Here is a 51,326-nt window from a genome sequence, read left to right as displayed (position 1 = left end):
AAATTTGAGATGCCCTTTTTTGTTAAATACTCAGCAATCAGGTCTACCGTATAACCTTGGGCGATGGCGTTGAAGTCCAATTGAATTTCAGGATATTTCTTGGTTATCCCCCCGTCTTTAAGGCTGACATTTTTGTAATTTACAAGCTTTCTGAGGCTATCTATTTGTAAATCAGTAGGGCTTGCAAAACCTTTGGTTTTAGAGAATCCCCAAGCCTTTACCAACGGACCAACGGTTATGTCAAAATAGCCTTTTGTATTTTTAGAGATCTGTTGGGATTTAATGAAAACCTCTTCGAAATGTGCATCGAAAGGCCCGAGGTTTTTATTGGCATTTATTCTAGATATCAAAGAATTGCTATCCCACAGGGACATACTGGCATCTATTAACTGGAACAAACTATCTATTGATTTTGAAAAATCGGCACTGGTTTTATCCTCATAAATTATTCTGTAGGTACTACCCTGAGCTTGACCTTGAAGTGTCCTGTATGGCGTGGAATCCCAACCAAAACTTGCTGACAAACACAAGAGAAGAAGTATTTTAAAAGGCATTGGGAGGAATTATTCCGTATAATTTATCAAATCATCCCTAGAGCAACTCATCGTCGTCGGCAGGTTTTAAGGCAGGTTGTGTACCTGTTTCACCCTGCGGCACAGGGAAACCTTCATTTGGATTCAGAACACAATCACCTACTATTCTGATTCCTTCAGGAATTACAAACTTCGTCTTCTTAAATTCTATGCCTTTGTCTGCATATACTTTTTGCATAAACATACCCCAAGCCGGCATGGCTACGCGTGCACCTTGGCCTTGCTCAATACTCTGGAAGTGAATGGCACGGTCTTCTCCACCTACCCAAACTCCACCAATAAGGTCTTGGGTCATACCCATAAACCAGCCGTCAGAGAAATTAGAAGTAGTACCTGTTTTGGCGGCCACCTCGTTGCCATCCAAAACCCCAAAACGACCCAAGCCCACTGCAGTACCGCCTGGAGCCGTGGCTCCTCGCATCAGGTGAATCATTTTATAAGCGGTTTCTTTGCTAAGAACCTCCTTTTGATCTGGCAAATATTCTTTTATAACCTCTCCGTTTTTGTCCTCTATTCTGAGCAACACCATGGGTTCGGTGTACTTCCCTTGATTGGCAAAAACGGCATAGCCAGAAAGCAACTCAAATAGTGATACCTCACCAACACCCAAGCATAGCGACGGTGAATTGGGCAATTCGCTCTTAATTCCCAACTGATGAGCATATTCTATGACTTTGGAGGGCTTAAATTCCTTTATTAACCTTGCACTGACCGTATTAATAGACTGTCCCAAAGCTTGTCTTAGCGTCAGTGAAGCATAAGAGTATTTACCGTCTGAATTTCTTGGGGTGTAGGAACCCATAATGCCGTCTTCGGCACCGAAAGTGACAGGTTCGTCAGTAACTCTTTCACAGGTAGAGAAACCATTGTCAATAGCCGTAACGTACACAAAAGGCTTAAATGTAGAGCCTGGCTGCCTACGACTTTGGAACACGTTGTCAAACTTAAAATGCTTGAAGTTAATACCGCCCACCCAAGCTTTTATATTGCCATTGCGAGGATCCATGGCCAACATTCCGATGTTCAAGAACCGCTTGTAGTGCTTTAATGAGTCAATATGCGACATCACAGTGTCACGCTCGCCATTCCATGTAAAAATCCTCATAGGCACTTTCTCACGCATACGAGCCAAAATAGCCTTGTCGTCATTACCGTAGGTTTCCTTCAGAATACGGTACATCTCGGTACGCTTGGCATTATTTTCAATGAAGTTCGGAATTTCGACATATTGACCTGAATTCTCGCTTTTACGCTGAACCCATGGATTTTTGTACTTAAATGCGTTATTGAATTTTGTCTGTTGATCACGCATGTGGGTTTTCATAGCCTCTTCGGCGTAGTTTTGCATGCGTGAGTCTATGGTGGTGTAAATTTTAAAACCTTTGGTATATAAGTCTGACTCCGAGTATCCCAATTTTTTCAAATCACTCTTGACGATATCCTTTAAATATTCTCTAAAATACTGAGCCATGCCATAGTTGTGACTCTCAGGCGAATAATTAAGCACAATAGGCATCTCAGACATCGCCTCGCCTTGCTCAGGGGTTAGTTTATTAAACTTCACCATTTGCGAAATCACGATATTTCTTCTGGCTTTGGAGTTTTTAGGAAAAAACTTTGGATTAAATCTTGAGGGATTTTGGATCATGCCCACCAACAATGCCGATTCCTCAGGTTCCAATTCTTTGGGCAGTTTTTTAAAATAAATTTTTGCGGCCGACTTCAAACCAACTGCCCCACTACTGAACTCTATGGTGTTGAGATACATGGTCATTATCTCGCTTTTGGTGTAGCGTCTCTCGAGTTTAATGGCCGTAACCCATTCTTTGGCTTTAATAGTCAAGGTTCTGAGTACGGGTATTTTGTAAAAAATCCCTTCATAAGATTCGTCCTGACGAAGTTTAAAGAGATTTTTGGCCAATTGTTGAGAAATTGTACTACCACCACCTTTCTTGTTAAGCGTAATCAATCCTCCAAAAACACGCAGCATACTGCGGGCATCTATACCCGAATGTTTGGTAAATCTTACGTCTTCAGTGGCTATCAATGCGTCAATAAAATTCTCAGGAATGTCTGAAAATGTAATAGGGCTACGGTTGCCATTTTCGAAGAAAAACTTGCCGATAACCTTCATATCTGTAGAAATAATCTCGGATGCTATTTCGCTTTTGGGATTGTCTAGATCATCCACTGAAGGCATTTTCCCGAAAAGCCAGAATAGATTGAAGTTGAGGGCGATTATAAAAAACAAGAATCCAGCCAGACCCAAATAGAAAAATCTGTAGAATAATTTTATGAGAAAACTATATTTTCCAGAAGCCAAATTTTTGAGAATTGGAAGATTCATATTTTAAGGGAAAGATTGTATTTAGAACTCAAAATTAATATTTTAAATGATTGAACGCAGCAGTTAACAATTAATTACCAAAAAAATTAAAAAAACAAGCGGTCAAAGTTGGAACCTCGGCATGGGACTTACCAGTTGATCGGTAAATTCACCTGCTAAATATTTAAAATGAGCAGCCATCGCTATCATGCCGGCATTATCAGTACAATACTGAAAATCAGGGATATACAAAGACCATTTTTGCTTTTCCGCTTCAACTGTAAGTGCCTTGCGAAGTCCTTTGTTGGCCGAAACTCCCCCAGCTATTGCAATCTCCTTTATTTTCAGCTCTTTAGCAGCTTTTCTGATTTTTCTAAGCAATGTAGTAATTAGAGTTTTCTGATAAGATGCACATATATCGTTGAGCCTTTCCTCCACGAATTCCGGTCCGTGTTTTTGGATAAAATACAAGAGCGAAGTTTTTACGCCGCTGAAAGAAAAAGTGTAGGAAGGCATCTCTGAAATCGGAAATTCGAAGGCATCTGGATTACCCAAAGCTGCGTGATGATCTATTTTCGGCCCACCTGGATAGCCCAAACCGAGCATTTTGGCTGCCTTATCGAAGGCCTCGCCCACTGCATCATCGGCTGTTTCTCCCAAAACTTCCATATCCAATGGACCCTTAACGAGCACGATTTGAGTATGTCCACCGCTTACGGTTAAACACAAAAAGGGAAACGAAGGCTTGGGTTCGTCAATAAAATGTGCCAAAACATGAGCCTGCATGTGATTCACTTCTATCAACGGAATATCTAAACCTAAAGCAAAGGCCTTGGCAAATGACGTACCTACCAACAGCGAACCTAACAAACCTGGCCCTCGTGTGAAAGCAATAGCTGAAAGTTCATTTTTATTGATTTTTGCCTCCTCTATGGCCGCATTAACTACCCGTACGATGTCCTGCTGATGAGCCCTTGAAGCCAACTCTGGCACTACACCACCGTGTTGCTCGTGGATAATCTGCGATGCCACAATGTTTGACCGCATTTGGCCGTTGTAAATAACCGCCGCCGAGGTTTCGTCGCAAGAAGATTCTATCGCTAAAATGACTATATTTTGAGTATTTAAGGGCATTTAGTTTTTATTATCATTATTTTTAAGAAATTTTGTGGGTTATTTCGGTAGGCAAAGATACGGAGAAGTGAATTAGCAGCCAAGTTAGTGGGTTCTCCTGGGAAAGAGAAATTTCGGACAGACGAAAATTCATCTTCGAATTGTCTAAAATCTCAAAAGTTTGGTTTGAATTTTGAAACAAAAATCGAAACAAATTATAAAAAATAAGGAATTTGAAACGCTTCATAAACATACTGATCAATACCGTAGGAATATTATTCTTACTGATTGTATCGTTGGCTATTTTGGCGTATTACTCCTTACAATTGCCTGAAGTACAGACCAATATCACCCAAAAAGCCACCGAATGGCTAAGTGAAAAAGTGGGTGGCAACGTAACTATTTCGCAAGCTAGAATTTCTTGGTTAGATGAAATAACTTTCGAAGACATCAACATCAAGGATTTGCAGGGCAGAGACATGATTTTTGTGAGAGAACTTTATGTAAACTGCAAGACGAATTTCACCCTTGATTTGGTCAATAATCTGAAGATATCTCTGGACGAAAATTACCTCCCGTCCATTACTTATAATCCCAAAAAAATATTCAAATTTGATAACAACCTCGACTATGTTTTGCTCAAAAACCCAGAGGTAAAACTGGTAAAGGACAATACAGGCAAACTTAATATCGATTATTGGATTGCGGCGATTGAAAAAATCGGTAAAGACTCTACTAAAAAATCTATTCCGAATCAAAATAAGCCCTTTACAATCGACAATGCTTATGTAACGAATGGCAACGTAAGTCTCAGCGACGCAAGAAGAGCACGTTTTCCTGAAAAAACCTTTGATTACTACAACTTTAGATTTGATAAAATAAACGCTAACCTCGAAGATGTACTTATTCTCGGCGATACCGTAGCTTTTAAAACCACTAACCTTTCGGCAGTAGATTTTCGAAGTGATTTGCAGATAAAAGACATCAAGACGGACTTTTTGTATTGCAAAACTGCCATGCTACTTGACAAGCTATCGGCATATATTAACAACTCGTTTGTTGGCGATAAACTTCATTTTTATTACGACAAACCGTCGGCATTCAATAACTTTTTTACGAAAGTAAAAATGAAAGCCAACCTTAAAAATACTATACTTGATGCCCAAGATTTGGGAAGATTTTCTTCGCAAATGTATAATTATAAGGAACGCTACCTACTTACAGCCAAAATGGATGGCTTGTATGTTGACCTGAATTTTAAGGAATTTGACCTGAAATTTGGCACTGGTTCTAGCCTCAAAGGCGACGTAAACTTTAAGGGATTTCCAGATCTTTTAAAAACGAATACCACCTTGTCTTTGAAACCATCCAAATTGCTTGCAAAAGACGTAAGTCAATACAGCAAAAATCCTGATTATCAGAAATATATCACCAAAATTGCTCAACTAGACTTGTCGGGTACTTTTGCTGGATTTTACAATGATTTTAAAACAAAGTCAGATCTGAATGCTACGGGCCTAGGTAAAATAAATGGTGAAATGGATGTGAAAATAGCCAAAGAAGCCACCTACCAAGGAGATTTCAAAATTCAACAATTAGACTTGGGTAAGCTATTTGACGAGCCTTCTTTACAAAAACTTACCTTTGACGGTAAAATAAAGGGTACTGGATTTGAAGTAAAAAGTGCATTGCTTGAACTAGACGGTCACGTCAGCGAAATTGCCTACAATGGTTATAATTATCAAAATATACTGGTAAAAGGGAATCTTGGACAGTCTATATTTGATGGTTACGTAGACATAAAAGACCCCAATATTACCGCCCAAGTAGAAGGAAAAGCCGACCTCAACAAAGAACTCAATACCTTTAAAATTAAGGGTTTACTTGAAAACGCCAATCTAAAACCGCTTGGGATTGCAAAGGAAGATCTGAAGGTAAAGTCTACTATAAATTTTGACTTTATTGGAAACAAACTTGACGATTGGATAGGCCGAGCTCGATTTTCAAATACCGTTTTGGAGAATGAGAATCATATCTTGGCGGTGGATTCATTGTATTTCAACTCTGGCATTTTTGAAAACCAAAGACGATTTTCGTTGGTATCAGAGTTTTTTAATATTCATATCAATGGCGATTTTGTTCCGAGCAAAATTATAGCCGATGCCAGCACACTAGTGAAGGAATACAAATTGTATTTTGATGAAACCGAGGATGAGCGACTAGCTTATTATAAAAACAAAAACTCTCTTAAAAGTCCACCCAGCAAGTTTTATGATGCCAATTATCAACTCTACTTCAAAGATAGCAAACGTTTTTTTGGCTTTTTTGACCCCAATATTTATGTCTCTGCAGGTTCGAAGTTAAGTGGTAAGTTTTCTTCAAGAGCCACTTCGGAGTTTTCCTTAGAGGGTGAACTGGACAGTCTGAGCTACAAGGGTAATCAGTTTAATAATTCAACGATAGACTTCAACACTTCCAAATATGCCCGTTCACCAGAAGTACTGACATCGCTCATACTCACCTCTGCTAACCAGAGAATTAGTAATGGAATTTTGACCGAAAACCTCTACGCCAATGCCTATTGGGGACAAGCTAACACCATAAATTTTGACACTTCCATAGACCAGCAAAACAGTAATAGCAAAATCGGGCTATTTGGCTCGGTGAAATTTACCCCTGAAGGTTTTGACATCCGATTCAACCCCAAAAACAGTGAGGTTTATTTGATAGACAAAAAATGGACTTTTTCTGAGAACAATCTTATCAATGTGTTGGAAAACAAAGTGGTTTTTAATGATTTGAAGCTTTCAAATAATAACCAAATTGTACGGTTCAACGGCGTGGTGTCGAACGATCCGCAACAGGAGTCAGTGTTAAGCGTTCAGGATTTTGATTTGTTAACGCTAAAACCATTTACCAATGTAGAAACCAAGGGTATTGCAAACGGAGAATTGCGTTTGAGGGATTATTACAAGAATCCCTTCTTTACCAGCAACTTACATGTGGAAAATTTAGAATATCGCAATAGTTTGATAGGAACAGTAACCACCGAGGCCAGCTGGGACAACTTGGCCAACAAACTCAAAATAAACGGAAGTGTTTTTAGGCAATTTGAGGAAATATTCAGAATGAGTGGTTATTATGATCCTGCGATTAAGAACAACCCACTAAACCTCAAAGCCAAAGTTAGGAACTTGAACTTGAACATGTTTGAAGGTATGCTAACCAGCGTAATGACCAACATGACGGGTGTTGCAGAGGGCGATGTGGAAATATTCGGCAGTCCCTTAGACCCCATTTTCAAAGGCCAAATAGACATAAGCAAAGGTTCTTTGAAGGTGATTTCATCTGGAACAACACTCTATTTTGACGACAAAATTTTGCTCAACGAAGAAGGCTTTGTGGCTGCACCTGAGGGTGTTACCGTGCGTGACGCTCCAACTGGAGGTAACTCTGCCATTATTCAAGGGGGTATTTTCAATGGCGGGTCAGGTAAATTTATGGTAGGTCTCAATGCCACTATCAAAGGCAAAGATGGCTTTAAAGTATTGAATTTAAAGTCTTTTGAGAGTGATGTATTCTACGGAACAGCCTTTGCTGGTGGAGATTTACAAATGACTGGTGACTTTGAGAACATCGTGGTAACGGGAAATTTGAACAGTAAAAAAGGTACGAAGATTACAATACCAATGGACAGCGGCAAAAAAATTGACTTAAAGCAGGAAGGTATTCCTTTCCTGAAAAAAGTCGAAAAAGTCGATTCCACCTTACTCCTAAAATCAAAGAAGCCAAAAATAAAGACAGGTGGCGTAAAATTAGCATTCAACCTGAGTTTTACACCTGATGCCGAGTGCGAAATCATATTTGACAGAACCAATAACGACGTTCTCAATGTCTTTGGTGAAGGACGTTTGAGTATTTTATACGATACGCGTGGAGACTTTACCATTAATGGCCCATATGTGGTTAGAAACGGAAAATATAACTTTAGTTTCCAGAACCTCGCCTCGCTCCGTAAATTCAACATTGTAGATGGTAGCCGTATTACATGGACAGGTGACCCCTATGAAGCCAGTCTTGACCTGAGAGCAAACTATACGGCCAATATTCCGATTCCGAGTTCTATTTCGCAAGATTTAGCCAATACTTCAACACGTTTTCCAGTGAACGTTTCTGTGCTTCTGTCTGACAGATTACTGACACCAACCATCAAATATGACGTAAATTTTGACTTAAAGCAGATACCTTTAACCGGTCAAACGGACCTCCTAGGATTTGAACAAAGACTTCGAAATGACGAGCAACTTTTAAGTAGAAACGTTTCGAGTATTTTGGTTTTTAATGAGATTTTCCCAGATAATTTATCAGAGGCCATTACACAACAGTTCCTCATAGATAACGTGAGCAATTTGCTATCCAACCAAATCGGTAATCTGGCCAACAAGCTGAATCCTAACCTCGAATTAGGTGTACAGTTTGGTGATTTTAGGGAAAATATACTGAACAATATGCAGCTAAACTTTAGTTACAGGTTTCTGAATAACAGAATAAAACTCAGTGGAAAAAGTTCGTTTATAAATAGTCTTGAAAACAATATAAACGTGGGAACCACCGGCCAATTGTCTGTAGGTGGGGAATTGGAATACAATCTTTCACAAGACGGAGAATATAAATTTAGACTTTATTCGCGTAGTGTTCCTACAAATTTTTACACGTTTTCTTCCACTGGAAATGTAGTAGTGTCTGGTGGAAATTTCATCATTTCGAGAAACTTCAATTCGCTTCTTAACAACAAGAAAACGAAAACAATTCCACTTGGAGTTGGTAAAAAAGAAGAAGTTTCGATGCTAAAATTAGATTCCACAGGCAGTAATTTTGTAAAATAAATGAAGAACTGAAAAGACCACGAAACCTGTTTCAAATAAGAAAATTACAAGCAAGCGGCAAAAATCATAATAATGAAACAACAAAGAAGAAGATCTCCTGAAAAAACCAAACGAAACCCTGAGCAAATCTTTGATTTTCAGCAGTCTTCGCACATCATAGAATTGGAGGCAGCCGTGCTGGGAGGTGTCATAAAAGAAAAAGACGCACTCACCACGGTGATTGATGTACTTAAACCCGAAAGTTTCATTTCTGAAAAACACGAGGCCATTTATCAAGCTATTTTGACACTTTTTGGCAAATCCGAACCCGTAGATTTATTAACCGTTACCAATCAACTCCGACTCAATGGCGAGTTGGAATTCATTGGTGGAGCTGCTTATTTGGCCCGAATTAGTGCCAAATCAATCTCCAGCCACATAGAACAAGATGCTCGTATCATTGTACAATATGCTATTAGGAGGAGTATTGTAAAAATAATGGGCGATGTACAAACAAAAGCCTACGAGGATACCACAGACGTATTTAACCTCCTCGATAGCACCGAGCAACATCTCAGAGAAATACAGGAAGGAAATCTCAATAAGAACATCCCAGACCTTCACTTGGTGGTGCAAAAAACCATTCAAGAAATTAAGAATAAAGCCGAACAAGACGGCGGATCGGCCAGTGTACCGTCTGGTTTTCCATCGCTTGACAGGGTAACGGGCGGATGGCACAACACGGAATTGGTCATCATCGCTGCCAGACCCGCAATGGGTAAAACAGCCTTTGTGGTATCAGCACTTCGAAATGCCGCTATTGACTTCAAAATGCCAGTTGCTTTGTTTTCTTTGGAAATGAGCAGTCAGCAGGTAATGCTTCGTTTGATATCGGCTGAGGCAGAAATAGACTCTAACAAACTCCGAAAAGGTGAACTAGAAACGGAAGATTGGCATGCCCTACATTCCCGACTAAACAACCTTGCCACAGCACCGATATATATTGACGACACCCCGGCACTTTCAGTGCTCGAACTACGCACCAAAGCACGTCGTCTTAAAGCATTTCACAATATTAGACTTCTGATTGTGGATTATTTACAGCTCATGACGGCAGGTAACGGCAAAGGCGGAATGAATCGTGAGCAGGAAATAGCAGCCATTTCGAGGTCACTGAAAACCATCGCAAAAGAACTTAACATACCTGTACTGGCACTTTCGCAGCTGAGTAGATCGGTAGAAACCCGTGCGGGTGATAAGCGTCCGCAACTCTCTGACTTGAGGGAATCGGGCTCCATAGAGCAAGATGCCGACGTGGTGATGTTCTTATACCGACCTGAATATTACCAAATTACTGAAACCGAAACGGGTGAAAGCACCAAAGGTATGGCAGAAGTAATTATTGCAAAAAACCGAAGCGGTTCTGTCGATAACGTAAACTTGAGATTTGTTGGAAAATACACCCGTTTTATGGAATTTGACGGTTTTACGGTGTCACAAGACAAATATGAGGAAATCAGTGGTACCAAAATATTGGGAAGCAAAGCCAATGATTTGTAGAGTTTTAGAAAAACTGATTTTCTACAATTGCGAGAAATTGCGAGATTCTTCGAGAATCTCGCAATTTTTTATCTTGCCATTCTGCGTTCCATTCTCCTAATTCGGGAGTCATTTTTCCCATCCACTCGTGAGGCCACTGCCCAAAGTGCTGCCGGAAGCCACCCAATAATGGTAATCTGAAGCAACAAACACAAGATTCCACTTAGTATTTTCCCTCTTAAGAAAAAAGATAACCAAGGGACTAAAACTGCAATTAATAACATAGCTTTTTCATTTTTGCGTCAAGATATACCGAGCATTATTCTCCTTAAAATACATTTTTACGAGTGGTAAATTCTTTATTTGAGTCCTTGGGAATACTTTATGAGGCAATTGCAAAAAAAAATTTTAAAAAAATAAATAAAACTTTGTGAAACCAAATAGTTGCACATATATTTGCAACCAAATAGTTTCATATAATAATGCGAAGAGATATTTTCCAAGCCATAGCCGACCCTACCAGAAGAGCCATTATAGCCTTAATAGCCCTTCAAGCCATGACACCCAATGCCATTGCAGACCATTTTGAAAGCAGCAGGCAGGCGGTATCCAAACACCTCAAAATACTGACAGAATGCGAGTTAATAAAACAAGAACAAAAAGGGAGAGAGATTTTTTATAAACTTGAAGTAGAAAAAATGAAAGAGATTGATATTTGGCTAGAGCAATTCAGGAAAATTTGGGAAAGCCGTTTTGAGCAATTGGATGCCCTACTACTTACCCTTAAAAATGCTAAAAAATGAAACCCGATATTGTAATTAGTAGAGTATTTGACGCTGACATTAGCTTGGTTTGGAGAGCGATAACAGAGAAAGAACTCATGAAAGAGTGGTATTTTGACCTCGAAAAATTTGAACCGATAGTCGGTTTTAGGTTCGAGTTTAAAGGAGGCCACGAGGACGGCATCCAATACAATCATCTCTGCGAAATAACCGAAGTAGAGTTTGAAAAAAAACTTACCTACAGCTGGAAATATGAAGGTTATGAAGGCTTATCGTTCGTGAGTTTCGAGCTCAGCTCTGAAAACAATAAAACCCAATTAGATTTTACCCACTCTGGTCTTTTGAGCTTTCCAAGTTCTAATCCAGACTTTGCCGTTCACAATTTCGAACAAGGGTGGACACACTTTATTGACCATGCGTTACCTCAGTTTTTAATAAAAAATATATGATATGAAAAAGCACCTATTATTTGATTTCATTGCCGACAAAGCCCAAAACACGCTCACTATCAGAAGGGAGTTTACTGCCAAACGTCAACTCGTTTGGGACTGCTACACCAAGGCCGAATAACTCAGTCAGTGGTTTGCACCTAGTCCACTTACGTCCAAAACTAAGTCGATGGACTTCAGAGATGGTGGCCACTGGCATTACGCCATGGTAGAACCCAACGGTACGAAGCATTGGGGCTGGACAGATTTTATCCATATACAACCCATTGATTTTTATACCTCCACTGATGCCTTTTGTGATGAAAACGGAAAAGCCAACTCTGACCTCCCTTCCGCAGAATGGAAAGTTACTTTTACGGATTTCGGTGAGAGCACCGTTGTAGAGACGGTGGTCAACTACAAAAGCTTGGCGGATTTGGAAACAGTAATTAATATGGGTATGAAAGAGGGAATGGTTTCGACCCTCGAAAGACTTGACGACCTATTAGAAAAATTAGTTTAATATCAACCTTATTTCAGTAAGATACGATGAAAAACGTTTTAACATTCGATTTTGAAGTAGACAAAATCAACAACCAAATACACGTTAAAAGAGAGTTTACAGCTGACGTGCCCTTGGTTTGGCAAGCTTGGACCACCTCCGAAATGCTCGACCAATGGTGGGCCCCACGCCCCTATGAAACCAAAACTATTTCGCTCGATTTTAGAGAAGGTGGAAGGTGGTTCTATGCCATGATAAGCCCAGAGGGCGAAAAACACTATTGCGTAGCCGACTACAGCAGCATAGAAGAACATAAAGTCTTCAAGCATTTAGATGCGTTTTGCGATGAAAATCAAGTTTTGAACACCCAAATGCCTCGTACCCAATGGACAAGCCAATTTGATGCAAATGGAGATAATACTTTGGTAAGCCTAACGATGCAATACCAAAAACTAGAGGACTTGGAAAACATTATTGCCATGGGCTTTAAAGAAGGCTTCACCATGACCATGGATAATCTTGACCAATATATTGCGGCACAGTTTTACCTTAGAAAACAAAATAAAACTGACTATCAAGCCAGAGTTTGTGTTTACCTCAACTTTCCAGGAAATACAGAAGAGGTACTTAATTTTTACAAAAGTGTGTTCCGCACCGAGTTTTCGGGGAAAGGAATTCAGCGTTTTGGTGATTTACCTGCCGACCCAAGCCACCCGCCAATGGCCGAAGCTTTGAAAAACAAAATATTACATATTGAAATGCCACTGATTGGAAATCATGTCTTGATGGCCAGCGATGCACCAAAAGAAATGGGATTCGAAGTGACGATGGGCAATAATATGCACATACAATTAGAACTAGAATCTCGAGAGGAGACCACCAGACTTTTTGAGGGCTTGTCAGAAGGTGGTAATATTACCATGCCGCTACAAGACATGTTTTGGGGAGCCTTTTTCGGAAGCTTAACAGACAAGTTTGGCATAAACTGGATGTTTAGTTACACTGCCAAAGATTGAACTGAATCCTTATTGTGATTCTTACCAGCATTGTCAAAGATTTTTTATCGGAAAACATGAGAAGGTTTCGGAAAACGTAAATTATTCATAAATCACTTTTTAAACCCAAAGATTTCAAATGCAAAAGAAAATTTTAAACGTACTATCCGCTTTATTCGGATTATTACTACTTAACGGTGGCCTCGATAAGTATTTGCACTACATGCCTGTTCCGCCAAATCTGCCAGAGGCCTTGATGAAAGACAACGCGGCTTTTATGGAAATTTCTTGGCTAATGCCATTGGTTGGAGCTGCCGAAATATTGGCAGGATTACTTATAATTTTTCCAAAAACCAGAGCACTAGGAGCAATAGTTGCCTTTCCTGTAATGCTAGGGGTGCTATTCGTTCACCTTACTGTTGCCCCAGAAGGCTTACCTATTGCAGCAGTTATTTGGCTTATACTTGGTTGGATTATTTATGACAACCGCAAAAAATATCTACCCATGATAGGTCAATAGATTATGCCAAACAGATTATGAATTAGCAACACCGAGAGGGAATTTGATTCCTTCTTGGTGTTTTTTTCGTTAGATTTGTCTTATCCTTAAAAATTATTCAATGAAAGATAATTCTGTCCTCAAGGTCGAAGTTGTTGTTGCAAAACCGATTGATGTCGTGTGGAAAGCATGGACTACTCCAACTGATGTCAAACTTTGGAATATTCCTTTTCCTGACTGGCACTGCCCAAAAGCGGAGATAGATCTAAGAGCGGAAGGATTTTTTTCTTTCAGGATGGAAAAAATAGACGGAAGTGAGGGATTTGACCATTCTGGATTTTATGACAAGGTCATTGATAATCAGCTGATTGAATACACCGGTTTGGATAAAAGAAAATCTATTATAGAATTCATAGAGAACCAAAATACCACCACCATAAGTGAAATATTTGAACCTGAGGAAATGACCCCCATAGACCTACAAAGTGATTTTTGTCAATCGGTTTTGAAAAACTTCAAAAAACATGTGGAGTCCAAAACGTAGAAACAATGCATCACCTTAAATAAGACATCTTAATTATCACAAATCGTAAAACAATCTAGATTGTTTAAGATATTCCGACAAAAAACCAGCAAAAGTTAAACAAATACTTTGTACTGATTCTTGGCAAATTCTTGTTTTTATCTTAAATTTATTCTTCTGAAATATTAAAACTAAACTCAAAAAATGCAGCCCACAGATACCCATAATGAACGCATGGCTAACATGACATTTGCTTCGGTTTATCCTATGTATGTCACAAAAGTGGAGCGAAAAGGCCGAACTAAAGAAGAGCTTCATCAGGTAATTACTTGGTTAACTGGCTTTGATGATTCTAAAATTCAGGAATTTATATCCAACAAAGTGACTTTTGAGGCTTTTTTTGCACAGGCAAATCTACACCCTAATGCTCCCCTGATCAAAGGGCTAATTTGTGGGTATAGAATTGAAGAAATAGAAAATCTGTTGACACGTCAAGTCAGATACCTGGACAAACTAGTGGATGAACTGGCAGCTGGGCGTAAGATGGAGAAAATTTTGAGAGCTTAAAAAGATACTTTTGAACAAACCTTGTGATGAAAACTTCAATTCTTGTTATACTAATTTTGGAACTGATGTTTTCATGTCTATCGCGAGAACAGAACAAGAGTGAATTCATCAAAAATCAGACGGATAGCGTAATTGTTAGACCAGATTTTAATAAGTATTTCATAGATTGTAGAGTTGAAGGTTCGGTGGCTATTTATGACAATAGTAACAAAAAATGGATTCTTTCGGACACCATTGGAGTGAATTTGGAGACACTTCCAGCCTCCACTTTTAAGGTTATAAATCTCCTCATAGCACTCGAAACCCAAACCATAAAGAACGAAAATCAAATAGTACAATGGGTGGGTAGTACCGACACCGTCAAATATGGCTACAGACCAGAAATTTACCACGACATGACCGTCAAGGAGGCTTTTGAGGTTTCAGCTGGCTGGGTATTTGTGGAATTAGCAAAGAAAATAGGCAAAGAAAAATATCGAAAATATCTAAAAGCTTCGGGCTATGGAAACGGTGATTTATCTCAAACTGATGCAGATTTCTGGAACTTCGGAGCTTTCGGTATTTCTCCCATCAATCAAGTTAATTTTTTGAGAAAGCTTTATGAAAATAAACAGCCTTTTTCGAAAGAAAACATGGCGATAGTCAAAAAAGTAATGATTAATGAGCAAAACCAAAGCTACATTTTGCGTGCCAAAACAGGATGGACAAGGGACAAAGGCATAAATACAGGTTGGTGGATTGGATATATTGAAAAAGGCTCGAATGTCTATTTTTTTGCTACCAGATTGCTTCAAGATAGGAAAAACAACCGTGCGGATTTTGATAATTGTCGGAAAGAAATCACGAAAAAAATTCTAACAGATATCGGAGCTTGGGATCAATAGTTATTCGAACCCTCAGCTAAAAACCAATAAAAAATCGATTAACATGAATAAAGACATCCAAAATTATAACGACCAACTATCTAGCGAAGAAAAAGCAGTATGTGATACATTGGCCAATGAAATATCTGCAAATTTGACTGAGTCCGAAAGTAAAATATGGCATGGTCATCCCGTCTGGTTTCTGAATGGAAACCCTATTGTGGGTTATAGCAAACAGAAAAAAGGCATTAAGCTGATGTTTTGGAGTGGTGCAAGTTTCGACGAAGCAAAGCTCGAAATTGGAACCGGCAAATTTAAAGATGCCGGTATTTACTACAATTCGAAGGAAGAAATCGAAATAGTAGTTATAAAACGCTGGTTAGAAAAGTCGAGGAAAATCCAATGGGATTATAAAAATATAGTAAAACGCAAAGGAGTTTTGGAGCGTCTAATTTGAAATTGCAGTAGATAAAATATAAATTTCATTTCAAATTTGAGGGCCAATTCAAGTGGTATTTCTCGATGTATTATTTAATTTAGCCCCAAATATTTATTCAAAATGTCATTCCAAGCCTACATAGACAACATCAAAACTAAAACTGGCAAATCGCCCGAAGACTTTAAAAAACTAGCCGAAGAAAAAGGCTTTGTGGTGGGAGGAGAAATACCGAAAAGCATAAAAGCAACCGAAATAACCAATTGGCTCAAAGAGGAGTTTGAACTAGGACACGGTCATGCCATGGCCATTTATGCCAGTTTAAAAGGTAAAACCGAATAATATTTAACCAAATACATTTATGTTGACATCCATCAATCCCAAATTGCCGATGCGGAACAAAGCCGCCACATGGGAATTTTATATTGAAAAACTCGGCTTCAGCCTTTTTGGTGATTATGAGGTTTATCTAATGGTTGAAAAAGACGAAATTCAAATTCACTTTTTTGAGTTCCGAGACTTAAATCCCCTTGAAAACTACGGTCAGGTGTATATCCGAACCAACAACATTGAAGAATGGTACAAGCAAGCCATCGACAAAAAACTAATGATGCCCAAAGCAGGACACCTTGAAACTAAACCGTGGGGAATGAAAGAATTTTCACTCCTCGACCCCGACCATAACCTACTTACATTTGGGCAAGATATTTAATTGATTTGCCAATTCTAAATTTCACTTATTAAGAAATTCTTTGATTCAATTTTTGGGTCAAACCAATTTTCAATTAACTAAAACAAAAAATATTTACTAATTTTTAATGTATATTTATTGTTTATCAATAAATTTTATTACGTTTGTAACATAATTTAAAAGTAGTACAAAAATGTCAAACACAAATAAGTATGTATTTTACGGCCTCCGAGTGATAGCTTGGATGATCTTTATTGGTCTCTGTATTGAAGCTGGAGCATTGTTGGTTAATTTTGTAATGAGTATCTACAAACCAGAGATTGTTTCCAGACTTTACGAAAAACTAGATTTAAGTGATTTGTTTGCCTATTCAGAAGATGCTTATTATTACATGTATAGCTTCATTCTGGCCATAGCCATGTTAAAAGCCTACCTGTTTTACGTAGTAATCGAATTGGTAAGTAAACTCAGCTTGTCAAAGCCATTCAGTGAGTATGTGGCTGACAAAATTTCCAAAATTAGCTATTTTACATTTTCTATAGGGATCATTAGCTATTTTGCTCGAGAGTCTGTCAGGTATTTGGAGCATCGTGGATTAGACTTAGACAATTTAAATAGGTTTTGGGCTGACAGTCAAGCCTTTATTCTTATGGCGGCCATAATATATGTCATCTCTAATATCTTCAAAAGAGGAATAGAATTACAAAACGAAAACGATTTAACGATATAGATTATGCCCATAATAGTGAACCTTGATGTGATGATGGCCAAGCGAAAAATGTCGTTAAACGAACTTTCCGAAAAAGTAGATCTGACGCTTTCGAACCTCTCTATTCTGAAAACAGGCAAAGCCAAAGCCATAAGATTCAGCACTTTAGAGGCCATTTGTAATGCCCTTGACTGCCAACCTGGTGATATTTTGGAGTTTGTGGGATGAGCTAAATAAACTATTTTTGCACTTCATTTTACTAGTTTTGGTAAAATTTTAACATGATTGATGTTTAGACTCTTTAAAATCTCTACACTAATTTTTGTAGTTCTAGGGACTATAATTCCAAAAATTGTATTTTCACAAGCAGATAGCTCCGCCAAATTTGTATTAAGTGCTTATGCTGAACCCTATTTCAGTTTTAACCTAACAGACCGAAGGCAAAAGCTAAAAGAAGATTTTGTATACAACCATAAACGGACCAAGATGCCAAACTTAAATCTGATGTTCGTAAAGGGTGCTTATAATTTGGGACATATCAGAGCAAACCTAGCGATAATGGCTGGTGATTATGCCAAATATAACCTTGCCAATGAGCCTTCCTGGGCAAGAATAATTTATGAAGCCAATGCCGGTATCAAAATCGTCAAAAATAGAAATATTTGGCTCGATGGGGGTGTTATGCCCTCGCATATAGGTTTTGAAAGTGCTCTTGGAGCAGATTGTTGGACCTTGACCAGAAGTCTTTTGGCTGAAAACTCCCCTTACTACGAAACAGGCTTTAAACTCTCTTCCGCTTCAAATGACGAAAAATGGAATGCTTCCATTTTGGTTTTGAATGGTTGGCAAAAAATCAAGAGGCCAGATGGTATCAGAAAACCTTCTTTCGGGGCTCAGATAAATTATAGACCAAACGAAAAAGTGTTTGTAAACTACAGCAACTTTGTAGGTTCAGACAAGCCCGATTCCTTGGGAATCAGCCGTGTTTTTCACAATTTTTATACTCAATTACAAGTCAGGAAAAACTTGGATCTTTTAATTGGGTTTGATATCGGTACAGAATTTGGGTTGAATAGTACAAAAAAAGTTCATTGGTATTCCCCGGTTATAATTTCTAAACTCCGTCTCAAAAATGATAACCAATTGGCTCTTAGACTTGAATCTTACGCGGATGCAAACGAAATCATTGTACAAACCAAATCAAATCTGGGTTTCAAAACATCTGGAATTTCGGTAAATTATGACTACAAATTGTCAGAAAATATGCTTTGGCGAATTGAGCCCAAACTTCTTTATGCCGACAAGAAGATTTTTACAAACGATAATCAATCTAGTAAAACTGATTTTACAATTACCACCGCACTTACTTTGAAGTTGTGACTATTCATTAATCAAACTTTCTCAAAAGCTCCAATCCAAAAGGCCATTCACCATATCCAGCCGAAACATTGATATGACCAGCCTCACCGATATTTATAAATTCGCTACTCCAAGTTTCTGCAAAATATCTGGCTCGCTCCTCTGAAACCCAAATGTCGTTTGTACTTAAAACAACTATACTTTTGAATGGCAACTTCTCGGTTGGTATAGGCGTAAATCCCGTCATCGGAAATGTATAAACCGGATTTTCAATATCACTGGGAGCCACCAAAAGTGCACCTTTTATGGCTTTCGGAAACCTTTTTGCCCATTGAGCCACAGCTGTACATCCCAAACTGTGTGCAACCAGAACAACTTCGGAAGGTTCATAGTCTGAAATCGCGTACTCAATATTCAGAACCCAATCCTCACAATCAGGTTCATCCCAGCTTTTTTGCATGATTCTCACGAAATTCTCGCCCGAATTCTCAAAATGTGTTTGCCAATGATTTTCGTCCGAATTTCCTAGGCCTGGAATTATGAAATAAGTTGTCATCGAAGGAGTTTTTTATTCAAACAATACATTCGTTTGAAATGGTTTCAAATAAAGGTTATGATAAAAGTCAAGCTCGATTAACTAACGCAATTTCTACAAATCTTAGCAAGAATCGGATTTTTTGAAAAGAAAACTATATCGACATTTGTACCATCAAAATGAGAATATGGAAACGCAAGACAAACTGAACTACGATAGAATTGCCGAAGCAATAGCATATATAAAGGCCAATTTCAAAGACCAGCCGAACCTCGACGAATTGGCCGAAAAAGTTCATCTGAGTCCTTTTCATTTCCAAAGGCTCTTTAGCGAGTGGGCCGGCACAAGTCCCAAGAAGTTTTTACAATACACCACCGTTGAGCATGCCAAGAAACTTTTAAAAGCCAACCAAACCTCAGTCTTCGAAACTGCCCATGAAATGGGTCTCTCAGGCACTAGTCGTTTGCACGAATTGTTTATAAATATTGAAGGCATGACACCCGCAGAATATAAAAACGGAGGCAAAAACCTGAAGATAAACTACAGTTTTGCCGAAAGTCCTTTTGGAAACATCCTGGTAGCATCTACCGAAAAAGGAATCTGCCACATGGCCTTTTATGAAAATGAGCAAATAGGTCTCCAAACCATTCAAGGTCACTTTCCACAGGCAACTTTCCAGAGAAAACTGGACATTTTACAACAAAATGCCCTATTTATTTTTCAAAATGACTGGAGTAAACTCAAACAAATAAAACTGCACTTAAAAGGCACAGACTTTCAGCTAAAAGTTTGGGAAACGCTCTTGAAAATACCCATGGGACAATTAACCACCTATGGATCTGTGGCCCAACAAATAGAAAAACCCACTGCTTCACGAGCAGTTGGAACAGCGATTGGTAGCAATCCTGTAGCGTTTTTGATTCCGTGTCACAGGATTATCCAAGCATCTGGCAATCTGGGCGGATATATGTGGGGAACCACCAGAAAAACGGCTATCATTGGCTGGGAAAGTGCGAAATTGAACTTTTGATTTTATTAGAATGAATCGCGAATTAATCATAAAATTAGAAAGCGTTGATTGGGAAGCATTCGCAGAAACTATGCATGAAAAAGGATATGCAATTATCCCAAACATACTGACTGCCGCCCAATGTGAAGAACTTAAAAATGAGTACGAAAACCCTCTTCTTTACCGCAAAACAGTAGTAATGGAACGCTACAGATTTGGATTGGGAGAATACAAATATTTCAAGTACCCTCTTCCGAGTCTTATTTCAGAAATTAGAACAAATATTTATGCAAAGCTTGCTCCAATAGCCAATCTGTGGTTTAAAGTCCTAAATATCGAAACAGAATTTCCAGAAACTCATGAAGAAATGTTGGAAAAATGCCGTAAAAATGACCAATTAAAACCAACTGTTCTGATTCTAAAATATGGCAAGGGAGGTCACAACACTTTGCACCAAGATCTGTACGGCGATGTATTTTTCCCCATTCAAACTGTATTGTTCTTGAACCAACCTGATGAGGATTACACTGGCGGTGAGTTTGTACTTACCCAACAAACCCCAAGAGCCCAATCCAAGGCCATAGTTTTGAAACCAAAAAAGGGCGACATGTTGGCTTTTACCACCAATTTCAGACCCATAAAAGGCTCAAAAGGTTATTATAGAGTAAATATGAAACACGGTGTAAGCGAAGTTCATACGGGCGAATGTCATACTTTGGGCATCATTTTTCATGATGCTAAATCTTGAAGGAATGATTCGGCATGACGACATAAATCCTGCAGAATTGCGAAAACAAATACGACAAAAGAAGATTACTTTTGGAGGAAATGTAAAACTCAAAATCTTCGGAAAACTCAATTGCAAATCTGGAAAAAGAATGTTTAAACAGAATAGAGTGTTCTTTTGTTCTGAAGAAGAAGCTCTAGAAAGAAATTTCAGACCTTGTGGTCATTGTTTAATATAAAATCTGGCAGAATGGACTTGTTTGATTTCAAACCCGACTCATCAAAAAACTGGCTACCTTACGAGGGAACGGTAAACTATTACGGAAAACTGTTTGACCATCAGCAGGCCAATCATTACCTAGATGCGTTGCTCAATACCATAGAATGGCGTAACGACGAAGCCGTGATTTTCGGCAAAAAAATTATTACGAAGCGAAAAGTAGCTTGGTACGGTGAAAAACCCTTTGAATATACTTACTCCAATACAACCAAGCAGGCTCTTTTGTGGACCAAAGAATTGCTAGAACTCAAAGAAACCATAGAAAACGCAACCGGCGAAACCTTTAATTCTTGCCTCCTAAACCTATATCATTCTGGAGATGAAGGCATGGCTTGGCACAGCGATGGAGAAAAGGACCTTAAAAAAGACGGTGCCATCGGTTCCTTAAGTTTTGGGGCCGAAAGAAAATTTGCTTTTAAACATAAGCAATCAAAAGAAAAAATAGACCTTTTTCTAGAGCATGGTAGCTTGTTGGTAATGAAAGACACCACCCAAACGCACTGGCTACACCGTCTTCCACCAACCAAAATGGTGTCTAAGCCACGCGTTAATCTCACTTTCAGAACTATTGTTGAGTGATTGAGGCTATTCAACTCCTTGAACTTTATTATTTCGATTAGTTTGGGCAATTATGAGTAAGAAAAAGCCATTTCTTACGTTGGTTTAATATGACTTTGTGGAATTTTTATCCCCAGAATACCATTAATATATTAAACAAACCCTCGGACATCAGCCATGACTCCTTCGAAAAGACTAATAAAAGATACCGTTTTAATAACCATTGGCATTTTTTCGGCTGCCTTTGGCTTTAAGGGCTTTTTACTTACCAATCATTTTATTGACGGTGGAGCCACAGGAATATCACTTTTGATATCGGCCTTGACCAAAATACCCCTCTCCTACCTCATAGTGGGCATAAATTTTCCATTTATCATGATGGGTTACAAAATTGTTGGTCGCCAATTTGCCATAAAAACGGCATTGGCCATATCCGGATTAGCCCTTGTATTGGCCACAGTGAGTTTTCCAAACATCACCAATGATAACCTTCTCGTGGCTATTTTTGGTGGGTTTTTCTTAGGTGCGGGTATTGGTTTTGCTATCAGAGGTGGAGCGGTTATAGACGGCACGGAGGTTCTCGCCATTTATTTAAGCCGTAAATTTGGCACTACCATCGGTGATATTATAATTGTCATCAATGTGATGATTTTCGGTGCAGCAGCCTATTTTTTGGGAATCGAAATCGCCCTCTATTCCATGATAACCTACCTAGCGGCCTCCAAAACCCTCGATTTTATAGTTGAAGGCCTCGAAGAATACATTGGTGTGACAGTGGTTTCAGACAAAAACGAAGAAATCAGACTGATGATTATAGACAAATTGGGCAGAGGAGTAACGGTTTACAGTGGCAAAAGCGGCTACGGAAAAAGAGGTGAAATGAAGGAAACCGATATTCTTTACACGGTTATTACCCGACTGGAATTGAACAAATTAAACTCCGAAATAGAGAAAATAGAGCCGAGTGCGTTCGTGGTCATGAACAGCGTAAAAGATACCAAGGGCGGCATGATTAAAAAACGTCCCTTGCATTGATAACATTGGTTGGTTTTCCATATTTTCAATATCTTTACTTTCCAAAAATCAAAAATATGCAATCAAAAATAGAGGAATTCCAAGACCTCATACCAACGGGTGGCACTTGTATGGCCACCGGAAAAATTACTGAAGAGGGCCTAAAAGTAGGCTTTATGTACAGAGAAGAACCTGAGGACGAATTTGATACAGGCTGGAGGTTTTATTCCGGCACAGAAGACGATGAATACGTTGAAAACCTGGACAATATCTCAATTTATGACGTAAACACCATCGCCAATTATGACAGGGCCATAATTCCGATGCTCAAAAAACCGATAGGCTCTGAATGGGAGCGAATAGAAGGAACGAATAGATTTCAACCTTTAGAGGAAGAGTAAAAACGAAGGCTACTGACATAGGGTTGTCAGGAAGGGCACTTATTTTTGCAGAAAAAACAAAATGCAAAAGATAAATATCGTCGGAATCTCGACCAGAACAAGCAACAACAATGGTGAAGCCGCAAAAGACATTCCGGCACTTTGGGGAAGGTTTATGGGCGAAGGCATCTCGAAACTCATACCCAACAAAATTGATGAAACCATTTACTGTCTTTATACTGATTACGAAAAAGATCATACTGCACCTTACAACACGATTTTGGGCTGTGCAGTGAGGAGTTTGGACGAAATCCCAAATGGCATGGTCGGGAAAGTTATTGAAGTAGCAAACTATCAGCAGTTTACAGCAAAAGGAAATATCAATGAAGGAATAGTTTTCAATGAGTGGGTGAAAATCTGGAACACTGATTTGAACAGAGCCTATACCACCGACTTTGAGGTGTATGGTGCCAAGGCAGCAAACCCTGAAAATGCAGAAGTTGATATTTTTATTGCCTTAAAATAGCATTTTGGGCCATTTAAAACATAAATTATGAAAGAGCATACGACCAACTATTACAATACTTTCATTGAAATAGCCGACGATTGCCCCACAGAAAAGGCAGAGATACCGCCTATCAAAGCTGATGCAAAATCAGTAGCAAATATACAATTTGAATTTATCAATAAGAACCCATACAAATTCACGTCCGATGATGTTTTATTCTCTGTTTTTGCAGAAAGAAAAGAACTCTTGGAAGATGAACTAGAAAATGCTCGGAAAGAATTTTTCTCCAAAGGGCAAGCTTGTTTCAGGGCATCGCCACTTACCAAACGCTACGGATGGGGTCTTCACAGTAATTCTGAAGGAAGAATAGCACTTTACGCTGCTGGGTCAGAGGAGTACGAAAGACTAAAAAATGATCTAAGTCTAAAAAAATACAAAGCCATGAAATCGAAGAGGTAAGTATTTTACCGAAAATAAATGAAAAAACAGAAATGACCAGTCTTGAAAAACAAATTGAATTCATAAAAGAAATAGACAAACTGAAGTATATTCAGCGGAAAACCAAACTTTTGAATAGTGACAGAAACGAAAACGATGCCGAGCATAGTTGGCACTTGGCAGTCATGGCGGTCATTTTATCTGAATACTCCAACTCCAGCATTGACCTGCTAAAGGTCATCAAAATGGTGCTCATACACGACATTGTGGAAATAGACGCTGGCGATACCTTCATTTATGACTCTCAGAAAAACCACACCAATACCGAAGAGGAACTTTTAGCTGCAAAACGTATTTTTGGCATCCTACCCACCGAACAAGCAGAAGAACTAATAGCTATTTGGGAGGAATTTGAGACAGGGGAAACAAACGAAGCCAAATTTGCAAAATCGATGGACAGATTGGAACCACTTCTGCAAAATACCTCGAACAATGGCGGCACATGGAGAGAATATAATGTTGATTTTGAGACCGTTTACGAAAAGAAAAAAGTTATAAAAAACGGCTCAGAAGTGATATGGCAATATGCGGAGAACCTGCTTAACGAAAATGTGGAAAAAGGAATTCTGAAGAAAAAGCAGGAAAAAACCAACCCGTCGTAAAATTTAAAAACTAAAATCAGGCCAAAAAAAGTAACATCTATTTATGGACAAAAGAGTAAAATTTGATTTTGAGATATATTTCACCAATGGCGGAAGTCTCAAAGGTGAAGATTTCAGGTTAGACATCGCTGGTGAGGAAATTTCTGACAAAGAATTGGCCGACTACTTGGTTACTGATATGCGTCTTTTAATGGTTGGTAGGGTGGAAATATCGAACAAAGCCATTTTTACGGAAACTCATAAACGTAAACCTGTAGACTTAAAAACCCCAAACTCTTTACTGATTGATCTTAGCCACACCATTGAGCATGGCTTGGTTACCTACAAAGGCCTCCCCGCTCCTATTGTTTGCGATTATTTGAGCAGAGAGGATTCCAGGAAGTTTTATGAGGTAGGCACCGAATTCCAGATTGGTAAAATAGAAATGGTGACCAATACAGGCACCTATCTCGACTGCCCATTCCATAGATTTTCTGACGGAAAAGACCTTTCGGAGGTCGGTTTAGAGGCCTTTACAGACTTGGAAGGAATCAAGATTTCTGTTCCATTCACCCAAACTTTGGCCGTAACCAAGCAACATCTCGAAGGTTTTGAAATACGAAATCGGGCGGTATTGATACAAACCGACTGGTCAAACCACTGGAATACCGAAAAATATTACGAAAACCATCCATATTTAACTCAAGAAGCCGCTGAATACTTGAGAGATTGCCAAGTAAAGTTGGTAGGCATAGATTCACACAATATTGACAATACCCAGTTCAATAGCCGCCCTGTGCATACCACGCTTTTAGGTGCCGAAATCCTCATTGTTGAACACCTTTGCAACCTCTACCTCTTACCAACGGTTGGCTTTACCTTCAGTGCGATTCCTCCCAAGTTCAAGGGAGTGGGTACTTTTCCGGTTAGGGCGATGGCGAAAGTTAAATAGCAGAAATATGAACTAACTAATTTATTTTTAGATATTTGAATCAATAAATATGGAAAATAAACTTAATTTTAGACTGGCCTTAAATGATGACCTTCTGGATATTATAAAAATGCTTTCAGATGATACGCTGGGCTCTAAAAGAGAACAGTTTGATGAAAAGATTTCTGAAAAGTACAAAATGGCTTTTGAAAATATCATTAAAGACCCAAACCAAGAGCTTACCGTAGTAGAAATGAATGGTCAAAAAGTTGGCACTTTCCAACTAACGTTTATTCAATATTTAACTCATCAAGGTGGCTTGAGAGCACAAGTGGAGGCAGTTAGAACCCATTCAGATTTTAGAGGTCAAGGAATTGGTGGCCAAATGTTTGAATATATCAAAACGCATGCAATAGAAAAAGGTTGTAACATGGTACAGCTAACCACCGATAAGCAAAGACCTGAAGCTTTAAGATTTTATGAATCCTTGGGCTACGTTGCTAGTCATGAAGGAATGAAACTAAAATTAGTTTAGATAAAATCTCAAATCCTACACCTCATCCTTCCCAAATACCGCTCATAAAAATTAAAATTTTTCGTTTGCTTTCTATGCACTACCTTTACTGACTGATTAGTCAGTTTATGAAAAGAAGAACCGTAATTTTAATATTTATCATAGCAGCAGCAATGAGCATAAGTGCCTTTTTAAGGATGGCCGTTTTCGGAAGAATGCCTTCTGGAGCCAGATTGAAACGTATAAAAAAATCTCCAAATTATCGAGACGGAGCATTTCAAAATCAAAGTTTTACACCAGATTTGACAGAAGGTGCTACCTATTACACTGTAATGAAAGAATTTGCTTTGGGCGACAAAAAGAGACAACAACCCGAGGCCAGCCTCCCATCACACAAAACCGACCTGAAGACTTTAAGCCCGAATGAGAATGTCTTGGTGTGGTTTGGGCATTCATCTTATTTTATTCAAGTTGACGGCAAAAAAATACTTATCGACCCAGTGCTCAGTGGAAATGCCTCCCCACTCAGCTTTACCACCAAAGCCTTTACTGGCACCGATAGGTACTCAGTTGATGATTTTCCCGAAATAGACTACCTCTTCATTTCGCACGACCACTACGACCACCTAGACTACAAAACCATCGTAAAGCTAAAATCGAAAGTCAAAACAGTAATCACCGCTCTTGGAACAGGCGAACACCTCGAATATTGGGGCTACAACCCAAAAATCATCATCGAAAAAGACTGGTATGATAACGTAGATTTAGGAAATGGATTTAACGTCACCCTGACTCCGGGCAGACACTTTTCGGGTAGAATGTTTAAGAGAAACCAAGCTTTGTGGACATCATTTGTGCTGAAAACTCCAAGTCAGAATCTATTTCTCGGAGGCGACAGTGGTTACGACAAACACTTTGCCGAAATCGGGGAAAAATTTGGTCCTTTCGATTTGGCTATTCTTGAAAACGGCCAATATAACAAAAGTTGGAAGCACATTCATTTGATGCCACATGAGATTTTGCAAGCAGCTAAAGATTTAAATACCAAGCGTTTGTTTCCAGTGCATTCGTCAAAGTTTGCCTTAGCCAACCACGCTTGGGATGAACCATTGAACAAAATCGTTGAAAACAATAAAAAAGAAAATCTGAACCTCGTAACTCCCATGATTGGTGAAAAAGTGGACCTCAACAATTCAGAGCAAACCTTTACTGAATGGTGGAAAAGTGTAAAGTAATGGACAAAAAAGCAAAAGTATTAGACGCAGCTTTGAAGCTCTTTGTGGAATTTGGTTTTCACAACACTCCTACAAGCAAAATCGCTAAAGAAGCTGGTATTTCGAGCGGAACTTTGTTCTATTTTTTCCCTACCAAAGACGAGTTGGTAGTGGCTCTTTATTTAGATATTAAGAGCAAATTGGGCTGTGAAATAACAGAAAGCATTTCGCAGGAAACTTCATTTAAAGAAATTCTTAAGAAATACTACACCACAACCCTGGATTGGGCAAAAGAACATCGGGATGAATTTAAGTTCATGGAGCAATTTAATTCTTCTCCATACTTAAAAAAAATAGCAGAAGACGAAATCCAAAAATATGTAAAACCACTGAAAGAACTTTTACAAAACGCTATAGATGAGGGTGTTTTGAAAAATATGGATTTAGAAATACTGTTTACCCTTATAAGTGGTCATACGTTCAGCATCAATCAATACCTGATTATTTCGGAACCGCAAGAAAGCAAAAGAGAACAGATTATCTCCGAAACTTTTGATTTACTTTGGCAGATGATTTCAGCCTAGAAACCTACTTAAAATTTTCTATTTTGGTTTTTATCTTTAAAAGTTCCGATTTTACTTCTTTTTGAATGGCCAAAATCTGATCATCAGTATAGTTAATAGGTGCCGCATGACTGTGGTTATGGCCCTCATGATGGTGTTCGTGTTCAAAACCAGGCACTTCTACCATATTTTCTTCTAGTTCTTTTAATTCGTGATTAAGGTTTTGAAGGTCATTATTTTGGGTTTCATTTGTGCTAATTTTCAATAAACTATCCAATTTGTTTTCTAAAACTTCAAAGATGGCGGCATTTTCCAAGTGAATTTTGTTGGCCTTGGTCAATTCGACTTTCGGACTTGAGCATCCAAGTATCACAACAAAAAGATGGAATAGTCTGCTAATTTTCATAATAATATTTATTTTTGCAACGTTGTTGCAAAAATACTAATTCTTTTATGCTAAAAATAAAATTTGTTCTATTTCTGATAGTTATCTCAATTCAGGGATATTCTCAAGACATAAGTACCCAAAAAATTACTTGGGCTACACTGAGAGATGTAAAATTCACGAAGAAATTCAACAAGGAATATGAGCTAGACTTCCTCTACCCTACTTTCGGAGCTTCTTTACAAAAACTAGAAGGAAAATTTGTGGAAATAAAAGGATATGTAATTCCAGTCAGTCAAAACCTCTATGTGCTTTCTGCCAAACCCATGGCAGCTTGTTTCTTTTGTGGTGGTTCTGGGCCAGAATCCATCCTTCAGCTCAATTTCACTACCAAAAATCGATTCAAAACAGACCAAATCATCACCGTTAAAGGCAAGTTCAGACTCAATTCTGACAATGTCGATGACCTGAACTACATCTTGGACGATGCTAGCCTAATTCAATTCAATTAAATTAAAAATTTATGCAACATTGTTGCATTTGAATCATTTATGTTTTTATATTTGCAACATTGTTGCATTTATAAACATATGAATTTTAAATCAGATTGGTTAGGAATCGCAAGTGCATCACTTTGTGTGGTGCATTGCCTATTTACACCTTTTCTCATCTTTATAGCCTCTAACTTTTCTTGGTGGCATGAGGTTTCCTATTTGTTTCTAATCATCAGTTTTTTTGCCGCTTATGAAGCTTCCAAAAACTCAGAGAGTAAGGTTGCACTAGGCATAATCTGGTCAAGCTTCTTCTTACTCACTGTTTGTATTTTGTTCGAAGATGAATTTCACATTCTCCACGAAATAAGTTACTTAGCCAGCTTAGGCTTAATAATAGGTCATATTTATAACCTGCGTCATTGTAAAAAATGCCATCATGAATAAAAAACTCCCCGTAACCTTGCTCTCGGGTTTTCTCGGAGCTGGAAAAACCACTTTGCTCAACCATGTTCTTCACAACAAAGAAGGCCTTAAAGTGGCTGTGATAGTTAATGATATGAGCGAAGTAAATATAGATGCTGCCCTAGTCGAAAAAGAAAATACGCTTTCCAGAACCGAGGAAAAATTGGTAGAAATGAGCAATGGTTGTATCTGCTGTACGCTTCGTGAAGATCTGATGATAGAGGTAGAAAAACTGGCCAAAGAAAATCGGTTCGATTACCTACTTATCGAATCCACAGGCATTTCAGAACCTGTACCCGTGGCCCAAACTTTCAGTTTTGTGGACGACGAAAATGGTATTGACCTTTCAAAATATGCCCAAATTGACTGCATGGTGACCGTAGTAGATGCCTATAATTTTGGGAAAGACTTTGGTTCGGCCGATAATATTTGGCAACGAAACCTCAACGATGATCCGAATGATATCCGTACTATCGTAAATCTTTTAACTGACCAAATTGAATTTGCTGATATCATTATTTTAAATAAAACTGATCTCGTAAGCCCATATCAGTTGGGTGAACTTAAGGCCATAATTAAGTCACTTAATCCAATTGCTAAAATTATAGAATCTAGCTTCGGGAAAGTGCCAACCTCTCAAATTTTGAACACGGGACTTTTTGATTATGGAAAAGCGGAAAGTTCTGCCGGTTGGATTCAGGAGCTTGAAAACCGAAACAAAGGCATAACGCATACCCCCGAAACGGAGGAATATGGTATAAGTAGTTTTGTTTTCCGAGATAAACGACCTTTCCATCCTGAAAGATTTTGGAATTACATTGGAGATGAATGGCATGCAGGTATCATACGCTCAAAAGGATTATTCTGGATGTCATCACGTCCTGACGATGCCCTAAACTGGAGTCAGGCTGGAGGTTCTTTACGAGCCGAAAGTGCTGGAGTTTGGTGGGCGAGCATGACTTTTAGAGAAAGATCACAATACGCTTCATTTCTTAATAATCAACAGCAAATTGAAAGCCGTTGGGACAAACGTTTTGGCGATAGACAAAATGAGTTGGTCATCATTGGTCAAGACCTCAACGAAGAGATAATCTGTTCAGAGCTCGAAAACTGCCTTTGTACCGAGGAAGAAATATTAAGTATGGAATCCGGTGGCAAGTTTAAAGACCCTTTCCCCAAAATTTAAATAATTAACCAAAACAAATATTATGTATTTCAAAAAACTACTCTCTCTCTTACTGCTAATTTCAACGGTTTCATTTGCCCAAAATACCTTAAATGGCAGCATAAAAGAAAATGGGAAAATACCTATTATCGGAGCGACTGTCAAACTTAGCTCAACCTTAGAAACCAAAAGTGTTTTGAGCGATAAAAACGGAAATTTTGAGTTTACAAACCTTTCAGACAAAAATTACAAGCTGAGTATCAGTTCAATTGGTTATGAAGCATTTTCGCAGGAAGTTAAGGCCAATCAAACGCTTGAAATTAGTCTGAAACCCTCAGAAACCTTGCTCCAGGACGTAGAAGTACTGGGTAGAGCCAGAAAAGATTACAACTCTGACTATAGTTTTTCGGCTACCAAAATTGCCATCAAAAACAAAGAGTTGCCACAGGCACTCAGCACTGTTACCAAAGAATTGATTGCGGACCGTGGAGCGTTTCAATTGGCGGATGCCGTAAAAATAGCTTCGGGGGTTTCGCCTTCGAGTTTTTATAATCAATTCAATATCAGAGGAATCAGTCAAAACGAGGAAGGACAAATTATCAACGGAATGCGTACCCGCCAGTTTTACTTTTTACAACCGCTTACTACCAATGTGGAGCGTGTTGAGGTGCTGAAAGGCCCAGCTTCGGTTACTTTTAGCAGCGTTGACCCAGGTGGAAGTATCAACATGGTAACAAAAAAACCTTTGGCCGAAACTCGTAGAGAGGTGAGTCTGAGTGCTGGAAGTTTCAGCACAGTTCGTGGGGCTTTGGATTTTACAGGCCCATTGAATGAATCAAAAACCTTGCTTTATCGCATCAACGGTGCTTACCAAGAGGCACAATCTTACCGTGATTTGGTGAAGAATAATTCGGTTTTGATTTCTCCATCTATCACCTATTTACCGAGCGATAAAACTGCCATTAATACTGAGTTGATTTACTCAAATATGGTCGGCAACCTCGACCGTGGTCAGCCGATTTTCGGGGCGGTAGCAGGCAAAACAAACTTGAACAGTACGCCAATCAGCTTGAATTTAGGTGCGGCCAACGACTTTTTCAAGTCGAAAGAATTGATTCTTACGGCAAATCTTTCGCATAAATTCAGCGAGAAAATCAGTTTTAATGCCTCGTACATGAAACAAACTTGGTCTGAAGATTTGCAGGAACACCGCACAACTAACGCCTTTGCGAGAGACATCACAGGTGCCGAAGTTACTAGTTTGGTAGGAATGCAAATGGTGCAACGCAAGCAATTGTGGAATACTGATAACCTAAACGCTTACTTCAATTTCAATTTTAAAGCGGGCAAAACTTCGCATAAACTTTTGGTAGGCTATGACTTACAAAGCTGGAATAAACTCAAAGGTGGCGGACAGAACGCTGCCCGTGGATTTTTGTTGAAAGATGGCTCGGTAGCTGGAAGTTTTGCGATAGCCAATGCGGCTAATTATCAGACTGTTACCATTGGTGGAAAAACACTACCAAGACCTAACACAAATTATTTTGACTTGAGTAATCCAGTTTATACGGTTAGAAATATTAATGATTATACACTCAACAGTCGAATTGCAGTGCCATCGGCATTGACTACCACTGACGCTATTTATATTCAAGAGCAACTAAAAATTGGAAAATTCTCTGCTTTGTTGAGTTTAAGAAACGAATGGTTTGAAGATATAACAAACTATAACGCACCCAACGAGGCATCATTCAAAAACACAGCATTGATTCCAAGAATTGGCTTGACTTACGAAGTGACTAAAAATATAAATGTTTATGGTACTTACTTGGAAGGCTATCAACCACAATCAAACACTGTAACATTATTGCCAAGTACCGGAGCCTATTTTTGGACCCCAACTTCGGCGGCTACATTCAAACCATTAATCAGCGACTTGAAAGAATTGGGTGTAAAAACTGAGCTTTTCGAAAAGCGATTTACTTTAAATGCTGCTGTGTATGAAATCAACCAAAAAAATATCTTGATGAGTGCCAATGACCCAACCAAGCCTGACTTATTGGTACAACGTGGAGCTGACCGTAGTCGTGGTTTCGAGACCGATTTGGCGGGTTTTATCCTGCCAAACTGGCAAATCAATGCTTCATACAGCTTTATTGATGCTAAAATCATTGCTGACGCTAATGAGGCCTTAGTGGGCCAACGCAAAGAGAATGTGGCCAAACATAGCGGTAATGTCTGGACTCGCTACAATTTCGGAGCAAATTCTAAACTAAAAGATTTGGGAATTGGAGCAGGAATGAACGCCCAAGGCAGTAGAATTCCGTGGTTCAGTAGAGCGTTTGAAGTACCAGCCTTTACTACTTTTGATGCGGCTATTTATTACACGCCAAGCAAAAGCAACGTACAAGTAGCTCTCAACATGAACAATATTTTTGATAAAACGTATTGGATTGGAGCTCAAAATTATACCCGTTTGTTTCCAGGAGCACCAAGGAATTTTATGCTAACGGCGACTTATAAATTTTAAATCATATTGTTAAATGGCACGCAGATGACACGGATGCAAGCAACGCAGATTTAAACGGATACTTTAATCCGAATTTATCAGCGGTAGAATATCAGCGTCATCAGCGTTCCATAAATCCAGGAAAGAAATGCGAAACAAAATACTAAAACTCATTTCAAAACAGGTTTGGACCAGTAAAATCAAGAATTCCAGTACGCTTTGGCTTATTGGGATTTTTAATGGTTTATTGTTTTTTGCTTTGTTTTCTGGGTACAAATACCTTGTAAATCAACAAGAAACCGTAGAACATTACAGCCTCGAAGTGCGTGAACGCTGGGAAAATCGCCCTGATAAACATCCACACCGCATGGCACATTATGGCTATGTGGCATTCAGAAATCGTTTTCCTCTGAGTTTCTTCGATTTTGGCATGGATAGCTACGTAGGAAATGCCGTTTTTTTAGAAGCCCACAAACAAAATACCGTCAACTTTTCGGAAGCCAGTTTGTCGAATGGATTGCTGCGTTTTGGTGAAATTTCGGCAGGAATGATTTTACAACTATTGTTACCTCTACTCATTTTCTTTTGGGGCTTTGATATGGTGGCACGTGAAAGAGAACACGGCACGCTACGAATTTTGCTCACGCAGGGTGTGAGTTGGCAAGAACTCATTTTGGGTAAATCGCTTGGTTTGTTTGCCTTGGCTTTGAGTATTTTTGTGCCATCGGTCATTGTTGGCTTTATTTTGTTGATTTTCAATGAATTTGCCTCCGAAAATCCGCAAAGTTATATCCGTTTTTTCTTTCTTATTATCAGTTACTTAGCTTACTTTTTTATACTTTCTGTACTGGCTATTTTGGTATCGGCAAAGGCAAAATCTTCGAAGTCGGCTCTAACTTCGCTGATTGGATTTTGGTTATTTTTTACCTTGATGTTGCCCAAAGTTTCGCAGGTAGTAGGTCAAAATCTTTTTCCATCACCTTCAAAGATTGAATTTGACACTAACGTAGAACAAGAACTCATCAGGCAGGGCGACAGTCACAACCCCAATGACCCACATTTCAAGGCATTAAAAGACTCATTGCTTATTGCATATAATGTAGATTCTACGCATAAATTACCTTTCAATTACAGCGGTTATGTGATGCGTGAGGGTGAAAAACTCAGTGCCGAAACCTACAAAAAACATCAGGCACATTTGGTTGAAACCTACCAAAAACAGCAAAATGTGGTACGTTTTACGGCATTTCTGAATCCTTACATGGCTATCAAGAACCTTTCGATGGCACTTTCAGGAACTGATCACTCGGCTTACAACGATTTTCAGAATCAAGCCGAAGATTTCAGATACCATTTGGCTCAAACCATGAATGAATTACAGATAAAATACATCGGCAATAAAGTAAAAACTTCGGCCGATAAAAAAGCTATCATCAGCAAAAAACACTGGTCTGATTTACCCGATTTCCATCATCAGTTTTTGAGTTTAATTCAGGTATTTAAAAACGAAGTCATTTCAATTATTTCACTGATTGTATGGACTTTAGGACTGTTTTTCTTAGTTAATTATTCGATTAAAAACCTCAAAGCATTTTGACATGGAAGCACTATTATTAAAAAACTTTCTTCGTTCAAAAGGCTTGATGACAGGTCTTTTGATACTGTTTGTGGCGGGCTTGATTAGCCTCAATATCGGCAAACATTTTTTAGATAAAAACAAGGAAATCATTGAAAAAACCGCTCATTATCAGCAAGAAAGCATTGCCAAAAATGTTGAATTTCACCCAAAAGAAATTGGTTTATTGCTTTATTATGTGCGTTTTGGTTTGGTAAATGAAATGCCCAATTTAGCAGGTTTGGCCATTGGCCAGCGAGATATTAATCCTTCGTTAAAAAGCGTAACGATTCGTAATTTGGAAGAACAAAAATACGCCACCGATTTGATGAATCCCATGTATCAGATGCTCGGAAACATGGATTTTAGTTTCGTGTTGATTTACTTTTTTCCGCTCATCATTATTGCATTTTGTTTCAATCTGATTTCGGAAGAAAAAGAAGAAGGCACTTGGAGTTTGGTATTGAGCCAATCGGGAAATCCGATAAAAATGCTACGAATAAAGATTTTAATTCGGTTCGTGAGTGTGTTTTTAATTTTAGTGTTGCTGCTCATGATTGCCAAATTCTACTTAGCGATTCCGTTTGATGCTGTATTTCTGGCATTTATTCTTACTTCTATTTTGTACATCATTTTTTGGTTTACTTTGGCTTGGTTAGTAGCCAGTTTTCATAAAAATTCGAGCCAAAATGCCTTGATTTTATTGCTTTCATGGGTAACGCTCACCATCGTGGTTCCTGCTGGAGTCAATGCTCTTACGGTCAATCTTTATCCTGTTCCCGAAGCATTCAGCACCGTGCTGGAAAGTCGAGATGGCTATCACAACAAGTGGGATGTGCCCAAAGAACCTACCGTGGCGAAATTTCATCAACATTACCCACAGTTTAGTCAATTTAAACACCCCGAAGGCAAGGATTACAGTTGGCTATGGTACTACGCCATGCAACAAATGGGCGACGATGAGGCAGCAAAAGATGCTTTGGCATTCAAAGAAAAACTAAAAAAACGCAATGCCTTCAGCAGTACGGCGGGCATGTTTTTTCCCAGTATTCATGCTCAGTTAAGCCTTAATGCTTTGAGTCTTTCGGATATGGATAATTACCTGAATTTTATCGAAAAACTGGAAAGTTTCCATGAGCAAAAACGACTCTATTTTTATCCAAAAATCTTCACCGAAACGGCAGTTTCTGATGAAAACTGGAAGAAATTTGGTTTAGAATTTTATCAAGAAAAACCGAGTCTCAATTGGCTAAAAATGCTTTTGCCATTATTGATAATCAGTATTTTGTGTGTGTTTTGGGCGAAATTGAAATTTGGTAAAAACATGATGGCACGCTGATGAAACGGATTCTGCGAAACGCTGATTTTCACAGATTTAAAGCAAAAACAATCGTCAATCAAAAATCGAATCCCGATAGCTATCGGGACTTAAATCTAAAAGATATGTTACAAGCAACGAATTTAACCAAAACTTATGGAGAGCAAAAGGCTCTTAATAGTCTGAATTTGACCATCAATGAGGGCGAAATATTTGCCTTGTTGGGTCAAAATGGTGCGGGTAAAACCACCACTATTAACTGCTTTTTGGGATTTATCCAGCCTTCGGGTGGCTCGGCAAGCATCAATGGCGTTTCGGTAGCAGAAAATCCCCTTGAAACCAAGAAATACCTCGCCTATATTCCCGAAACGGTGATGTTGTACCCAAATCTCTCGGGTATCGAAAACTTGGAGTTTTTCTCATCTTTAGCAGGTTTTTCTTACGAAAAAGATGAATTAAGCTCGTTTTTGAGCAAAGCAGGTTTGCAAAACACCGCTCACAATCAGCGAGTTGGCGGCTATTCAAAAGGTATGCGTCAAAAAGTAGGCATTGCCATTGCCATCGCTAAAAAAGCCAAAGCTCTTTTGCTTGATGAACCCACTTCGGGACTTGACCCAAAAGCTTCCAACGAATTTTCGGAGATTTTGCGTGAATTAGCTCAAAACGGAACGGCTGTGCTGATGGCTACCCACGATATTTTCAGGGCAAAAGAAGTAGCCAACCGCATCGGAATTATGAAAGAGGGAAACTTAGTTTCGGTAATTGATGCCAAAGAGATTTCGGCCAATGAATTGGAAAAATTGTACTTACAAACCGTGTGATTCCATGAGAAATCTTATATTCTTAATTTTACTATTACCTGTATTTTCCTTCTCTCAAAGCACCATTAAATACAATCTTTACATCATTTCAGACCCCAAAATCCTGAAAGAAACCATCAAAAAAGACCCTAATAAAGCATTGGTGCCAATCAAAGATTATGTGCCCAATATTGCTTTAGATATCAAATATGCCACCACCCAAAATGTATTCTACACCCAATTGTACAAAAAACCTGTGGCTTTAGTGAGATTACCCGTGGCAAAGGCATTGGCAGCGGTGCAGAAAGATTTAAATGCTCAAGGATATGGTTTGAAAATTTATGATGCCTACCGTCCCTATTCGGTTACTTGTCAGATGTTTGAGATGCTGCCCGATACACTTTATATGGGTTTGCCATGGACAGGCAGTAAACACAATCGAGGCATAGCTTTAGATTTGACATTGATTGACCTCAAAACCAAAAAAGAGCTCAAAATGCCCACTCCATTTGACGCTTTGGTGTATGCGGCTCATCCTGAGTTTATGAAATTGTCCGAAGAGGTCATCAAAAATCGGGAATTACTAAAAACTGTAATGAAAAAACACGGCTTCAAGGTTGACCCAATGGAATGGTGGCATTTTAATTTTGTGAGTGATACGGTTTTTGAGCTGCTTGATATTCCGTTTGAGAAAATGGGTTTTTAGAAGTCCAATCTGAATGTTTATCATTTTTAAAATCAAACATACATAAGTAGGTTTTGAATATTCAAATTAAAGTTTAACAATCCTATTTTTTGATTTTTAACAATATGCTTTTAGAAAAAAGTTTGAAGTCCTAAGGCTCAATTACTTAGTTTTTTTTTAACCTTAAATAATTCTAATTTGATTATGATTTTTCGTCTAAAAAATTCATTTATATTTGATAGGATGATTGTTTAATATATTTTTCTTCAATCAAAATACTATTTATTTAACCTTAAATCAAAAATGAAGAAAGTCTGTTTTATTTTGGCTATTGTGTTGTTCTCCAATCTATTTGCAGTTGCTCAATCCTTCAAACCTAAATTCAAACTTTTACCTGCCGAAAAAGTGAAGTTTAACTCTTTTGTTGATTGCAATATGGCAGAGGCTTGGGTAGGAGATACTTTTCGGATTTTTCCTGGCAAATATGGCGAAGACCCAGTGTGGGGACTTGGTGTGGACAATCGCTATGCCGATGGAAAAAATGCAGATGAGGTGTTTAAAAGTCCTTCTGAAAACTTCTTTGAACCCATTATGCCCGAAAACGCCCCGGTTGGCAAACCTGGCTTGCATGGTGCAGTTTGGTTTGAAACGGTTTACCAAGATGCAAAAGATAAATCAGGCAAGACTCTTTATGGCATTTATCACAATGAAAATTACCCACAAACTCTGCCTTACAATCCAAAAACTGGCGAAGGGTATAAAAACAACAAATGGCCACAGGGATTAAGAGGGCCAAAAAGTGCCGCAGCAGTCTGTAGAATTGGCATCATGAAATCAACAGATGGGGGTAAAAGTTGGAAAAACAAAGGAATTTTTATTGAAGACCTAGATCCCAGAATGATTTTAAAGCCATTTAATACCTCCAATACTTTTGCAGGCGGAGTGGGTGATCCTTCGGCAGTGGCAAGTGGAGAATACCTCTATTTATTTTATGGAGAATATGGGTATCCGGGTACTTATAGCGAAAAAACGTATGACCCAAAAATCGAGTGGTCGGGACAGTGCATAAGTGTGGCTCGGATTGCCTTGAAAGACCTCGAAAATCCTGTTGGAAAGGCCAAAAGATGGGATGGAAAGGCTTTTACTGTGCCCTATAATGGTATAGGTAAACCCATAAGTTCTTTACAAATTCCTGTTGAAGAGGGCGGTGGGCCGTCCTCTTCTCCTACAGGTGGCTTTCATTGGGGCCCATCAGTAAGTTGGAATACCTATTTGGACTGCTGGGTAATGATGATGGGGAAGGTTGAAGGAAAATCATGGGTAGGGGATAAAATTTATATTTCATTTAACAAAAACAAAGACCTCTCAATAGGCTCTAACAGCCAAGAATGGACAAAGCCCGAATTGTTTTTTGAAAAGCCTGGCTACACACTCTGGTATCCATCATTGCAGCCCTTAAACACGGAAGAAGACATCAAAAACAAATATACCTGTTTGATTTTAGGCAAAAAGGCACGTTTTTTTGTAAAAAGAATCAAACCAGGCGACGACGAATACGCCTCAGAACATTATGTGGAGTTTGAGCGGTAGGGTTTCAGGCTTTTAAACTAAAAAACTTGAATTTGGAGAAATATAAATTCCTATAATTCTCCAAATTTAATAAAAAATGTTGAATTTGGAGAATTATAAAATAAATAATAATTACTAAAAACTGATTAAGAGCAATTTAAAGCCAGTGCAATCACAATGAACTTGTCCATTTCAAAAACTTGTAAATAGAACTTAATCTTGCACCAACACCTTAACTGTCTCAAGTACTATTGGCCCAGTTTGTTTACCTACCGACATGCGGGTGAGGTATTCGGCATGGGGTAGGCTAGGGTTTTCAAAATATGCTGGTTTTAAGATATATCCCAAAGCGTCGTTTCCAAGACCCAAAATAAACTTAGGGCCATTTTTCATCATTTTTTTTGATTCTAAAGAATAAAAAGGAGCCGTTTCGCCGGGATGTGTAACAAACTGAGCTTCGCCGATTTTAAAAAATGAAATCTCTGTTTCAACGGTTTCTGCAAAATTCCTTTTGATGGTACCTAAAGCCGCCAATTGTTGCCAAGCCTCGTTTTCTACTGGGATTTTTATTTTTTTGCTTCTAAAAACCAACACTGATTTTTTTAGTGGAATTGCTGTTTTTAAAACCATATTCACCTTTTCAGCCAATTCTTTGCCTCTTTTGTAGGCATTTTCAAACGTTTTTGGCTCGTTTTCAGGTTGCACCCAGCCACCTATGGCTCCTTGCAAAAAAAGTACCTCGCCGCCCGTGGTCTTTTTTAGCTCTTCATAATATCCATGAATAAAGTCGGCAGAAACCTCTGATGCCACGGCATCCATAAAAGTAGGGTGACAGGCAAAGTTGGATAAGGTGGCAATAGCCTTGTTCTTAGAATTTCGGAATTGGATGATATTTAAACTTCTATCCAATTCTTCATTACAAATATTTTGCACCCAAGGCTCACCAAAAGTAGTTTCGGCGGTGTAGGCTTTGGCACTTATTTGATTTTCAAATGCTTTTTTGATTTGATTAGCCGTGGTATTTATCAAAAATTGCATGTACTCATCGTCCACACCACTGGCTGAATAGTCTTCGCCCCAAATACCCACGACATCAGGCCCAGCATGCGTGTGCGTAGAACTTATCACAATTCTATCGGCAGGCATTTTGCATATTTCAGATGTCTTTTTCCTTATTTTCAAAACATCTGTATACAGCAAACCTATGCAATCTATAGTTACTATGGCCACATTTGAGTTGTTGTGGCTGATCACAACTGCTTTGGCGTACAGGTTGTCATGAATCCCTGTGAATTTCCTATCTTGTTTATCGCCAGCTATATAAGCCCCTATCTGGGGATTTATGATGGCTGAAGAAGCCCCAACCTTCAAATTCTGAGCTATTATTTGCTGGAAAAACAATTGAACCAAAAAAACTAAAAAAATCTTTTTCATATTATTTCTTTCCTCCTTTTTGTAAAAACTCCAATAAATCTGCCATTTCTTGATTAGAAAGGGCATTTTCAAAACCCTCCATCATCAAAGAAGTACCCATAGAGCGAAACTTCTTGATGTCACTTTTATTGATCAATACTTTTTCGCCACCAATTTTATGAATAGTAACAGACTTGTCGGTTTCGTTGGCCACAATTCCCATATGAATGGCACCGCTTTTGGTTTCGAGGCTGTGATTCACATATTTGGGGTCAACGGCAGCATTTGGGTCCAGTATGTCGTGTAGCATGGTAGCTTTACTTTTTCGGCTGATTTCTGTCAAAACGGGGCCAACTTCTTTGCCAATACTACCGTATTTATGGCAGGTAGCACAGGTATTGCTAAATACTTTTTCACCATTTAAATTATTTCCTTTCAGCGTCAAGGCTGGTTTCATTTTGTCCATTGCTGCCTGACGATTACTCACACCAGAGTCAGAAAAAAGCCTTTTGGCTCTGGATTTGGTGTTTTCATTATCGGTCCACCAAAGCAAGGTACGTCTTCTTTCAAGGTCAAAATTCATTTCACCGATATTGATAATGCCTTTTTCAAGGCCAGTGAGCAAGGCATCGTGGTTAGATTCAATATACAACAACAAGTCACTGGCATAGCGGCGGGTCTGTGGACTAAGGGCTTTCCACATGGCCACCACTTTATGCCCAATTTCTTTTTCTCTGTAATTTGAAAGCTGTCGCAAAGCGTTTTCTTGAAGTTTCAGCGGTTGATTGTTTTTGAGACATTCAAATAAAATTGTTGATTTTTGAGCATAAGGCAGAAAGTCAAGCAAGGAAAGGTATTGAACTCGAACCGAATCTGGAAGCGAAGCGTCTAACACATTTTTGGAGGCCGATTTGCTGTACTTTAAGAATTGTGATGACGGCTGTAGTTTAAGTTTTTGCCTTAATGAAGCCAACGAAGTCAGAAAATTCAGTCCTGCCTTATGTTCTAGTTGGCTTATCTGATTTTCAATACTTTTTCCATTTACCTTTTCGGTCTGCTTAGCCAATTGGCTTACCACCAAAGTCTTTTCTTTATCTGAAATTGGGCTTGTTGAAAGATGATTTAAAATGGAAAGAACATCATCTGTTTCACCAGAAATATTCAAAGCCAATGAAGCCAAAAGTGAGGCGTTAACGTTTTTTTCTTGAGAAATTCGAGCAAAAAGTTCCACAGTTTTTGTTTGAGCTGCCAAGGTAATGGCTGCTATATTCCATTCGTCATTGGGCAATTTTGCGGTTTTTGCCAATGATTCCAGAATCAAATCCTGATTTTTCTTATAAAAAGGGTGATTCTCAGGCAACATACTTAAACTCAAGGCAGCCTGCATTCTCACTCGTGCATCTGGGTCATTGAGTAAGCCAATTATTTTGTCCAAAATCGATTCACTTTCGGGTAAATAATTTTCGGCAATCTTCAAAACATTTTCTCGGTTTGCTGCATTTTTATCTTTTAGTGCCGCGGCCACTTCGTTTGGTGTTAGCTTGCCTGAATAACTCAAAATCCAAATGGCATGAAGACGAGCCAATTCATTATCAGACTCAAGAAGTTTTTTCAGACCCAAAAAAGTTTCATTGCTCAATACGTTTTCCATCAAAAGCCGTTGAGCTGTATTTCGTACCCATTGATTGGGGTTTTTAAGTGATTGAACCAAGCCTTCGCTTGAGCTAAATTGTTTAAAATCAAAGCTTTCATTTTCTAATGAAATTTTATAGATTCTACCTTGGTTTTTACCAGCATTGAGGTCTAATGTTTTTTCGATTTCATCAGGAATCCATTCGGGATGCTCAATTACTTTACGGTGAATATCTATCACATACATAGAGCCATCTGGCCCGACACTCATATTTACTGGCCGAAAAGCCCGGTCAGAACTCGCCAAAAAATCTTTGTTTTCAAAAATCCTCGATGCTGTAAAAGATGCACCATTGGGTTTTATTTTATCGACATGAATCAGGTTCAATACCACATCGGCTACCCAAACGGTATTTTTATATTTATCGCCAAAGGCACCACCTCCGTAATAAGTTACGCCACAAGAACCCGAAAAATAGCCCGACTGCTCAGGATGATTCACCCTATCTTCTTGCTCACCGATTGGGAAAATCCTAGCCAAACCATTTTCCTCATGATCAGATATGTTTTGTAAGGTATTTTCTGGTAAAATTTGCCTTCCTTTCAAATATCTATCAGGAAAAACCAAATGTGAAATATGGGTCAAATTATGTGTTTCAAAAAAACGTCCGTATTCATCCATGGCCAAACCAAAGCCCCCAGACGATTCGCCAAGGCGTTCCATTTGGCGGGTTTCGAGGTTGAATCTTAAATCTTGGCCACGTAAATCCATGGCAGTGGTGGTATCGCCCCACCAGTATGGTTTTCCGTCATTACCACCATTGGCGGCGTATATCCAATTGTCAATACCATAAGTCAATCCGTTATAATTATGTTGAAGATTTTCTTTGGCAAATCCACCCATGAGCGTATCAATCTTTTCTACTATATAATCGCCATTATCGTCATGTAATTGCAACAAATAGGGAGGTGCTGCTACTAAAACGCCTTTTTTGTAAGGCATAAATGAGTCTGCCAAACCCAGATTGTCCATAAAGACAATTGTGCTATCATATACGCCATCCTTGTTTTTATCTTTCAATATCAATATACGGCTTTGTTTATCTTCCATTGGGTAGCCGGGCATTTCGAGTACCATGGCGTCACCTTTTTCATTGAATTCTAAGTCAACGGGGTCCTTGATGAGGGGTTCGGAAGCTACCAATTCTAATTTGAAGCCGTCTTGAATCTCAAAGCCATCGGGTGTTTTTTGGTTTTTATTGCAGGAAAATAGGCCTAAAATGATAAATGCTATCAAAAAGTAGATGTTTTTTAACATAACCAACCAATAAAGAAATGAATTTTGTTAATTAAGTATAAATATACTATCAAGAAATTATATTTTATCAAGACAATTCATATTAAATATTTAGTTGAATTCAGCTCACCAAGTTTTGGGATTTTTAAAAACAAACTTGTAAAATTTAATTGAGGATACGTTGATAATGATTAAATATCAATCCTAATTTCTATTTACTGTATACAAAAATAGGCGACTGAAAAACCATTTTGGCTTTACTTATGATAAATTTTTGAATACTATTTCAGAAGATTGAGGATCAAATAGAATCACATAAACAAAAAAGAAAAAAACAACTGTTGTGGCTGGTTAAATGCATATGTTTTCTTATATTTAAATCTTCAAAAACAAGGCATAACATGAAAAATCTTTTCCTTTTCTTACTTTTATTTATAAGCAGTACCATCTTCGCTCAAACCACCTTTCAAGTTTCATTTCCTAACGAAAAAGGCCTATTGGATGGTCGATTACTGCTTCTTTTATCCAAAAATAATAAAGCCGAGCCACGCTTTCAGGTTTTAGACGGACACGACACCCAATTGGTTTTTGGTTTAACATTAGATAATTGGCCGAGTACCAAACCTCAAATAATGACCACGGGCAATACTTTCGGTTATCCTATTGAAGCCTTAAAAAATATTCCCGCCGGCGACTATTATGTGCAGGTTTTATTACACAAATATGAAACTTTCAATCGTAAAGATGGTAAAACTGTAAAATTACCCATGGACCGTGGAGAGGGCCAACAGTGGAATCTTGCTCCCGGAAATATTTATTCTAAACCTCTTAAAGTATCTATAAATCCCAAAAGTACTCAAATATTTAAAGTAAGTTTAGATCAAACCATACCACCAATAGAAGAACCCAAGGATACCAAGTATATCAAACACATCAAAATTCAAAGCAAACTTTTGACCGAATTTTGGGGCAGACCCATGTACTTAGGTGCTCATATACTTTTACCTGAGGGTTTTGAAGAGAAAAAAGACGTAAAATATCCCTTGGCTATTTATCATGGTCATTTTCCTAGCGATTTTGATGGTTTCAGAACCACGCCTCCAGATGAGAATTTAGCCAATGATTACAATTCGAGATTTAATATTTATGGCTACGAAAAAATAGTCCAACAAGAAGCCTATGATTTTTACAAAATGTGGACTGGGCCAAATTTTCCAAGGGTTTTGGCCATTGAAATACAGCATCCTTGTCCATATTATGATGATTCTTACGCTGTAAATTCCGAAAACATTGGGCCTTATGGCGATGCCATAACCTATGAATTGATACCTTATATCGAAAAGCAGTTCAGAGGAATTGGAGAGGGTTGGGCAAGATTTACCTATGGAGGTTCTACCGGTGGCTGGGAGGCTTTGGCTGTGCAAGTAAAATATCCCGATGAGTACAACGGCTGCTATGCTGCTTGTCCCGACCCTATAGATTTTAGGGCCTTTACAACCGTTGATATTTACAAAGACAAAAATGCCTATTACTATGAAAGCGAGTTCAAACCAACCTTAAGGCCTGGTCACCGCAATTATCTTGGTCAAATTTCAGCTACGCTCAAAGATATGAACATGAGAGAGTTGGCACTTGGAACCAAATCACGTGGAGGACAGCAATGGGACATTTGGGAGGCCGTGTACTCCCCCAATGGAGCAGACGGATATCCTGAGCCCATTTGGGACAAAAAAAGTGGTGTTATAAACAAAAAAGTAGCTGAATATTGGAAGGAAAACTACGATTTAACCTATATTTTGAAACGAGATTGGCCAAAATATGGCGACAAATGGCGTGGAAAAATCAGAATTTACTGTGGCGATATGGATAATTTCTATTTAAACAATGCCGTGTACCTGGCCGAGGAAGAACTCAAAAACCTAAATAGCCCTGCCTACGAGGGTGAGGTAGATTATGGCGACCGAGCAGAACATTGCTGGAATGGAGATCACACCCAGCCCAATTATATCAGTCGGTTACGTTATCACAGAATGTTTATTCCCAAATGGGTAGAAGATATGAAAAAAACAACGCCCCTTGGTAAGGATTTGAGTAGTTGGCGGTACTAAATCTTATACCCCAAATGAGAAAAAAACCATTTGTACCAATTTTAAGTTTGTTAATTCGAAATAACAATATTTTTACATCCTAAAATAATCTTTGAATAAATGAAAAAAACAATTAAACTTCTACTAGCGTCAGTACTGACTTTCGCAGCAACATTCGCACAGGCACAAACTGCCGAAGAAATAGTAAACAAATACATCGAGGTAACAGGAGGAGCAGCTAAATGGGCTGAGTTAAAGTCCGTTAAAATGACTGCAAAAGGCAAACAAGGAGGTATGGAATTCCCGATAACCAGTTTGCAGAAAGCTCCAAACTTGATGAAGCAAAGTGTTTCTTTTCAAGGAAAGGAGATTACGATGTCAGCATTTGACGGAAAAGAAACTTGGAAAACGAACTTCATGACCATGAAAGCTGAAAAAGGCGAGGCTGAAGATAGCGAAAATGCCGCCAAGTCAATGGATTTCCCAGATCCATTTTTAGACTACAAGGCCAAAGGCTACAGCATTGCTCTGGAAGGAGAAGAAAAAGTGGAAGGAACGGATTGTTACAAAATAAAACTGACCAAAAAGCCAATCAAAGTAGATGGTAAAGAAGAGGAAGACTTTAGCTTCTATTTCTTCGACAAGGAAAATGGAGTTGTCATCATGAACCGTAGCGTTATGAAGAAAGGCCCAGGCAAAGACCAGGCGATAGAAACACTAATGAGTGATTACCAAGAAGTTAACGGCCTATTTTTCCCATTCACCGTTAGTCAAAAAATGAATGGTCAGGTAGTATTTAGTATGGCCATGGAAAAACTAGAAATGAACGTTGCAATTGACAACAAAGAATTTGCATTTCCAATTGATTAATAATCTCTAAAACCTTATGCCTCATTTGAAAACTTGAATGAGGCATTTTTTTTACAAAAAAGTATGAAAAAATTTACACTTTTAAGTTCAATCTTGAGCTTGAGCATGGGAGTTTTTGCTCAAGAGGCATTGCCAATTAAAGGCGATGAGATTTTTGGCTCCATGCGGGCTAGGCACATCGGCCCTGCCTTGATGAGTGGACGTATCACTGACATCGAAGGCCATCCGACTAACAACAAAGTGCTTTTTGCTGGTGCAGCTGGTGGCGGTGTTTGGAAAACAGGTGACGGCGGAGTTACCTTCAATCCGATTTTCGATAAACACAATCAATCTATAGGGGCCATTACCGTTGATCCAAAAAATCCAGACCAAGTGATTTGGGTAGGAACTGGCGAAATCTGGACCCGAAACTCAGTTACCATTGGCGATGGTATCTACAAATCAACCGACGGCGGCCAAAACTGGACCAATATGGGTTTGGCGAATTCTGAGAGAATAAGCTCGATTAAAGTTAATCCAAACAATACCAAGGAAGTTTTTGTGGGTGTCTTGGGTGCTCTTTGGAGCGATAGCCAAGACCGTGGTGTGTACAAAACAACGGACGGGGGCAAAACTTGGGAAAAAATATTTTATGTAAACGCCTCCACCGGATGTTCTGATTTGGTAATGGACCCCAAAAATCCAAACATCATGTATGCTTCTTTTTGGGAATTCCGCAGAACGGCGTATTCGTTCAATTCAGGTGGTGAGAATAGTGCTCTCTACAAAACCACCGATGGTGGTAAAACCTGGAACAAGATTCATAATGGTTTCCCTACGGGTAAATTGGGTAGAATCGCCATTGCTGCGGCACCATCCAATCCCAATATTCTTTACTCTGTTATAGAATCGGAAAAAGATGCGGACAAGGGTCTTTACAGATCTGAAGACGCAGGAGCGAGTTGGAAACGCACCAACGGGGATTTTGAGTTGGTAGTACGTCCATTCTATTTTTCAAGAATTGTAGTCGACCCAAAAAATCCAGATATCGTGTTTAAGGCAGGCTATAATGGTTCGGTGAGTAAAGACGGTGGTAAAACCTTCAAGGCTATTGGCGGTGGAATTCACGCTGACATTCACGATTTTTGGTTCGACATTCATGATTCAAATCGTATTTATTTGTGCGATGATGGTGGTTTTTACCGTTCTTATGATGGTGGATCTATTTGGGACATGGCCAAAGGAATACCAGTTTCTCAATTTTACCAAGTTGCGATAGACAATCAAACACCGTTTAAAGTTTACGGCGGTTTGCAAGATAACGGCTCGTGGGTTGGACCATCTTCTAAGCCAGGTGGTATAGAAAACCGCGATTGGATTTCTGTTGGAGCGGGTGATGGTTTCAGAACATTTCCACATCCAAAAGACCCAAATATCGTTTACTCTGAAATGCAGGGTGCTGAGAATATTTGGAGAATAAATCTTGAAAAAAACTCAGTAAAAACCATAAAGCCATTTCCTGAGTCCAATGACCCGAAATTTAGATTCAACTGGAATACGCCAATTACAACTAGTCCGCACAATGCTGATAGATTGTATGTTGGAAGCCAGTTTTTACATAAATCAGACGATCGTGGTGAAACATGGGTAAAAATCTCTCCAGACCTGACAACAAACGACCCTGCCAAGCAGCAACAAGAAAATTCAGGTGGCTTGAGCATGGATAATTCGGGTGCTGAAAATCACTGTACCATATTTGCGATTAATGAATCTCCTTTAGACCAAAACATCATTTGGGTAGGTACAGACGACGGTAATGTTCAATTAACTCAAGACGGAGGAAAAACATGGACCAATGTAACGGCCAATATCCCGAATCTTCCAAAAAACACATGGGCATATTTTATAGAACCAAGTAGTTTTGATAAAAATACGGCTTATGCGGTATTCACTGGTTACACCAGTGGAGATTTTAAACCTTACGTGTACAAAACTACAGACGCTGGTAAAACTTGGAAATCTATCGTTTCACCTGATTTGAAATCATTCGTAAGAAACATCAAAGAAGACTACAAAAACCCTAATTTGTTGTTTTTAGGCACAGAGGGCGGACTTTATGTTACTATCGATGGTGGACAAAACTGGTCGCAGTTTAAGAACAATATGCCTCCAGTTGCAGTACACTGGATTGCCCTTCATCCGACCGAAGATGCTTTAGTGATGGCTACACATGGTAGAGGAGTAATTATCATCGACGATATTTCGCCTCTAAGACAGCTGACAAAAGAAATTATAGCCAAAGATCTGCATTTCTTCACTACAAAACCTACCAAAATGGCCGAATCAGGTGCATTTGGAGGCTATGCTCGTATGGGAGAATTCGTAGGTGAAAACCCAAACTCAATGGCACAAGTGGTGTATTATTTGAAGAGCCGTCACACTTTTGGCAAAATGTCTTTGGAAATATTCGACCAAAACGACAAGAAAATTGCCGATTTAGCACCTGGTAAATCGAAAGGCATCAATTATGTGGATTGGACTTACAGTCTCAAACCACCAAAGGTTGCAAAAGGAAAAACAATAATTCAGGCTGGATTCCAAGGCCCAACTGTTCTTCCCGGACCTTACAAAGTAAAAATAACCAAGGGAGCAAAAACTTACGAAAGCACCTTGAACCTAATCGCCAATCCGAAGTCGATACATACGGCAGATGATCGTAAAGTGCAGTTCGAAACCGCAATGAAGCTTTTCAATATGAGTGAGGAATTGGGTTATTTGGTTGACCAAATAGACAATTACAAAATAAAAATCGACTCCATTTCACCGAAATTGACCTCGACTAAATTGAAAAAACAATTCCCAGTGGCCGACATTGCAAGCAAAATGCAAACACTGAAAGAAACTTTGGTGGTATTGAAGGGAGACAACTACGTAGGTGCTGCCGAGCCGCAATTGAGAGAAAAAATCTCAGGTTTGTATGGTGAGGTTTTGAGTTATACGGGCCGCCCAACCAACGCACAATTGGCCAGCATGAAGGTATTGGACGAGAAACTTTCGGCAGCCAAAACACAGATGGAAGGTTTTAAAGCAAGTTTAGACAAATTGGCACCAGCCATGGTAAAAGCCAAAATGCCTGAATTGAAAGTGAGGAGCTTTGAGGAATTCAAAGCAGCTGAAAATTAAGAATATTTTGTTTTTTTGATAGAATTCACCCCGACTGAGAAATTGGTTGGGGTGTTTTTTTACATCATCTTCAATAATCGCAATTCAAACTTCTCCCTTCTTTAGCCTAAATTTTCACGCACTTGGCATATAAAAATATTGATATGGATGACCTCAGAGAGGTCAAAATTTATTAACGAAATAAACGAAAAATCCATAATAGACCTCAGAGAGGTCGAACTTCTATATTCCAAAATACCAAATTCTTCGACCTCGCTGAGGTCGAAAATGCGTTATTTCGATGACCTCTAAGCTAATATAGTATGACCACTCTGTGGTCAGCTTTGAGATTTAGATCATCCAAAAAATGAAAATCTGTTTAACCAAAAATAGTAAAAGTTATAGACAGAAGTTTCGTCTAATACAAAGCGGCTGAATAATAAGAATCTTTTGTTTTTTTGATAAAATTCACCCCGACTGAGTAATTGGTTGGGGTGTTTTTTTACATCATCTTCACCAAAATCCACTCTGGCAAATTACGCATGAGGAAACCTATTATTCTAAATCTCTTAGTGACATACACCACAGGTTTATCCGCTAAGACGGCGTCAAAAATCTGGTTTGCCACCTTGTCGGCTTTGGCGACCCAAAACATCCCTCTTTGACCGTCAGTCATTTCAGTTTCAACATAACCTGGCCGTACATCTATTACTTTTACGCCATGATTTCTCTTTTTAGAACGAATCCTTAGTCCTTCCATATAAGTGGAAGCAAATGCCTTGGTGGCATGGTATTCGGGCGAAGTTGGCCCTCCTCTTTCACCTGCAACTGAAGAAATACCTACAATTTTTCCGCTTCCCTTAGATTTAAAATAATAATAGGCCCATTGAGCCAAACCCATAAATCCACGGGCGTTGATATCAATGGTTTTGAGTTCGTCTTCAAAACTCGCCTTTGGAATACCAATGCCCGCATTGATGATGAGGATATCCAATCCGCCCATTTTTTCCACCAAATCAGCCAAAATGTTCCGAGTACTCTCCACTTTTTCCACATCCATTTCTGCAATGTAGAATTTGGCCCTTGGTAATTCCTCTACAATTTTTTGGAGCAAATTTGTTCTTCTTGCCGTTATTCCGACCTCAAACCCCTCTTGGGCATATTTTATAGCAAGAGCCTTGCCTATTCCCGAACTTGCACCTATGATAATTACTTTTTGTGACATTAGTTTGAAATATTATCCTTTTACAATTTGCAGTAATATTATGCAAAATAAAACATAATCCAAATCATGGAAGAAGTAAGCAAGCCTGCATAAAATATATCTGATTTAAATAAAGTCATTTCATCTTTTGCCCGTTTGTGAAACCAAACAAACAAAAGCAAACAAACAATTGCGGCTGGAGTGGCTGCTGTTTGAGGTGAAATCAGGCCCAATAATGCTACTACTATAAATGGAATTTGAGTAAGTAAAAACCAAAACAAGGTACTTCCAATGCCAGATAAGGATATGCCTAAATCGAATTCTGCAATCTTGGCCTTTCCATTTGCATTTAGATATTTACTCCATATCACCAGCAAAATTGAGCCTATTAAAAAAATTGAAAATACACGATACAAAAAGTTGAAGGTTTCGCCGAAGGTTTGTCTGATAAATGGGTATTGAATCAGTATGTTTTCAAATATCCAATCACATCCTAAACCAATAAAGGGAGAACCCGCCAAAACCATTACGGCAGCTATAGGATTGGTTTGTTTCCAAAGTACTCCCCAGAAAAACACC

49 protein-coding genes and 2 pseudogenes are annotated in these 51,326 nt (G+C 38.8%); 41 read left to right on the top strand and 10 right to left on the bottom strand.

The genetic code is table 11. The features are described from left to right. From EGI31_RS09855 to tsaD, 3 genes are all read right to left on the bottom strand, one after another. Positions 1–554, bottom strand: a 554-nt coding sequence (locus EGI31_RS09855; RefSeq protein ID WP_255037063.1) for an FAD:protein FMN transferase, incomplete at its 3' end; no start/stop codon positions are given. A gap of 37 nt (positions 555–591) precedes the next feature. Further along, complete coding sequence (locus EGI31_RS09850) at positions 592–2,940, bottom strand: penicillin-binding protein 1A (RefSeq protein WP_255037062.1); 2,349 nt, start codon at positions 2,938–2,940, stop codon at positions 592–594. A gap of 102 nt (positions 2,941–3,042) precedes the next feature. Further along, positions 3,043–4,053, bottom strand: coding sequence for a tRNA (adenosine(37)-N6)-threonylcarbamoyltransferase complex transferase subunit TsaD (gene tsaD / locus EGI31_RS09845; protein ID WP_255037061.1), 1,011 nt, complete (start codon positions 4,051–4,053; stop codon positions 3,043–3,045). A gap of 212 nt (positions 4,054–4,265) precedes the next feature. Here tsaD and EGI31_RS09840 point away from each other — a divergent pair, with 212 nt between their 5' ends. Together EGI31_RS09840 and dnaB are read left to right on the top strand one after the other, a co-directional pair. Then, positions 4,266–8,918 carry a translocation/assembly module TamB domain-containing protein gene (locus EGI31_RS09840; RefSeq protein ID WP_255037060.1) on the top strand — a complete coding sequence of 1,551 codons (4,653 nt, stop codon included), beginning with the start codon at positions 4,266–4,268 and terminating at the stop codon, positions 8,916–8,918. A 72-nt stretch (positions 8,919–8,990) separates the two neighbouring features. Further along, positions 8,991–10,457 (top strand): replicative DNA helicase, encoded by a 1,467-nt coding sequence (dnaB, locus tag EGI31_RS09835; RefSeq protein WP_255037059.1) that lies wholly within the window; start codon positions 8,991–8,993, stop codon positions 10,455–10,457. 68 nt (positions 10,458–10,525) lie between these two features. Here the strand turns inward: dnaB and EGI31_RS09830 are convergent, their stop codons facing one another. Further along, positions 10,526–10,720 carry a YqaE/Pmp3 family membrane protein gene (locus EGI31_RS09830; RefSeq protein WP_255037058.1) on the bottom strand — a complete coding sequence of 65 codons (195 nt, stop codon included), beginning with the start codon at positions 10,718–10,720 and terminating at the stop codon, positions 10,526–10,528. Between the two features lie 198 nt (positions 10,721–10,918). On the opposite strand from EGI31_RS09830, the gene EGI31_RS09825 reads away from it, so the two are divergent. From EGI31_RS09825 to EGI31_RS09760, 14 genes and pseudogenes are all read left to right on the top strand, one after another. Then, on the top strand, positions 10,919–11,239 hold the full coding sequence (locus EGI31_RS09825) for an ArsR/SmtB family transcription factor (protein ID WP_255037057.1): 321 nt from the start codon (positions 10,919–10,921) through the stop codon (positions 11,237–11,239). Beyond that, the gene (locus EGI31_RS09820) at positions 11,236–11,667 is read left to right on the top strand and encodes an SRPBCC family protein (RefSeq protein WP_255037056.1); all 432 of its coding nucleotides are present in this window, start codon (positions 11,236–11,238) and stop codon (positions 11,665–11,667) included. Before EGI31_RS09825 ends, EGI31_RS09820 begins: the two co-directional genes overlap by 4 nt. Positions 11,668–11,800: 133 nt before the next feature. Further along, a pseudogene (locus EGI31_RS09815) lies at positions 11,801–12,169 on the top strand (SRPBCC family protein); the annotation flags it as partial. A gap of 26 nt (positions 12,170–12,195) precedes the next feature. Next, complete coding sequence (locus EGI31_RS09810; RefSeq protein WP_255037055.1) at positions 12,196–13,164, top strand: SRPBCC domain-containing protein; 969 nt, start codon at positions 12,196–12,198, stop codon at positions 13,162–13,164. Positions 13,165–13,282: 118 nt separating this feature from the next. After that, entirely contained in the window at positions 13,283–13,663 is a 381-nt protein-coding gene (locus EGI31_RS09805) for a DoxX family protein (protein WP_255037054.1), read from the top strand. 100 nt (positions 13,664–13,763) lie between these two features. Beyond that, a complete protein-coding gene (locus EGI31_RS09800; RefSeq protein ID WP_255037053.1) occupies positions 13,764–14,186 on the top strand; it encodes an SRPBCC domain-containing protein in 423 nt (140 codons plus the stop codon). A gap of 183 nt (positions 14,187–14,369) precedes the next feature. Next, positions 14,370–14,732: a DUF2200 domain-containing protein gene (locus EGI31_RS09795; RefSeq protein WP_255037052.1), complete on the top strand. Its 363-nt coding sequence runs from the start codon at positions 14,370–14,372 to the stop codon at positions 14,730–14,732. A gap of 26 nt (positions 14,733–14,758) precedes the next feature. After that, complete coding sequence (locus EGI31_RS09790) at positions 14,759–15,616, top strand: penicillin-binding transpeptidase domain-containing protein (protein ID WP_255037051.1); 858 nt, start codon at positions 14,759–14,761, stop codon at positions 15,614–15,616. 43 nt (positions 15,617–15,659) lie between these two features. Continuing rightward, the gene (locus EGI31_RS09785; RefSeq protein ID WP_255037050.1) at positions 15,660–16,052 is read left to right on the top strand and encodes a DUF1801 domain-containing protein; all 393 of its coding nucleotides are present in this window, start codon (positions 15,660–15,662) and stop codon (positions 16,050–16,052) included. A 102-nt stretch (positions 16,053–16,154) separates the two neighbouring features. Further along, positions 16,155–16,373 carry a DUF4287 domain-containing protein gene (locus tag EGI31_RS09780; RefSeq protein WP_255037049.1) on the top strand — a complete coding sequence of 73 codons (219 nt, stop codon included), beginning with the start codon at positions 16,155–16,157 and terminating at the stop codon, positions 16,371–16,373. 19 nt (positions 16,374–16,392) lie between these two features. Then, a complete protein-coding gene (locus EGI31_RS09775) occupies positions 16,393–16,743 on the top strand; it encodes a bleomycin resistance protein (protein WP_255037048.1) in 351 nt (116 codons plus the stop codon). Between the two features lie 172 nt (positions 16,744–16,915). Further along, entirely contained in the window at positions 16,916–17,452 is a 537-nt protein-coding gene (locus EGI31_RS09770; RefSeq protein WP_255037047.1) for a DUF2975 domain-containing protein, read from the top strand. 3 nt (positions 17,453–17,455) lie between these two features. After that, on the top strand, positions 17,456–17,659 hold the full coding sequence (locus tag EGI31_RS09765; protein WP_255037046.1) for a helix-turn-helix domain-containing protein: 204 nt from the start codon (positions 17,456–17,458) through the stop codon (positions 17,657–17,659). Between the two features lie 60 nt (positions 17,660–17,719). Beyond that, positions 17,720–18,811 carry an outer membrane beta-barrel protein gene (locus EGI31_RS09760; RefSeq protein ID WP_255037045.1) on the top strand — a complete coding sequence of 364 codons (1,092 nt, stop codon included), beginning with the start codon at positions 17,720–17,722 and terminating at the stop codon, positions 18,809–18,811. A gap of 7 nt (positions 18,812–18,818) precedes the next feature. Here EGI31_RS09760 and EGI31_RS09755 read toward each other — a convergent pair whose 3' ends face one another. Next, positions 18,819–19,346 carry an RBBP9/YdeN family alpha/beta hydrolase gene (locus EGI31_RS09755; RefSeq protein ID WP_255037044.1) on the bottom strand — a complete coding sequence of 176 codons (528 nt, stop codon included), beginning with the start codon at positions 19,344–19,346 and terminating at the stop codon, positions 18,819–18,821. Positions 19,347–19,512: 166 nt separating this feature from the next. On the opposite strand from EGI31_RS09755, the gene EGI31_RS09750 reads away from it, so the two are divergent. From EGI31_RS09750 to EGI31_RS09690, 13 genes are all read left to right on the top strand, one after another. After that, positions 19,513–20,355 carry a bifunctional helix-turn-helix domain-containing protein/methylated-DNA--[protein]-cysteine S-methyltransferase gene (locus EGI31_RS09750; RefSeq protein ID WP_255037043.1) on the top strand — a complete coding sequence of 281 codons (843 nt, stop codon included), beginning with the start codon at positions 19,513–19,515 and terminating at the stop codon, positions 20,353–20,355. A 10-nt stretch (positions 20,356–20,365) separates the two neighbouring features. Then, complete coding sequence (locus EGI31_RS09745) at positions 20,366–21,082, top strand: 2OG-Fe(II) oxygenase (protein WP_255037042.1); 717 nt, start codon at positions 20,366–20,368, stop codon at positions 21,080–21,082. After that, positions 21,066–21,299 (top strand): Ada metal-binding domain-containing protein, encoded by a 234-nt coding sequence (locus EGI31_RS09740; protein ID WP_255037041.1) that lies wholly within the window; start codon positions 21,066–21,068, stop codon positions 21,297–21,299. Before EGI31_RS09745 ends, EGI31_RS09740 begins: the two co-directional genes overlap by 17 nt. Before the next feature lie 11 nt (positions 21,300–21,310). Continuing rightward, positions 21,311–21,919, top strand: a complete 609-nt coding sequence (locus tag EGI31_RS09735; protein WP_255037040.1) for an alpha-ketoglutarate-dependent dioxygenase AlkB family protein — start codon at positions 21,311–21,313, stop codon at positions 21,917–21,919. A 156-nt stretch (positions 21,920–22,075) separates the two neighbouring features. Next, positions 22,076–22,933, top strand: coding sequence for a YitT family protein (locus tag EGI31_RS09730; RefSeq protein ID WP_255037039.1), 858 nt, complete (start codon positions 22,076–22,078; stop codon positions 22,931–22,933). A 56-nt stretch (positions 22,934–22,989) separates the two neighbouring features. Beyond that, complete coding sequence (locus EGI31_RS09725; RefSeq protein WP_255037038.1) at positions 22,990–23,313, top strand: DUF2185 domain-containing protein; 324 nt, start codon at positions 22,990–22,992, stop codon at positions 23,311–23,313. A 61-nt stretch (positions 23,314–23,374) separates the two neighbouring features. Further along, entirely contained in the window at positions 23,375–23,818 is a 444-nt protein-coding gene (locus EGI31_RS09720) for a GyrI-like domain-containing protein (protein ID WP_255037037.1), read from the top strand. A 27-nt stretch (positions 23,819–23,845) separates the two neighbouring features. Then, positions 23,846–24,259 (top strand): DUF6157 family protein, encoded by a 414-nt coding sequence (locus EGI31_RS09715; RefSeq protein ID WP_255037036.1) that lies wholly within the window; start codon positions 23,846–23,848, stop codon positions 24,257–24,259. A 32-nt stretch (positions 24,260–24,291) separates the two neighbouring features. Further along, positions 24,292–24,900 (top strand): HD domain-containing protein, encoded by a 609-nt coding sequence (locus EGI31_RS09710; RefSeq protein ID WP_255037035.1) that lies wholly within the window; start codon positions 24,292–24,294, stop codon positions 24,898–24,900. A 43-nt stretch (positions 24,901–24,943) separates the two neighbouring features. Further along, on the top strand, positions 24,944–25,831 hold the full coding sequence (locus EGI31_RS09705) for a cyclase family protein (protein WP_255037034.1): 888 nt from the start codon (positions 24,944–24,946) through the stop codon (positions 25,829–25,831). Between the two features lie 49 nt (positions 25,832–25,880). Further along, the gene (locus EGI31_RS09700; protein ID WP_255037033.1) at positions 25,881–26,345 is read left to right on the top strand and encodes a GNAT family N-acetyltransferase; all 465 of its coding nucleotides are present in this window, start codon (positions 25,881–25,883) and stop codon (positions 26,343–26,345) included. 107 nt (positions 26,346–26,452) lie between these two features. Beyond that, a complete protein-coding gene (locus tag EGI31_RS09695) occupies positions 26,453–27,559 on the top strand; it encodes an MBL fold metallo-hydrolase (RefSeq protein WP_255037032.1) in 1,107 nt (368 codons plus the stop codon). Further along, entirely contained in the window at positions 27,559–28,122 is a 564-nt protein-coding gene (locus tag EGI31_RS09690; protein WP_255037031.1) for a TetR/AcrR family transcriptional regulator, read from the top strand. Before EGI31_RS09695 ends, EGI31_RS09690 begins: the two co-directional genes overlap by 1 nt. A 4-nt stretch (positions 28,123–28,126) precedes the next feature. Here the strand turns inward: EGI31_RS09690 and EGI31_RS09685 are convergent, their stop codons facing one another. Continuing rightward, entirely contained in the window at positions 28,127–28,507 is a 381-nt protein-coding gene (locus EGI31_RS09685; protein WP_255037030.1) for a hypothetical protein, read from the bottom strand. A 47-nt stretch (positions 28,508–28,554) separates the two neighbouring features. Here EGI31_RS09685 and EGI31_RS09680 point away from each other — a divergent pair, with 47 nt between their 5' ends. The 9 genes from EGI31_RS09680 to EGI31_RS09645 all read left to right on the top strand — a co-directional run bounded on the left by EGI31_RS09680 (position 28,555) and on the right by EGI31_RS09645 (position 39,124). Continuing rightward, a complete protein-coding gene (locus EGI31_RS09680) occupies positions 28,555–28,998 on the top strand; it encodes a DUF3299 domain-containing protein (RefSeq protein ID WP_255037029.1) in 444 nt (147 codons plus the stop codon). A gap of 39 nt (positions 28,999–29,037) precedes the next feature. Further along, entirely contained in the window at positions 29,038–29,424 is a 387-nt protein-coding gene (locus EGI31_RS25400) for a MerC domain-containing protein (protein WP_374760680.1), read from the top strand. Further along, entirely contained in the window at positions 29,417–30,628 is a 1,212-nt protein-coding gene (locus EGI31_RS09675; RefSeq protein WP_255037028.1) for a GTP-binding protein, read from the top strand. The genes EGI31_RS25400 and EGI31_RS09675 overlap by 8 nt, the downstream gene beginning before the upstream one ends. Before the next feature lie 22 nt (positions 30,629–30,650). Continuing rightward, positions 30,651–33,137 (top strand): TonB-dependent receptor, encoded by a 2,487-nt coding sequence (locus EGI31_RS09670; protein WP_255037027.1) that lies wholly within the window; start codon positions 30,651–30,653, stop codon positions 33,135–33,137. A gap of 127 nt (positions 33,138–33,264) precedes the next feature. Beyond that, entirely contained in the window at positions 33,265–34,713 is a 1,449-nt protein-coding gene (locus EGI31_RS09665; protein WP_255037026.1) for an ABC transporter permease, read from the top strand. 1 nt (position 34,714) lies between these two features. Then, entirely contained in the window at positions 34,715–36,070 is a 1,356-nt protein-coding gene (locus EGI31_RS09660) for a DUF3526 domain-containing protein (RefSeq protein ID WP_255037025.1), read from the top strand. A 104-nt stretch (positions 36,071–36,174) separates the two neighbouring features. Then, entirely contained in the window at positions 36,175–36,870 is a 696-nt protein-coding gene (locus tag EGI31_RS09655; protein WP_255037064.1) for an ABC transporter ATP-binding protein, read from the top strand. A gap of 4 nt (positions 36,871–36,874) precedes the next feature. Next, positions 36,875–37,555, top strand: a complete 681-nt coding sequence (locus EGI31_RS09650) for a M15 family metallopeptidase (protein WP_255037024.1) — start codon at positions 36,875–36,877, stop codon at positions 37,553–37,555. A gap of 282 nt (positions 37,556–37,837) precedes the next feature. Further along, positions 37,838–39,124: a hypothetical protein gene (locus EGI31_RS09645; RefSeq protein WP_255037023.1), complete on the top strand. Its 1,287-nt coding sequence runs from the start codon at positions 37,838–37,840 to the stop codon at positions 39,122–39,124. A 192-nt stretch (positions 39,125–39,316) separates the two neighbouring features. Here the strand turns inward: EGI31_RS09645 and EGI31_RS09640 are convergent, their stop codons facing one another. Next, the gene (locus tag EGI31_RS09640; protein WP_255037022.1) at positions 39,317–40,537 is read right to left on the bottom strand and encodes a neutral/alkaline non-lysosomal ceramidase N-terminal domain-containing protein; all 1,221 of its coding nucleotides are present in this window, start codon (positions 40,535–40,537) and stop codon (positions 39,317–39,319) included. 1 nt (position 40,538) lies between these two features. Further along, the gene (locus EGI31_RS09635) at positions 40,539–43,445 is read right to left on the bottom strand and encodes a PVC-type heme-binding CxxCH protein (protein WP_255037021.1); all 2,907 of its coding nucleotides are present in this window, start codon (positions 43,443–43,445) and stop codon (positions 40,539–40,541) included. Between the two features lie 401 nt (positions 43,446–43,846). Between EGI31_RS09635 and EGI31_RS09630 the strand changes: the two genes are divergently transcribed. From EGI31_RS09630 to EGI31_RS09620, 3 genes are all read left to right on the top strand, one after another. Beyond that, the gene (locus tag EGI31_RS09630) at positions 43,847–45,553 is read left to right on the top strand and encodes an alpha/beta hydrolase (protein ID WP_255037020.1); all 1,707 of its coding nucleotides are present in this window, start codon (positions 43,847–43,849) and stop codon (positions 45,551–45,553) included. A gap of 99 nt (positions 45,554–45,652) precedes the next feature. Next, the gene (locus tag EGI31_RS09625) at positions 45,653–46,402 is read left to right on the top strand and encodes an outer membrane lipoprotein-sorting protein (protein ID WP_255037019.1); all 750 of its coding nucleotides are present in this window, start codon (positions 45,653–45,655) and stop codon (positions 46,400–46,402) included. Between the two features lie 63 nt (positions 46,403–46,465). After that, positions 46,466–49,564 carry a WD40/YVTN/BNR-like repeat-containing protein gene (locus EGI31_RS09620; protein WP_255037018.1) on the top strand — a complete coding sequence of 1,033 codons (3,099 nt, stop codon included), beginning with the start codon at positions 46,466–46,468 and terminating at the stop codon, positions 49,562–49,564. Between the two features lie 481 nt (positions 49,565–50,045). Here the strand turns inward: EGI31_RS09620 and EGI31_RS09615 are convergent, their stop codons facing one another. Both EGI31_RS09615 and EGI31_RS09610 read right to left on the bottom strand, forming a co-directional pair. Further along, complete coding sequence (locus tag EGI31_RS09615) at positions 50,046–50,768, bottom strand: SDR family NAD(P)-dependent oxidoreductase (protein ID WP_255037017.1); 723 nt, start codon at positions 50,766–50,768, stop codon at positions 50,046–50,048. Between the two features lie 38 nt (positions 50,769–50,806). Continuing rightward, a pseudogene (locus EGI31_RS09610) lies at positions 50,807–51,326 on the bottom strand (SLC5 family protein); the annotation flags it as partial.

Origin of the sequence: Lacihabitans soyangensis (genome assembly GCF_024343775.1) — a bacterium.
Lineage (GTDB): Bacteria > Bacteroidota > Bacteroidia > Cytophagales > Spirosomataceae > Leadbetterella > Leadbetterella soyangensis.
The sequence above is the reverse complement of the archived record's forward strand: the minus strand, read 5'-3'. Positions and strand labels throughout refer to the sequence as shown.

What these genes read in the sequence shown, in the direction of transcription:
- EGI31_RS09685 (WP_255037030.1), bottom strand. Translation starts at nt 28,507, where the DNA reads ATGAAAATTAGCAGACTATTCCATCTTTTTGTTGTGATACTTGGATGC.
- EGI31_RS09725 (WP_255037038.1), top strand. Translation starts at nt 22,990, where the DNA reads ATGCAATCAAAAATAGAGGAATTCCAAGACCTCATACCAACGGGTGGC.
- EGI31_RS09775 (WP_255037048.1), top strand. Translation starts at nt 16,393, where the DNA reads ATGTTGACATCCATCAATCCCAAATTGCCGATGCGGAACAAAGCCGCC.
- EGI31_RS09680 (WP_255037029.1), top strand. Translation starts at nt 28,555, where the DNA reads ATGCTAAAAATAAAATTTGTTCTATTTCTGATAGTTATCTCAATTCAG.
- EGI31_RS09780 (WP_255037049.1), top strand. Translation starts at nt 16,155, where the DNA reads ATGTCATTCCAAGCCTACATAGACAACATCAAAACTAAAACTGGCAAA.
- EGI31_RS09730 (WP_255037039.1), top strand. Translation starts at nt 22,076, where the DNA reads ATGACTCCTTCGAAAAGACTAATAAAAGATACCGTTTTAATAACCATT.
- EGI31_RS09630 (WP_255037020.1), top strand. Translation starts at nt 43,847, where the DNA reads ATGAAAAATCTTTTCCTTTTCTTACTTTTATTTATAAGCAGTACCATC.
- EGI31_RS09810 (WP_255037055.1), top strand. Translation starts at nt 12,196, where the DNA reads ATGAAAAACGTTTTAACATTCGATTTTGAAGTAGACAAAATCAACAAC.
- tsaD (WP_255037061.1), bottom strand. Translation starts at nt 4,053, where the DNA reads ATGCCCTTAAATACTCAAAATATAGTCATTTTAGCGATAGAATCTTCT.
- EGI31_RS09735 (WP_255037040.1), top strand. Translation starts at nt 21,311, where the DNA reads ATGGACTTGTTTGATTTCAAACCCGACTCATCAAAAAACTGGCTACCT.
- EGI31_RS09805 (WP_255037054.1), top strand. Translation starts at nt 13,283, where the DNA reads ATGCAAAAGAAAATTTTAAACGTACTATCCGCTTTATTCGGATTATTA.
- EGI31_RS09825 (WP_255037057.1), top strand. Translation starts at nt 10,919, where the DNA reads ATGCGAAGAGATATTTTCCAAGCCATAGCCGACCCTACCAGAAGAGCC.
- EGI31_RS09800 (WP_255037053.1), top strand. Translation starts at nt 13,764, where the DNA reads ATGAAAGATAATTCTGTCCTCAAGGTCGAAGTTGTTGTTGCAAAACCG.
- EGI31_RS09690 (WP_255037031.1), top strand. Translation starts at nt 27,559, where the DNA reads ATGGACAAAAAAGCAAAAGTATTAGACGCAGCTTTGAAGCTCTTTGTG.
- EGI31_RS09640 (WP_255037022.1), bottom strand. Translation starts at nt 40,537, where the DNA reads ATGAAAAAGATTTTTTTAGTTTTTTTGGTTCAATTGTTTTTCCAGCAA.
- EGI31_RS09745 (WP_255037042.1), top strand. Translation starts at nt 20,366, where the DNA reads ATGAATCGCGAATTAATCATAAAATTAGAAAGCGTTGATTGGGAAGCA.
- EGI31_RS25400 (WP_374760680.1), top strand. Translation starts at nt 29,038, where the DNA reads ATGTTTTTATATTTGCAACATTGTTGCATTTATAAACATATGAATTTT.
- EGI31_RS09740 (WP_255037041.1), top strand. Translation starts at nt 21,066, where the DNA reads ATGATGCTAAATCTTGAAGGAATGATTCGGCATGACGACATAAATCCT.
- EGI31_RS09770 (WP_255037047.1), top strand. Translation starts at nt 16,916, where the DNA reads ATGTCAAACACAAATAAGTATGTATTTTACGGCCTCCGAGTGATAGCT.
- EGI31_RS09665 (WP_255037026.1), top strand. Translation starts at nt 33,265, where the DNA reads ATGCGAAACAAAATACTAAAACTCATTTCAAAACAGGTTTGGACCAGT.
- EGI31_RS09750 (WP_255037043.1), top strand. Translation starts at nt 19,513, where the DNA reads ATGGAAACGCAAGACAAACTGAACTACGATAGAATTGCCGAAGCAATA.
- EGI31_RS09850 (WP_255037062.1), bottom strand. Translation starts at nt 2,940, where the DNA reads ATGAATCTTCCAATTCTCAAAAATTTGGCTTCTGGAAAATATAGTTTT.
- EGI31_RS09645 (WP_255037023.1), top strand. Translation starts at nt 37,838, where the DNA reads ATGAAGAAAGTCTGTTTTATTTTGGCTATTGTGTTGTTCTCCAATCTA.
- EGI31_RS09695 (WP_255037032.1), top strand. Translation starts at nt 26,453, where the DNA reads ATGAAAAGAAGAACCGTAATTTTAATATTTATCATAGCAGCAGCAATG.
- EGI31_RS09700 (WP_255037033.1), top strand. Translation starts at nt 25,881, where the DNA reads ATGGAAAATAAACTTAATTTTAGACTGGCCTTAAATGATGACCTTCTG.
- EGI31_RS09720 (WP_255037037.1), top strand. Translation starts at nt 23,375, where the DNA reads ATGCAAAAGATAAATATCGTCGGAATCTCGACCAGAACAAGCAACAAC.
- EGI31_RS09615 (WP_255037017.1), bottom strand. Translation starts at nt 50,768, where the DNA reads ATGTCACAAAAAGTAATTATCATAGGTGCAAGTTCGGGAATAGGCAAG.
- EGI31_RS09650 (WP_255037024.1), top strand. Translation starts at nt 36,875, where the DNA reads ATGAGAAATCTTATATTCTTAATTTTACTATTACCTGTATTTTCCTTC.
- EGI31_RS09675 (WP_255037028.1), top strand. Translation starts at nt 29,417, where the DNA reads ATGAATAAAAAACTCCCCGTAACCTTGCTCTCGGGTTTTCTCGGAGCT.
- EGI31_RS09790 (WP_255037051.1), top strand. Translation starts at nt 14,759, where the DNA reads ATGAAAACTTCAATTCTTGTTATACTAATTTTGGAACTGATGTTTTCA.
- EGI31_RS09795 (WP_255037052.1), top strand. Translation starts at nt 14,370, where the DNA reads ATGCAGCCCACAGATACCCATAATGAACGCATGGCTAACATGACATTT.
- EGI31_RS09705 (WP_255037034.1), top strand. Translation starts at nt 24,944, where the DNA reads ATGGACAAAAGAGTAAAATTTGATTTTGAGATATATTTCACCAATGGC.
- EGI31_RS09710 (WP_255037035.1), top strand. Translation starts at nt 24,292, where the DNA reads ATGACCAGTCTTGAAAAACAAATTGAATTCATAAAAGAAATAGACAAA.
- EGI31_RS09660 (WP_255037025.1), top strand. Translation starts at nt 34,715, where the DNA reads ATGGAAGCACTATTATTAAAAAACTTTCTTCGTTCAAAAGGCTTGATG.
- EGI31_RS09785 (WP_255037050.1), top strand. Translation starts at nt 15,660, where the DNA reads ATGAATAAAGACATCCAAAATTATAACGACCAACTATCTAGCGAAGAA.
- EGI31_RS09820 (WP_255037056.1), top strand. Translation starts at nt 11,236, where the DNA reads ATGAAACCCGATATTGTAATTAGTAGAGTATTTGACGCTGACATTAGC.
- EGI31_RS09620 (WP_255037018.1), top strand. Translation starts at nt 46,466, where the DNA reads ATGAAAAAATTTACACTTTTAAGTTCAATCTTGAGCTTGAGCATGGGA.
- EGI31_RS09765 (WP_255037046.1), top strand. Translation starts at nt 17,456, where the DNA reads ATGCCCATAATAGTGAACCTTGATGTGATGATGGCCAAGCGAAAAATG.
- dnaB (WP_255037059.1), top strand. Translation starts at nt 8,991, where the DNA reads ATGAAACAACAAAGAAGAAGATCTCCTGAAAAAACCAAACGAAACCCT.
- EGI31_RS09830 (WP_255037058.1), bottom strand. Translation starts at nt 10,720, where the DNA reads ATGTTATTAATTGCAGTTTTAGTCCCTTGGTTATCTTTTTTCTTAAGA.
- EGI31_RS09655 (WP_255037064.1), top strand. Translation starts at nt 36,175, where the DNA reads ATGTTACAAGCAACGAATTTAACCAAAACTTATGGAGAGCAAAAGGCT.
- EGI31_RS09625 (WP_255037019.1), top strand. Translation starts at nt 45,653, where the DNA reads ATGAAAAAAACAATTAAACTTCTACTAGCGTCAGTACTGACTTTCGCA.
- EGI31_RS09670 (WP_255037027.1), top strand. Translation starts at nt 30,651, where the DNA reads ATGTATTTCAAAAAACTACTCTCTCTCTTACTGCTAATTTCAACGGTT.
- EGI31_RS09760 (WP_255037045.1), top strand. Translation starts at nt 17,720, where the DNA reads ATGTTTAGACTCTTTAAAATCTCTACACTAATTTTTGTAGTTCTAGGG.
- EGI31_RS09755 (WP_255037044.1), bottom strand. Translation starts at nt 19,346, where the DNA reads ATGACAACTTATTTCATAATTCCAGGCCTAGGAAATTCGGACGAAAAT.
- EGI31_RS09715 (WP_255037036.1), top strand. Translation starts at nt 23,846, where the DNA reads ATGAAAGAGCATACGACCAACTATTACAATACTTTCATTGAAATAGCC.